Genomic DNA, 56433 nt, shown 5'->3' with positions numbered 1-56433 from the left:
GCTTCGCATTCTCGACGGGGTTCCGGGTGCGGTCACGGTGCGTTTCAACGACGCCGACGTGGTCAGGCATCCGCTGGTCGCCGAAATCGTCCGTGCCTATGATCGCGACGGCAAGATCGCGCAGGGTCTGGGCTCTTCGGAAAGCTGATTGGCCAAGATTTCGCGATGAAAAAAGCTGCCGAGCGCGGCTCTGAGCCGCTTCCTGTCGAGATCGATGTCATGATCGAGGCCGGCGACTGGCCGGCTCAAGGGCAGCTGGAGGCGCTGGCCCACGATGCTGTGGCCGCAGCCCTTGCCGAGACGGGCGATACGGCACCCGACGGTACCGAACTCAGCCTGGTCTTTTCCGACGACGCCCAGATCCGGACCTTGAATGCCCAATGGCGCGACAAGGACAAGCCGACCAACGTCCTGTCGTTTCCGGCGTTCCCGTTCGAGCGCGGCGCGCCGCTTCCGCCCTTGCTTGGCGACATAATCCTTGCTGCCGAGACCGTCGCGCGGGAAGCAGGACTGGAAGCCAAGCCGCTCGATCATCATATTACCCATCTCGTTATCCATGGCTTCCTGCATCTGCTGGGCTACGATCACGAGACCGACGCGGAGGCGGAAGAAATGGAGGCCGTGGAGCGCCGTGCGCTCGCAAGGCTTGCCATTCCCGATCCCTACGCGTAACAGGAAGTGACAACCAACCGGACGATGATGAACGAGAACCCAGAGACTGCCGCCAAGACTGATGCCGGCAGCGGCCAAGCGGCCAACGAAAACACCGAAGACGGTCCTAGTCACAGTTCGGCGTCTTCCGGTGCGGCGACCGAACCTTCCCATGAACGGCCTTCGCTGTTGGAGCGTCTTGCCGGCCTGTTTCGGTCGCGCAATGGGTCGAGCCTCCGCGATGATCTGACGGACGCTCTCGCCGAGAGCACGACGGATGCAGAGTCGTTCTCGCCCGGCGAACGGGCGATGCTCAACAACATCCTGCGCCTGCGCGAAGTGCGCGTCGAAGACGTGATGATCCCCCGCGCCGATGTCGAAGCGGTGGAGATCACCACGACGCTCGGCGATCTCATGGCGGTGTTCGAACAGTCCGGCCATTCGCGCATGCCGGTCTATTCCGAAACGCTCGATGATCCGCGCGGCATGGTGCACATTCGTGATGTTCTTGCGCACATAACGAAGCTCGCGCGAACGAAGAAAGGCCGACAGTCGAAGAAGCCGCCCGCCGGTGGCGCGGCGCTGGATTTCGCCAATGTCGACCTGACACGCACCATCGGCGACCTCAATCTCATCCGAACCGTGCTTTTCGTGCCGCCATCCATGCTCGCCTCCGACCTGATGGCGCGCATGCAGGCGGCCCGCACGCAGATGGCGTTGGTCATCGACGAATATGGCGGTACCGATGGTCTGGTTTCGCTTGAAGACATCGTGGAGATGGTCGTCGGCGACATCGAAGACGAGCACGACGATGATGAGCCGCTGATCACCCAGACCGGCGACGGTGTCTTCGTCGTCGATGCCAAGGCCGAGATCGACGACGTTGCCAAGATGATCGGCGAGGATTTCGCCGCCGGCGAACATGGCGAATATGTCGACACGATCGGCGGCATGATTTTCAACACGCTCGGCCGCGTGCCGGCGCGCGGCGAAGTCGTGCAGGCCATCCCCGGGTTCGAATTCCATGTGCTCGATGCCGATCCGCGGCGCGTGAAGCGGGTGCGTATCGTCGAAACGCAGAAGAGCGAACGCCGCCGCCGCTCAGCGCGGGCGGAGCAGGTCTGATCGCCGGCGTTTGGAACGAACATCGCTTGCTGATAAACCTTGTCGCGTGATTCGAGTGACGAGGGGCAGCCTATGGAGCGCCTTGCAGGGCGGGTAATTCTGCTGTGGGGCTGGCGGCGGGCGATCACGGCTTTTCTGGCCGGCGCGCTCGCAGTTCTCTCTCAGGCCCCGTACGATTTCTTCGCAGTCTGTTTCGTTTCCTTTCCGGTTCTGGTCTGGTTGCTCGACGGTGCCACTGTGGCATCGCAGCGTGGATTTCTGCGGCGGCTCATACCGGCATTTGCCACCGGATGGTGGTTCGGCTTCGGTTATTTCCTGGCTGGGTTGTGGTGGATTGGCGGCGCCATGCTGGTGGAGGCCGACAGCTTCGCCTGGGCCCTTCCTTTCGCCGTGGTAGGCATTCCGCTGATCCTCGCCTTTTTTTATGGTTTTGCCTGCGCCGCCGCCCGCCTGTTCTGGAGCAACGGTCTGGGGCGCATCGCAGCCCTTGCCTTCGGTTTCGGCCTGGCCGAATGGCTCAGGACCTTCCTTTTCACGGGCTTCCCCTGGAACGCCATCGGCTATGCGGCGACCCCGGTTCCTCTGATGATGCAGAGCGTGTCGGTCACCGGCATGATCGGCATGAACACGCTTGCCGTGTTCGTCTTCGCCATGCCGGCGCTTCTTGCTGCGCGTCAACATCGCCGGCTGGGGCTCTCCCTCGCAGCCGTCCTTGCCCTTGCACATGTCGGTTTCGGCTATGTTCGGCTGGCAGCCCCCGTCAAGCCGGATGGACGCAGCCTCGCGGTGCGTGTCGTTCAGCCCAACATCGACATGACCGAGAAATGGGACGCGAGCGTGCGCGACCGAATTTTCCGCACGCTCCTCGATTTATCGGCCGAAGCGCCCCAGAAGGACGAACCCAAGCCGCAATTGATCCTGTGGCCCGAAACCTCGGTGCCGTTTTTCTTCACTGACCGCCCGGACGCCCTGACGGCGCTTGGTGCTCTTTTGGATGAAGGGCAGATGCTGATCGCCGGCGCGATGCGCGAGGAGGGCGGAAACTCCACCAAAGGTGATGCGCGCTACTACAATTCGGTAGTTGCCATCAATGCTTCGGGTGAAATCGTCGACGCCGTAGACAAAGTGCATCTTGTCCCTTTTGGGGAGTACATGCCTTTTGCCGATTTGCTGGCCCGGTTTGGCCTCGATCAGATCGTCGCGGGACCGATGAACCTGGCGCCCGGTATAGAGCGTCACGCAATCACCGTGCCTTCGGGCATCCGGGCTCTTCCATTTATATGTTACGAAATTATATTTCCTGAATTGGTGGCGGTTGACGCTACGTCAACGGACATTATTGTGAACGTCACAAATGATGCCTGGTTCGGCGATACGCCGGGTCCTTACCAGCATTTCCGGCAAGCGCAGCTTCGTGCCGTTGAGGCGGGGCTACCTGTCGTTCGTGCCGCCAACACGGGGGTTTCGGGGGTGATCGACCAGCGTGGCCGCATAATTGACGCATTGGCGATGAATACGCGCGGCGTAGTCGACGCGACCATATCGTTGGGTCGCTACGACAAATTAACGCTCGGATATGCCGGTATTAACGGTTTGGTTATCCTGTTCGCCTTTGGAGCATTAGGCCTTGGAATGGGGATGGGACAAAAGCTCCGGTCGAATTGACAGCCGGTATATTAGAGATTCATAGTGCGCCCGCCTCAATGTAAGTGGAATGATGGGCGATTGAATTGGGGACAATCACTACATTGTCGTGATAAAATCAAATAGAAGAAGCCGGTTAATCGGCGAGGAAAAAATGATCGACAAGGAAAATAAGAAGAAGCCGAACCCGACAGACATATATGTCGGAAGCAGAATTCGCCTGCGTCGGAACATGTTGGGAATGAGTCAGGAAAACTTGGGTGAAAAGCTCGGGATTACCTTTCAGCAAATACAGAAGTACGAGAAGGGAACGAATAGAGTCGGTGCCAGCAGGCTTCAGGCCATATCTACTATCCTTGGCGTGCCCGTTTCCTTTTTCTTCGAAGATTTCGTGAGCCAGGATACTGCTGGAGGCAAAGGTTTTGGCGAAGAGTCGTCAGCAACTTTCGCCCTCGATTTCGTGACCAGTCCCGAGGGTTTGCAGCTCAACCGGGCTTTCTTCAAGATCGGTGACGCCAAGGTGCGTCGCAAGATCATCGATCTGGTAAAGGTGCTGGCGGCCGATGAGGAAAGCTAGGCGACCTTTCTAGGTCGCCAATTCCAAAAAGGCCTTGCGCCACGCAAAATGTCTGCTTGACGGGCTCTGTGCGGCTTCGGTAACACGTGTGCCGCCAGAACGCGGCATTCTGCCGTTCGTTTCTTTCAAGAGGGGACACCCGTGACGCGGCAGAATTATCTCTTTACAAGCGAATCCGTTTCCGAAGGCCATCCGGACAAGGTCTGCGATCGCATTTCCGACGAAATCGTCGATCTGGTTTATCGCGAAGCAGCGAAGAAAAACGGCAATGGCGAGGCGCAGATGGACGCATGGGAAGTGCGCGTCGCATGCGAGACGCTGGCCACTACCAATCGCGTCGTCATCGCCGGTGAGGTCCGTGTGCCCAAGTCGCTGCTGAAGCAGGACAAGAACGGCAACATCCTGGAAGACGCCAGGGAATTCCCGATCATCAACCCGTCCAAGTTCAAGTCCGCCGCGCGCAAGGCGATCAGGGCGATCGGCTACGAGCAGGACGGCTTCCACTGGAAGAAGGCGAAGATCGACATCCTGCTGCATGGCCAGTCGGCCGATATCGCGCAAGGCGTCGACAACGCCGCCGACAAGCAGGGCGAGGAAGGCGCGGGCGACCAGGGCATCATGTTCGGCTACGCCTGCAACGAGACGCCGGACCTCATGCCGGCGCCGCTCTACTACAGCCACAAGATCCTCGAACTGCTGGCCGCTGCCCGCCACAAGGGCGAAGGCGATGCCGGCAAGCTCGGCCCGGACGCCAAGAGCCAGGTGACCGTGCGCTACATCGACGGCAAGCCCGCCGAAGTGACCCAGATCGTACTCTCGACCCAGCATCTCGATGCAAGCTGGGATTCCAAGAAGGTGCGCAAGGTCGTCGAGCCTTACATCATCGAGGCGCTCGGCTCGCTCAAGATCGCGGACGATTGCAACTGGTACATCAACCCGACCGGCAAGTTCGTGATCGGCGGACCCGATGGCGACGCCGGCCTGACAGGACGCAAGATCATCGTCGACACCTATGGCGGTGCGGCGCCTCATGGCGGCGGCGCGTTCTCCGGCAAGGATACGACCAAGGTCGACCGCTCGGCAGCCTATGCCGCGCGCTATCTCGCCAAGAACGTCGTGGCGGCCAAGCTGGCCGATCGCTGCACGATCCAGCTTTCCTACGCCATCGGCGTGGCGCAGCCGCTGTCGGTCTATGTCGACCTGCACGGCACCGGAAAGGTCAGCGAAGACGTGGTGGAAGCCGCCTTGCGCAATGTGATGGACCTGTCTCCGTCGGGCATCCGCAAGCATCTCGACCTGAACAAGCCGATCTACGCACGCACGGCCGCCTACGGTCACTTCGGCCGCAAGGCCGGCCGCGACGGGTCCTTCTCCTGGGAGAAGACCGACCTCGTCAAGGCGCTCAAGGAGGCGGTCGCGGCCTGATCGTCAGGGGTGATGTTGCTATGAACGCCGAAGCAAGGCGCAGCCGTTCGACCGAAGCTTTTTTCGGTCGGCGGCATGGCAAGACCATGAGTCCGTACCAGGCCGCGTCTCTTGAGGCAGGCCTGGAGAAACACCGGCTCGATCTGGCCGAGATGGCGCCTGCCGATCTGCGCCAGTTGTTTCCCGTGCCGGTTGCCGACGTGCGTCTGGAAATCGGCTTCGGCGGCGGCGAGCATCTCCACCACATCGCCTCGCTCCACCCCGATACCGGCTTCATCGGCGTTGAACCCTTCGTCAACGGCATGGCCCGTCTGATGACGTCGCTGGCCGAAAAGCCGCTCGCCAATCTGCGCGTCTATGACGACGACGCGACGCGCGTGCTCGACTGGCTACCCGAAGCATCGCTGTCCGGCATCGACCTGCTTTATCCAGATCCCTGGCCGAAAAAGAAGCACTGGAAGCGGCGCTTTGTCAGCCAGGCCAATCTCGACCGTTTCGCGCGGGTGCTGAAAAGCGGCGCGAAATTCCGCTTTGCATCGGACATCGACACCTATGTGAACTGGACGCTGTTGCATTGCCGCGCCCACACGGCGTTCGAATGGCAGGCGAGCACGGCGGACGATTGGCATCAGCCCTATGATGGCTGGATACGCACCCGCTACGAGGCAAAGGCGGTTCGTGAAGGTCGCCGTCCAGCCTACATGACGTTCATCAGGGTCTGATTCCCACTATCCCTTCATCGACATCCCGGTTTCAGGGAACCTGACCCGCGCGCGCAACCCGCTCCCGCCGGGAGCCGCGAGCAGCGAAAGCTCACCTCCGAAAAGCCCGGCGATCTCCTCCACGATCGGCAAACCAAGACCTGTGCCTGGTTTCGAGCCGTCGCCGCCGCGCGAAAAGCGCTTTCGCACCGTCTCGATCTGCTCGACTGAGAGGCCGGGACCGTTGTCTTCGACTTCGAGGATGACGCCGTCATCCCTCAGCACGCGTGCCGTCACCATCGCGCCCGAGCCGGCATAGGCTATGGCGTTCTCGATGAGGTTTCCGATCAACTCGCCCAGCAGCAGCGGCTCGCCCCGGATGACCAGCGCTTCGTCGCCTTCGAAACCGAGGTCGATCCCGGCCGTTTGAGCCTTCGGGATACGATCGGCGGTGCAACCTTGCGCGAGCGCGGTGAGATCGACGGCAACAAGATCCTTGAGACGCTGGGATGCCGCCTCGTCGATCTTCGCCATCAGAAGCAACTGGGCAAGCATTCGCTCGGCATGGGCAACCGCCTCGTCTCCGGTCGCCGCTGCCGCCCGAGCCTGATCGAGCGAGTTTGCCCGCGATGCCAGAGCCAACTGTGTCCTGATAATCGTCAGCGGCGTGCGCAACTGATGGCTGGCGTTGCCGGTGAAATGCCGCAGCGCATCGAGCGCAGAGGCCAGCCGGACCATGAAGGAATTAACGGAATCGACAAGCCCCCGCACCTCGTTGGGCACCGATTGCTCGATAGGGCGAAGATCGTCCGGGCTGCGCTCGGTGATGGCTTCGCGGAGCCGGTAGAGCGGCCGCAGTGAGGCGGTGACGGCAAACCAGACGATGATGGCCGCCCCCGCAATAAGGATCGCCAAGCGCAGCGCCGAGCGCAGCAGGATCGTCTCGGTCAACCGCGTGCGGGCGATGGTGGTTTCGGCAACCGTTACGACGAAGGGGACGGAGTTCACGCCGGTCGAGGCCGAGCGGGCCAACACAGCAAGCCGGATTGGCTCGCCGCGAAATTCAGCGTCAGCGTAGACGGCCCGCTCGGGCACGGAAACGGCGACCGTCGGCAGTGATTGGTAACCGGTGATGAACGTGCCCGGCGGTCCCTCGACCCGGTAGAACACCCGGTCCTGCGCCGCCGATGTCAGCATTTCTAGCGCGACATAGGGGATGTCGACCTCCAGCGTACCGTCTTCCGCCACGACGACGCGCTCGGCAATGGCCAGCGCCGAGCCTGCAAGCACGCGGTCGGAAACGGCATTGGCGGTCTGCACAGCTTCGCCATAGGTGTCGACCAGCGCAATCAGGCCGATGGCGATCAGCGGCAGCAGCAGCCAGAGAAGAAGCCTACGACGCAGCGAATAGGTCGAGACGCCAGCCATCAGGAGCTTTGCGTCTTTTCGAGGTAGTAGCCGATGCCGCGCGCGGTGCGCACCGTCAGCCCGTGCGGCGCCAGGCGCTTGCGCAATCGGCTGACATATTGCTCGATGGCATTGGCGCTCAGATCGTCGTCGAAGCCGGCGAGCGACTCGATGATGGATTGTTTGGTGACGACCTTGCCGGCGCGCAGGAACAGCGTCTCCAGCAGGCTGATTTCGCGCGCCGGCAGGTCGAGCGATATCCCGCCGGCTGAAAAGCTGCGCGAATTCTGGTCGAAGGAAACGTCGCCAAAGGCGATTGTGGCGGCCTTCAAGCCTGCTTGCCGGCGCAGCAGCACACGTACGCGCGCCTCCAGTTCTCCGACATCGAACGGCTTGATCATGTAGTCGTCGGCGCCGAGATTGAGGCCCTTGACCCTGTCCTCGAAGGCGCTGCGCGCAGTCAGGATCAGCACGCTTGCGTTGTTCTGGCGCGCCCGCATGGTGCGCAGCACGTCGAGGCCGTCCATTTCCGGCAGGTTGAGGTCAAGGACGACCACATCGAAGCGCTCGGTCGCAAGCACGGCGACTGCCGAGGCGCCATCGCCGACGATATCCACGGCATAGCCACTGCCGCGCAATACGGCGGCGAGTCCATTTGCCAGCGTGACGTTGTCCTCCACCACCAGTATGCGCACGAAATCCTCATTTTTCCTGGCACCCTAGAACGGGGGCGAGAGCTTGTGAACACATTGAGCCTGTTGCATGGTCGCCAGATCATGCGGCTGCTTGCATTCCTCATTGTTCTGCTCACTGCGGCTTTCCCTGCCGGGGCGCAAGAGGTGCTTTTCCCGGCCCTGGACGGCAACGCGCGCGCGCGCACGCTCATCGTCTACTCCTCGCTGGATAAGCCGCTGGTCGAACCGATGATCGCCGGTTTCCAGAAGGCCAATCCGGGCGTCGCGGTCCGCTACGAGGATATGCTGACCTCCGACATCTACGATCGCATCGTGCGCGAGACCGATGCCGGACAAAAAACCGCCGACATGGCGTTTTCGTCGGCCATGGATCTGCAGGTAAAGCTTGCCAATGACGGCTATGCACAGCAAAGCGATCTTCCCTCGAGCGAGCGCTGGCCGCGCTGGGCGAACTGGCGCAACACTGCCTATGCGCTGACATTCGAGCCGGCGGTCTTCGTCTATCACAAGCCGAGTTTCAAGGACCGCGAGCCGCCGGCGACGCGCAAGCAGTTCGTGGATTATCTGCAGCAGCAGGGCGATGCGGTGTTCGGGCGCATCGCCACCTATGACATCGAGCGCTCCGGCGTCGGTTTCATGTTCATGTCCCGCGACCAGGAGCAGTTCGGTGACATTTGGACGGTGATCCAGGCCATGGGAGCAGCGGGCGTAAAGCTCTATTCGACGAGTTCGGCCATTCTGGAGCGTATCGCCGACGGACGCTTCGTGCTCGGCTACAACATTCTCGGCTCCTACGCTGCCGACTGGGCGTCGCGCCATGCCGATGTCGGGATCATGCTGCCCAAGGACTATACCGTGGTCATGTCGCGCATCGGGTTGGTGCCGAAGGCGGCGCAGTCGCCTGATCTCGGGCGCAGATATCTCGAGTATTTCATGTCCGCCGAGGGCCAGGCGATCATGGCCAGGCAATTGCACATCGCCGCCGTCAATCCGGATGTGTCAGGCGAGAATACCGCCAGCATGATGCAGACGACGCTTGGCGCCCAGTTGCGGCCGGTGCCGGTCAGTCCCGGCCTGATGGTCTATCTCGACCAGGTCAAGCGCACGCGGCTGATCAAGCGCTGGAACGATGCCTTGCGAGGACAGGAGTGAACTGACAGAATGCCTGCACGATCTTGCCGGATGTCAGCCTTATGTCAGGTTGATGTGGTGATATGACGGTCGGTTTGGCTGTTGGAGGCAGCCAGAACGGGGAGTTTCGGGAGGAACCAAACCCATATCCCAGAATATTTGCCCGCGGCCTTGAGGCTTGCGGCAGGGGAAAATGGGTATTCTGACTGCGGTGTGGCACGGCCACGCCCTGCCAGACCTTCCAAACCAGAGAAAGCCCGGATGCCGGTGATGAACCGGGCAATTGAGGCTTCGACAGTCACATCTGGCGCGCCACCTCCTGATGGCGGGCCGAACCAAGGAGGAAACATCGTGAAGCATTTCGTACTCGCGTCGATACTGGGTGGCATGCTCGCCCTTCCGGCACATGCTGCCGACTACAAGGTCATGGCGCCCGCAGCGCCCGGCGGCGGCTGGGACCAGACCGCCCGCACCATGCAGAGCGCCCTTCAGGACGAAAAGATTTCCGGCAGCGTCCAGGTCAACAACGTTCCCGGCGCCGGTGGCACGATCGGCCTTGCCCAGTTCGCCAATCAGGCGAGCGGCGATCCTTCGCAGCTCATCGTCGGCGGCTATGTCATGGTCGGCGCGATCCTCACCAATGCCTCTCCCGTCACGCTTGACCAGGTGACGCCGATTGCCCGCCTCACCGGCGAATATGAAGCACTCGTGGTTCCCGCCGCTTCCGACATCAAGGACATGGCCGGCCTCGTCGCGAAGCTGAAGGCCGATCCCGGCTCGGTGTCGTGGGGCGGTGGCTCGGCTGGCGGTACCGATCACATCACGGCAGGCCTGATCGCCAAGGCATCCGGCGTCGACCCGACCAAGGTCAACTACATCGCCTTCTCCGGTGGCGGTGAAGCCCTTGCAGCGATTCTCGGCGGCCAGGTCACGGTCGGCATTTCCGGCTACGGCGAGTTCGAATCGCAGATCAAGGCCGGCGAACTGCGCATCATCGGTATCTCCAGCGACGAGAAGGTCGCAGGCATCGATGCACCGACCTTCAAGGAAGGTGGCGTTGACGTTTCCATCCAGAACTGGCGCATGGTCGCCGCAGCACCCGGCATCACCGACGAGCAGAAGGCTGCTATCAGCGCCGACGTTGAAAAGATGGTGACGTCGAAGAGCTGGAAGGAAGCGCTTGCCACCAAGGGCTGGGCCGACACCTATCTGTCCGGCGACGAGTTCAAGGCGCAGCTTGCCAAGGACATTGAATCGACCTCCGGCATCCTGAAGGACATCGGTCTCGTCAAATGACGGAAAACAACACATCCGGCACAAAACGCCGCCCTGACCGGGCGGCGTTCGTTATCGCGGCGGTTCTGGCGCTCATCGCCGGTGTGATTGCCTGGAACACGGCGCATATGGGCGGCGCCGGCAGCTATTCCCGCCTCGGCCCGACGGCTTTCCCTTATGCGATCGCCGCAGCCCTTTTCGTTCTGGCCGTGTGGACGGTGTTTGCCGCCCTTCGCCATGATTTTCCGGAGCGCGAACCGCAGCAGTTCGGACCGGTCATCTGGATCGTCGGCGGCCTGGCCGCACAGATGCTGCTTCTAAAGTTCGTAGGCTTTTCCGTCGCCACCGGCCTGCTGTTTGCCGCCACGGCGCGCGGCTTCGGGCGCGGACCGCTGTGGATGACGATCCCGATCGGCATCGTCCTGTCCTTCGTCGTCTGGTTCATCTTCTCCAAGGGGCTGCAACTGTCGCTGCCCGCCGGTCCGCTCGAGCGGCTTATTGTAGGCTAAGGGGTTAGAGCATGGATACGTTCGGCCTGTTGGCACAAGGGTTCCTGGTTGCGCTGGAGCCGATGAATCTTCTTTACGCGCTGATCGGCGTGACGCTGGGCACCGCCGTCGGCGTGCTGCCGGGCATCGGCCCGGCGCTGACGGTCGCGCTGCTTCTGCCCGTCACCTACAAGCTCGATCCGGCTGGCTCGCTGATCATGTTCGCGGGCATCTATTACGGCGGCATGTATGGCGGCTCGACCACGTCGATCCTGCTCAATACGCCGGGCGAAAGTGCCTCGATCGTTACCGCGCTGGAAGGCAACAAAATGGCCCGCAAGGGCAGGGGCGGGCCGGCGCTGGCGACGGCTGCCATTGGCTCCTTCGTCGCCGGTCTGATTGCGACGTTCGGGCTGGCGCTTATCGCGCCCTTTATCGTCAAATTCGCGCTGTCCTTCGGCCCGGCCGAATATTTCGCGCTGATGGTGCTGGCCTTCATGACCGTTTCGGCCGCCTTCGGCGAGTCTTCCCTGCGCGGACTGACGGCGCTTTTTCTCGGCCTCGCGCTCGGTCTGATCGGCATCGACCTGCAGACAGGGCAGGCGCGCCTTGCCTTCGGCATTCCCGATCTGCTCGACGGTATCGAGGTGACGACGCTGGCTGTCGCGCTGTTTGCGATTGGTGAAACATTGACGGTTGCCGCGTCACGCAGCAGCGGCGACGAGCGCATCGAGCCGGTGAAAGGCTCCGTCTGGATGAACAAGGAGGATTGGTCGCGGTCGTGGAAGCCGTGGCTGCGCGGTACGGCGATCGGTTTTCCGATCGGCGCCATGCCGGCTGGCGGCGCCGAGATCGGCACCTTCCTGTCCTATTCGGTGGAAAAGCAGCTTGCCAAAAAGCCGGAGGAATTCGGCCATGGCGCGATCGAAGGCGTCGCCGGGCCGGAGGCTGCCAACAACGCCTCTGCCGCCGGCACGCTGGTGCCGTTGCTGACGCTCGGCCTGCCGACGACGGCGACAGCCGCGATCATGCTGGCCGGCTTCCAGCAATTCGGCCTTCAGCCGGGGCCATTGCTCTTCGCCAACAATTCATCGTTGGTCTGGGGCCTGATCGCCAGCCTGCTGGTGGCAAATTTTATGCTGCTGGTGCTGAACCTGCCGCTGATCGGCTTGTGGGTAAAGCTTCTGTCGATCCCGCGGCATTGGCTCTATGCCGGCATCCTTGTCTTCGCGACGCTCGGCACCATTGGCGCCAACCCGTCGGTGTTCGAACTCGGGATGCTCCTGGCGTTCGGTATTCTGGGTTATCTGCTGCGCCAGTTCGGCTATCCGATCGCGCCGGTCGTCGTCGGCTTGATTCTGGGGCCGCTGGCCGAGCAGCAATTGCGCCGTGCTCTGGCGATCAGTCAGGGCGATCTGACGGTGCTTGTGCACTCGCCGATTTCGATCGTGCTGCTGACGCTTGCGGCTGCTGCCGTGATCGTGCCGCTGGTGATGCGGGCACGCGGGCGAGGCAAGGTGCTGTCGCAGCTTGCCGCCGACGAGGATTGATCGATCCTCGTCTCATCAACATCCGGCTCTTTAGAGCATGATCCCGAAAAGTTGCAGACTTTTCGGACAAGATCATGCTTCAAAATCAATATCTAGAAGGGCCGGATGTTCTTGAAGGACTCGGGGTTGATGCCGAGGTTGCGGAGGTGATGTTCACTCGGCGTCTTGCGGCTGTCGACGGCACGGGACACCGCAACGGCGCTCCCGAATACGCTGAACAGATCGCTCATCACCGAAATTGCGCTTCGCTTGGTCATTGAAAGCTTCCTTTCGTATTGTGCATCGCAACAAATTTCTGTTGCAATGCAGCATATATAGGAACCCATTGATATTTCTGACAGATGGTTTCCTGCATGCGAGCCATGCGCGCCGCGCATCCCGGGGAAACCTGCCGTCCTGCCCACAGGCACAACGCGCCATTCCGTCTTGGACTTGAAACCGGCTGGCCAATGGGTTATATCCCATCCAAATTCTTGGTCGGTATGACGAAGAGTGGGTCCACCCGGTCCCGCTCTTTTTTGTTACCTGGCCCAGCCTCGGACAGGGAATGACGGAAGAGACATCCAGCATAGCCGGCGACGATCGCATCATCCGCGAAAGCGGTGTCGATGCACGCGTGGCATCGATTATTGCGCCGGTGCTGCGTGCAATCGGCTTTCGGCTGGTGCGCGTGCGGCTTTCGGGCCAGAACGGCCTGACGCTGCAGATCATGGCCGAGCGCGAAGACGGCACCATGACCGTCGAGGACTGCGAAGAGGTCAGCCGCGCAGTTTCTCCGGCGCTCGATGTCGACGACCCGATCGACAAGGCCTATCATCTGGAAGTGTCGTCGCCGGGCATCGACCGCCCGCTGGTGCGCAAGACGGATTTCTCCGCCTGGGTCGGTCATCTCGTGAAGATGGAGACGTCTATCCTGGTCGCCGACCGCAAGCGTTTTCGCGGCAAGATCGCAGAGACGGACGACGAAAGCGTTCTTATAGAGCGCGACCAGCCCGCTTACGGCGACGAGCCCAGCGTGCGCATACCGTTCGAGACGATTGCCGACGCCCGCCTGATCCTGACCGACGACCTTATCCGGGATGCGCTGAGCAAGGACAACAGGGCCCGCAAAGAAGCCAAGAAAAACCGCGGCGAAGATGAAGACGACGCGGAAGACGAAATCGAAACAGAAGAGTGATTGAGCAGCCGGCCCGCCGGCATTGTTCAGGGAGACGAAGATGGTAGTCAGTGCGAACAGGCTTGAACTGCTGCAGATCGCCGATGCGGTTGCGCGTGAAAAGTCGATCGACAAATCAATCGTGATCGCCGCAATGGCCGACGCGATCCAGAAGGCCGCGCGGTCGCGCTACGGCCAGGAAACCAACATCCGCGCCGACATCAACCCGACTACCGGCGAGATGAAGCTGCAGCGTCTGATGGAAGTCGTGGAAAAGGTCGACGACTACGCGACCCAGATCGCACTGTCCTCGGCGCGCGAGCGCAATCCCGATGCGCAGCTCGGCGACTTCATCGCCGAGCAGCTGCCGCCTATGGATTTCGGCCGCATCGCCGCACAGTCGGCCAAGCAGGTCATCGTCCAGAAGGTGCGCGAGGCCGAGCGTGATCGTCAGTTCGACGAATACAAGGACCGCATCGGCGAGATCGTCAACGGCACGGTCAAGCGCGTCGAATATGGCAACGTCATCGTCGATCTCGGCCGTGGCGAGGCGATCATCCGCCGCGACGAGCTGATCCCCCGCGAAAACTACAAATATGGCGACCGCGTCCGCGCCTACGTCTACGACGTGCGCCGCGAACAGCGCGGCCCGCAGATTTTCCTGTCGCGTACCCATCCGCAGTTCATGGCCAAGCTCTTCACCATGGAAGTGCCGGAAATCTACGACGGCATCATCGAGATCAAGTCGGTCGCCCGTGATCCGGGTTCCCGCGCCAAGATCGCCGTCATTTCGCGTGACTCGTCGATCGACCCGGTCGGCGCATGCGTCGGTATGCGCGGTTCGCGCGTCCAGGCCGTTGTCGGCGAATTGCAGGGCGAGAAGATCGACATCATTCCGTGGTCGCCTTCGGCAGCCTCCTTCATCGTCAACGCCTTGCAGCCGGCTGAAGTTGCCAAGGTCGTTCTCGACGAAGACGCCGAGCGCATCGAAGTCGTGGTGCCGGACGACCAGCTTTCGCTGGCCATCGGCCGCCGCGGCCAGAACGTTCGCCTGGCCTCGCAGCTCACCGGCTGGGATATCGACATCCTGACCGAGCAGGAAGAATCCGAGCGCCGCCAGAAGGAATTCGTCGAGCGTTCGAACCTCTTCATGGAAGCGCTGGACGTCGACGAGATGGTCGGCCAGGTGCTGGCCTCCGAAGGCTTCACCAGTGTTGAGGAAGTAGCCTATGTCGATGCCGACGAGATTTCCTCGATAGACGGCTTTGACGAGGACACCGCCAGCGAGATCCAGACCCGCGCGCGTGAATATCTTGAGAAGATCGAAGCCGAGCATAACGACAAGCGTCTCGCTCTCGGCGTCGAGGACGAACTGCGCGAGATCCCGGGCATCACCACGGCAATGCTGGTGACGCTTGGCGAGGACGGCGTGAAGACGGTCGAGGATTTTGCCGGTTACGCAGTCGACGATCTCGTCGGCTGGAAGGAACGCAAGGACGGCGAGACCAAGTTCTTCCCGGGCGTTCTTGCCACTTACGCCATTTCGCGCACCGACGCTGAACAGATGGTCCTGGCTGCACGCCTGAAGGCCGGTTGGATCACAGAGGACGAAGCAGTCGCTGAGGAAGCGCCTGCCGAAGCCGCTGGTGCGTGAGGTGAACACGCATCGCACGGGACCTGACCCACGAAGAGATGAACGATCGCACCTGCATCGTCACGCGCAAGACCGCCGAGCCGGATGAACTGATCCGTTTCGTTGTCGGGCCGGATTCTGCTGTCGTTCCCGATCTGAAAAGAAATCTTCCAGGGCGTGGTTGCTGGGTGACCGGCGACCGCCTACATGTGGACAAGGCTGCGGCAAAGAACAGCTTTGCCCGCGCCTTCAAGAAGGAAGTCACCGTTTCGCCTGATCTTGGCGCGATGGTGGATATGCTTCTGGCAAAATCCGTCCTTGGTGTCCTCGGACTGGCCCGCAAAGCCGGTGCCATTGCACTCGGCGCGACAAAGGTCGAAAGTGCGGTGCGCAGCGGCAAGGCGCTTCTCGTTCTTCACGCAGTGGAAGCATCGGAAGACGGCCTTCGCAAGATTACCCAGGCACGCCGCGCCACCGCCTATGCCGGCGGCCCCGAAATCTATGCCTACAAACTTTTTTCGGAAGCCGATTTGAGTTTGGCATTAGGGGGCACAAATGTGATACATGCTGCCGTTCTCGCGGAAGACGCGGGAAAAGCGGTGCTGAAGCGCATGGTTGCGCTTGACCGATACCGGGGCGGATCCCCGGATGACCGGGCAATGTTTGCGGCAATTGCTGACGAAGATGAAGCCGCAGAGGATATGGAATGAGCGATACGAAATCGGGTGACGACAACACGTTGAGCGTCAACACGAAGAAGACCTTGACGCTGAAGCGCCCAGGCGTGGAGCAGGGCACCGTGCGGCAGAACTTCTCGCACGGGCGCACCAAGGCCGTCGTCGTCGAAACCAAGAAGCGCAAATTCTCGATGCCCGGCGACAAGCCGGAGCCGACGGCTGCCTCGGTATTCACGCCGAAGCCCGCTCCTGTTGCACCCGCACCCGCGCCCACACCGGTCGTTGCGGCGCCGGTGGTGCAGGAAGCGCCGAAGCCCGTTGCTGCACCTGCACCCACACCTCCACCTGCTGCGCCAGCACCCAGGCTCGCACCGGTGGCGGAGCGCTCCGGCATGGTTCTCAACGAGCTGTCGAGCAGCGAGATGGAGGCGCGCCGCCGCGCGCTCGAAGGCTCCAAGGCTCGCGAGATCGAAGATCGCCAGCGCGCCCTGGAAGACACGAAGCGCCGCCAGGAAGAAGAAGAGCGCCGTCGTCGCGAGCGTGAGGACTCAGCCCGCCGTCAGGCCGAGGAAGAGGCTCGTCTCCAGACAGAGGCCGAAGCCCGCCGCCGCGCCGAGGAAGAAGCGCGCCGCCGTGCGCCTCAGCACGCGGATCTGGTGGCTGACGAACCGGAAGCCAAGAGCAAGAGCGTGGCTTCCCCGCGCAGCGCCGTTCCGATCAAGCGGATCGTAACGCCTGAAGTCGCCCGCCCGGCAAAGACCAAGGGCGAGGAGGACCGCCGTCGCGGCAAGCTGACGCTGAGCAGCGCCACCTCAGACGAAGACAGCCGCGGCCGTTCGCTGTCGTCGATGCGCCGCCGTCAGGAAAAGTTCAAGCGCGCCATGCATCAGGAACCGCGCGAGAAGGTTCTGCGCGAAGTGGTGCTGCCTGAAACCATCACCATCCAGGAACTCGCGCAGCGTATGTCCGAGCGGGCCGTGGATGTGGTCAAGTACTTCATGAAGCAGGGCCAGATCCTGAAGCCGGGCGACGTTATCGACGCCGATACGGCCGAACTCATTGCCGTCGAATTCGGCCACACGGTTCGCCGCGTCGCTGAATCCGATATCGAAGAAGGCCTGTTCGACGTTGCCGATCGTCCCGAGGACATGGAGCCGCGTTCACCGGTCGTCACCATCATGGGTCACGTCGACCACGGCAAGACCTCGCTTCTCGATGCTATCCGCAACGCAAATGTGGTCTCCGGCGAAGCCGGCGGCATCACCCAGCACATCGGCGCCTATCAGGTCGAGAAGAATGGTCAGAAGATCACCTTCATCGACACGCCAGGCCACGCCGCCTTCACGGCGATGCGTGCCCGCGGTGCGCAGGCGACCGATATTGCCATCCTGGTGGTTGCTGCCGACGACAGCGTGATGCCGCAGACGATCGAGTCCATCAGCCACGCCAAGGCTGCCGGTGTTCCGATCATCGTGGCGATCAACAAGATCGACAAGCCCTCGGCCGATCCGCAGAAGGTGCGCACGCAGCTTCTGCAGCACGAGGTTTTCGTGGAATCGATGGGCGGTGAAGTTCTGGACGTCGAGGTTTCGGCGACTAAGGGCACCAATCTCGACAAGCTGCTCGAAGCAATCCTGCTGCAGGCCGAATTGCTCGACCTCAGGGCCAACGCGAACCGTACCGCCGAAGGCGTCGTCATCGAAGCCAAGCTCGACAAGGGCCGTGGTTCGGTGGCAACCGTTCTGGTGCAGACCGGTACGCTGCTGGTCGGCGACATCGTCGTGGCTGGCAACGAGTGGGGCCGTGTGCGCGCGCTCGTCGACGATCATGGCGAGCACGTGAAGGAAGCGCTGCCGGCGACCCCGGTCGAGATCCTGGGTCTTCAGGGTACGCCGCAGGCGGGCGACCGCTTTGCCGTCGTCACCAACGAGGCGCGGGCACGCGAGATCACCGAGTACCGTCAGCGTCTTGCACGCGACAAGGCCGCTGCCCGCCACGTCGGCCAGCGCGGCTCGCTCGAACATATGATGTCGCAGTTGCAGTCCAGCGGTCTCAAGGAGTTCCCGCTGGTCATCAAGGCCGACGTGCAGGGTTCCGTCGAGGCGATCATCGCAGCGCTCGACAAGCTCGGCACCGACGAGGTCCGTGCCCGCATCGTTCATGCAGGTGCCGGCGGCATCACGGAAAGCGACGTGTCGCTCGCCGAAACGTCAGGTGCTGCCATGATCGGCTTCAACGTACGTGCCAACCCGCAGGCCCGTCAGGCCGCCGAGCAGGCCGGTATCGACATCCGCTACTACAACATCATCTACAATCTCGTGGATGATGTTAAGGCCGCGATGTCTGGCCTGCTGTCGCCGGAACGCCGCGAAACCTTCATCGGCAATGCCGAAATCCTGGAAGTCTTCAACATCACCAAGACCGGCAAGGTTGCCGGTTGCCGTGTCACCGAAGGCAAGGTCGAACGTGGTGCCGGCGTACGCCTGATCCGCGACGACGTCGTCATCCACGAAGGCACGCTGAAGACGCTGAAGCGCTTCAAGGACGAAGTGTCCGAGGTTCCGGTCGGCCAGGAATGCGGCATGGCCTTCCAGAACTACGAAGACATGCGCCAGGGCGACATCATCGAGTGCTTCCGCGTCGAGATGGTGACGAGGACGCTGTAAGGCGTTCGAGCAGATTAAAGGCCCTTACCGGACGGTGGCGTGAAGCGCCGCCGTCCGCCAGCATGAAATATGCGGCTGCGGTTTGACCCCGCTCTCCATGATTTCAGGATTGCACAGATATGCCCCGTTCCCCTTCTTCAGGCCCCTCCCAGCGCCAGCTTCGCGTCGGCGAACAGGTGCGCCATGCCCTGTCCGAGATGCTGCAGCGTGGCGAGATACTGGATCCCGTCATCGAGACGACGGTGATATCGATCTCGGAAGTGCGCATGTCGCCCGATCTGAAGATCGCGACGGCTTTCGTCTCTCCGCTCGGCGCGCGCGACGACGCGGCGGTGATCGAGACGCTCAACAAGCATGCGCGGTTCATTCGTGGACGTGTTTCGTCGGCGTTGCGGCAGATGAAATACATGCCGGAATTCCGCTTCCGGCTGGACACGAGCTACGACAATTTCGCCAAGATCAATGAACTCCTGAAATCGCCGGTAGTCGTGCGGGATCTGGAAGCCGACGACGACAAGGAGCAGGAATAGTGGGGCGCAGGGGCAAGAAGAAAGGCCGGCCGATTTCCGGCTGGCTGGTGTTCGACAAGCCGATCGGCATGGGCTCGACCGACGCCGTCTCCAAGATCAAGTGGCTGTTCCAGGCCGAGAAGGCCGGCCATGCCGGCACGCTCGACCCGCTCGCTTCCGGCATGCTGCCGATAGCGCTGGGCGAAGCGACCAAGACGGTGCCTTACGTGCAGGACGGCGCCAAGGTCTACCGCTTCACCGTTGCCTGGGGCGAGGAGCGCTCGACCGACGATCTCGAAGGCCCGGTGACGAAGACATCGGAAAAACGCCCTTCCGAAGCCGAAATCCTGGCGCTGCTGCCTAAATACACCGGCGTCATCATGCAGATACCGCCGCAGTTTTCCGCGATCAAGATCGCCGGCGAGCGCGCCTATGACCTGGCGCGAGAAGGCGAAATCGTCGACATTCCCGCCCGCGAAATCGAAATCGGACGGCTGGAACTCATCGAAACCACGCCGGAAGGCAATTCGGTTTTCGAAATCGAATGCGGCAAGGGCACTTATGTCCGCTCGCTGGCCCGCGACATGGGCCGCGATCTCGAATGCTTCGGCCACATCTCGACGCTGAGGCGCACCGAGGTCGATCCTTTCACCGCCGAGGATCTTGTCACGCTGGAACAGCTGGAGGCCGCGGTGCCGAAGGCGGAAGAAGGGGAAGAGGTGGTGTTAAGCTACGATGCCATCGACGCCTATATCGTCGATACCGGCGCAGCATTAGAATGCCTGCCGCAGGTGGCGATCACCGACGATGCGGCTGCCAAGATAAGGCTCGGCAATCCGGTCATCATTCGCGGCCGCGATGCACCCGTGGAAGCCGAGGAAGCCTGCGCCACCGCGCGTGGGAAGCTGGTGGCGATCGGTGCGATCGAGGCGGGCATGTTCAAGCCAAAGCGGGTCTTTGCGGGTTAAAACGCTGACTTTTTGCCGGTTTTCGATTCGCTATGGCCTTTATCGGCTTTTTGCACTATATGCGCCGCAGCATCGCGCAAGATTGCGCATGTGTACTTGGCCCCCGCTGGACGACATCCCGGCCGTGGGCGTCCCGTTTCCTCAAATTGAAAGGAAAAACACGATGTCGATTACTGCTGAACGCAAGACCGAATTGCTTTCCGAATTCGCTACCGCCAAGGGTGACACCGGTTCGCCGGAAGTCCAGGTAGCGATCCTCTCGGAGCGGATCAAGAACCTGACCGAGCACTTCAAGGACCACAAGAAGGATAACCATTCCCGCCGTGGTCTTCTGGCCCTGGTTTCGCAGCGCCGCAGCCTCCTTGATTATCTCAAGGGCAAGGATGAGGCCCGCTACCAGACGCTGATCGAGAAGCTCGGCCTGCGTCGCTAAACTCCTGACCGGCGGATTTTCGTCCTGAAAGTCCGCCGGTCTTCTTATTCGGGCCTGCCCACTGCAGGTCCATGCATCCAGATGCCGAGGGCCTTGCGCCTGTCCGGCAGATCAGATGCCAAAGCAGGGTTTCGGCTGCAGCAGAGGGCAGCGCCGAGACCACCCATGGGACCAGTCATGGGGCAGGATTGCAGGATGCCTGGGGCGTTGTCGAACGCCGCTAATCCAGACCTCCCGTTGTCTTGCCCGTGGCTCGTCTGAAACAAGCCAGGAAACGCTGCGCGCATGCATTGCGCCGCCTTTCCGCATTTGAAGGACAAGACATGTTCAAACAACACCGCGTGGAAATCGAGTGGGCAGGACGCCCGCTCATCCTCGAAACCGGCAAGATCGCCCGTCAGGCTGACGGCGCAGTGCTCGCCACCTATGGCGAGACCATGGTGCTGGCCACCGTCGTCTCCGCGAAAGAGCCGAAGCCGGGCTTCGACTTCTTCCCGCTGACCGTCAACTACCAGGAAAAGACCTATGCCGCCGGCAAGATCCCGGGCGGCTATTTCAAGCGTGAAGGCCGTCCGAGCGAGAAGGAAACGCTGGTTTCCCGCCTCATCGACCGCCCGATCCGCCCGCTCTTCGCTGACGGCTACAAGAACGACACGCAGGTCGTCGTCACCGTCGTCCAGCACGATCTCGAAAACGATCCGGACATCCTGTCGATCGTCGCCACGTCTGCTGCCTTGACGCTCTCGGGCGTGCCCTTCATGGGCCCGATCGGCGGCGCACGCGTCGGCTACATCAACGGCGAGTACAAGCTCAACCCGCATGTCGACGAGATGCCTGAATCGCTTCTCGACCTCGTCGTTGCCGGCACCGGCGACGCCGTCCTCATGGTCGAGTCCGAAGCCAAGGAACTGCCCGAGGACATCATGCTCGGCGCCGTCATGTTCGGTCACAAGGGCTTCCAGCCGGTCATCGACGCGATCATCAAGCTCGCTGAAGTTGCCGCCAAGGACCCGCGCGATTTCACCTCGCCGAGCTATGCTGATCTCGAAGCCGAAATGCTGAAGATCGTCGAAGGCGAACTGCGCGACGCCTACAAGATCACCGACAAGCAGGCTCGTTACGCCGCGGTCGACGCCGTCAAGGCCAAGGTCAAGGCTGCATTCGCACCGGCCGAGGGCGAGGAAGCGAAGTATTCTTCCGACAAGGTCGCGACCGTGTTCAAGGAACTCCAGGCCAAGATCGTGCGCTGGAACATTCTCGACACCGGCTCGCGCATCGATGGCCGTGATCTCTCGACCGTTCGCCAGATCGTGTCGGAAGTCGGCATCCTGCCGCGCACCCATGGTTCGTCGCTGTTCACCCGCGGCGAGACCCAGGCTATCGTGGTTGCGACGCTCGGCACTGGTGAGGACGAGCAGTATGTCGACTCGCTGACCGGCATGTACAAGGAGAAGTTCCTTCTCCATTACAACTTCCCGCCCTATTCGGTTGGTGAAACCGGCCGCATGGGTTCGCCCGGCCGCCGCGAAATCGGCCATGGCAAGCTCGCATGGCGCGCCATTCGCCCGATGCTGCCGGCTGCCGAGCAGTTCCCCTACACGCTGCGCGTCGTCTCGGAAATCACCGAGTCCAACGGTTCGTCCTCGATGGCGACCGTTTGCGGTACCTCGCTGGCGCTGATGGATGCCGGCGTTCCGCTGGCCAAGCCGGTTGCCGGCATTGCCATGGGCCTGATCAAGGAAGGCGAGCGCTTCGCCGTTCTGTCCGACATTCTTGGCGACGAGGATCACCTCGGCGACATGGATTTCAAGGTGGCCGGCACGCAGGGCGGCATCACCGCGCTGCAGATGGACATCAAGATCGACGGCATCACCGAAGAGATCATGAAGGTCGCTCTCGGCCAGGCCAAGGACGGCCGCCTGCATATCCTGAACGAGATGTCCAAGGCCATCACCGAAGGCCGTTCGGAACTCGGCGAGTTCGCGCCACGCATCGAAGTGATGCACATCCCGACCGACAAGATCCGTGACGTCATCGGTTCCGGCGGCAAGGTCATCCGCGAGATCGTCGAAAAGACCGGCGCCAAGATCAACATCGAGGACGACGGCACGGTGAAGATCGCTTCGTCGAACGCCAAGGAGATCGAGGCGGCCAAGAAATGGATCCACACCATCGTGGCCGAGCCGGAAGTCGGCGAGATCTACGAAGGCACGGTCGTCAAGACCGCCGATTTCGGCGCTTTCGTGAACTTCTTCGGTCCCAAGGACGGCCTGGTTCACATCTCGCAGCTTGCCAACGACCGCGTCGCCAAGACGTCGGACGTCGTCAAGGAAGGCCAGAAGGTCTTCGTCAAGCTCATGGGCTTTGACGAGCGCGGCAAGGTTCGCCTGTCGATGAAGGTCGTCGACCAGGAGACCGGCAAGGAAATCGCGCGTGACAAGAAGGCTGACGGCGAAGAAAACGCCGCCTGATCGACGCGAATAATTAAATGAAACGGGCGCGCCGCAAGGTTGCGCCCGTTTTCTTTTGCCTCTGACGCCCAGCTCACGATATCAAGGCAGGCCATGTCCCGAGACGCACTGAAGACCCTTTTTCATCCCTTCGAAGCGGAACTGCTTGCAGCGCCGGGCAAGGGCGAAAAGGTGTTGTTTCTCGGGGCCGAGCCGGGATTTCAACGGCCCGAAGACTTTGATGCCGATCTATCGATGGTGCAGGGATTTCGCCCCTATGTCCGGGGTCTGGAGGCGGGTGGCTATGCCGTTTCGCCGCGTGCCGAGGGCGAAAACTTCGATGCTGCGCTGGTGCTGTGCGGCCGTCATCGCGGTGCCAATGAATTGCTGATTGCCGATGCGCTTCAACGGGTTCGCACAGACGGGCTGATCGTGGTCGCCGGCAGCAAGGACGATGGCATCGCCAGCCTGCGCAAGCGGCTGGACGAAATGGTTGCGATTGACGGACATGCCCCGAAGCACCATGGCGTGGCGTTCTGGTTCCGCCGACCGTCGAATGTGGCGCAGGCAATCGAATTGCTGCGCGCGGGCAATGGCGAAACGATCGTGGACGGACGCTTCCATACCGCGCCCGGCATGTTTTCGGCAGGCGAGATCGATGCGGGATCGAGGCTGCTGGTCGAGAATCTGCCCAAAAAGATCACAGGCGCCGTTGCCGATTTCTGCGCCGGTTGGGGTTACATCGCGGCCGAGCTTGCAGCCCACTATGCCAAGATATCGACGCTTGACCTTTATGAGGCGGATTTTGCCTCGCTCGAAGCCGCCAGGCGCAATGTGGTGGCCACCGCCTCCCTCGTGCCGCGTTTCTTCTGGCACGACCTCTCTGCTGAGCAGGTGGCCCATCGCTACGACCTGATCGTCATGAACCCGCCTTTTCATCAACGGCGGACGGCTGAACCGGATATCGGACAGGGCATGATCCGCGCTGCCGCTGCCGCGCTGAAGCCGGGCGGACGGCTGGTGATGGTCGCCAACCGGCAGCTTCCCTATGAAAAGACGCTGTCGGAAGCTTTCTCGGCGCAGGAAGAAATCTGCCGTACCGGGATGTTCAAGGTGCTTGGCGCGCGACGTTGAAGGCGATGAGACCGTACCGCTTTATGCGACGTGCCGCTCGCTGACGACACCGAGCTTGCCACCGCCGACGATCCTTAGGGGTGCCGGGCGTCCGAACAGATATCCCTGAACGACCTCGCAACCGGCGGCACGCAGAAGCGTTGCCTGGCTCTCGGTTTCCACGCCTTCGGCGATGGTGCGCACGCCGAGCGCGCGGGATAGTCCCACGATCGTCGAAACGACCGCGCCCGAGCTGTTTTCCGTATCGATGCGGCTGACGAAGGAACGATCGATCTTCAGCTTGTCGAAGGGGAAGTCCATGAGGTAGCTGAGATTGGAATAGCCGGTGCCGAAATCATCGACGGCAACGGAAATGCCCATCTCGGAAAGCTGCTTGAGGATGACGCCGGCGCGGTCGCGGTCCTGCATCATCGCCGTTTCGGTGACTTCAAGTTCAAGCCGCTTCGGCCTGATCCCGGTGCTGTCCATCGCGGCCTGGACGGTGCCGACGAAATCCTTGGTCATGAACTGGACCGGCGAGATGTTTACCGCAACGAAGCAGTCGTCTGGGAGATGCCTTGCGTCGCTGCAGGCTCTGCGCAGAACCCATTCGCCGATCGGGACGATCATGCCCGTCTCTTCGGCGATGGGGATGAATTCCATCGGCGGGATCATCCCACGCTCGGGATGTTTCCAGCGGATAAGCGCTTCGTAGCCGACGATGCGCCCGGTCGGAAGGTCGAGTTGCGGTTGGTAGTGGAGATCGAAGTCGCCGCGGTCGAACGCGATCTGAAGTTCGGCCTCTACCCATTGGCGATGGTCTGCCACGAGGCCCATATCCGGGTGGAACACCGACCAGCTGCCGATGCCGCTGGCGCGAGAATGCTGGAGGGCAAGGTTTGACCGGCGCAGGATGACAGCCGGGTCCAGGCCGTCCTTCGGCATGGCAACGATGCCGACCGACAGATTGATCGACTGGAGATGCGTCTTCAGGTGATACGGCTCCATCAGCCGGTCGATCAGCATCTCGACCAGCTTTTCCACCGACATCACGTCGGGGCGGTCCGGATAGAGGATCGCGAATTCGCCGGCACCGATCCTGCCGATCACCACGCCGCGCGGAAGATTGGTCTTCAATCGCTCGGTGAAGCGCTTGATAAGCTCGTCACCCTGGCTGTAGCCGATCGAATCGTTGATCTGCTTGAAACGATCGATGTCGATATCGATGAGGAAGACCGGCTTTCCGCTCTTCACCGTGGAAGACGCCGCTTCGCCGATCCTGCTCATCATGGCGGTGCGGGCGTGCAGGCCGGTCAGCTTGTCGAATTGCGTTTCATTATAGACGTAGCTGGCCGATTCATCGACGCCGGCATAGAAGGACATCGCCGATCCCGCGGCGGCCAGTGCGCAGAGGGCCGCGATGATGGCCATGACCATTTCAGCATTCATGCCGGCGAGGCCGTCGCCGAACCCGAATTTCAGGCCCCATATGCCCAGCATGAAGCTGCCCATGCCGGAAGCGGCAATGGTAATCAACCGGAAAACCGGGCTGCGGTTTGGATCTGTGGCCGCTGGCATGCACTAAGTCCCTAACTTACGGGACCTTTTCGCACACATCCCCTTAAAATCGGTTTCGCTTAAACTGTTTAATTTTACAGGAAAGCGGAATTATTCGCTGCCATCCGACTGCTTCAATTCCTCGAGCGTCGGCATCGAGACGATGTGGTAGCCGGAGTCGACATAGTGGATTTCGCCGGTGACACCCGATGACAGGTCCGAGAGGAGATACAGAGCCGACCCGCCGACCTCGTCGATGGTGACCGTGCGGCGCAGCGGCGAATTGCGCTGCTGGTAAGAGAACATGTGTCGCGCATCGGCAATGCCGGCGCCGGCAAGCGTGCGAACGGGGCCGGCCGAAATCGCATTCACGCGGATGCCGCGCGGCCCGTAGTCGTCGGCGAGATAGCGCACACTGGCCTCGAGCCCGGCCTTGGCGACGCCCATGACGTTGTAGTTCGGCATGACGCGGGTCGAGCCTGCGTAGGTCAGCGTGATCATCGATCCGCCTTCCTTCATCAGGCCGGCGGCATGGCGCGCCACTTCGGTGAAGGAATAGCAGGAGATCACCATTGTCCGGACGAAGTTCTCACGGGTCGTGTTGGCGTAGAGACCCTTCAGCTCGTTCTTGTCGGAAAAACCGATGGCGTGCACGATGAAGTCGATGCCGCCCCATTCGCTGCCGAGTGTCTCGAAAACCGCCGCAATGGATGCGCTGTCCTCGACATCGCAAGGCAGCACCAGTGAGGCATTGAGCTTCTCGGCTAACGGCTTCACGCGGCGGCCGAAGGCCTCGCCCTGATAGGTGAAAGCCATCTCCGCGCCATGGGCGGAAAGCTGCTTGGCTATGCCCCAGGCAATAGAGTGATCGTTGGCGACGCCCATGACGAGGCCGCGCTTGCCCTTCATCAAACCTTCCATCGGAAGAATATCCTTAGCCGTTGTGACGCTGGAAAACGAGCGTGGCGTTCGTGCCGCCGAAGCCGAACGAGTTCGACAGCACCGTGTCGATCTTGGCGTTGTCGATGCGCTTGCGCACGATCGGCATGCCTTCGAATTCCGGGTCGAGTTCTTCGATATGGGCGCTCTCGCCGATGAAACCGCCCTGCATCATCAGGATCGAATAGATCGATTCCTGCACGCCCGCAGCCCCCAGCGAGTGGCCGGTGAGCGACTTGGTCGAGGTGATGTTCGGTATATTGTCGCCGAACGCCTCGCGGATGGCGCCCATCTCCTTGGAATCGCCGACCGGCGTCGACGTGCCATGCGTGTTGATATAGTCGACCGAATCCGAAACCGTCGCCAGGGCCTGCTTCATGCAGCGTATTGCGCCCTCGCCGGACGGGGCGACCATGTCGTAGCCGTCGGAAGTCGCGCCGTAGCCGACCAGTTCGCAGTAAATCTTGGCGCCGCGAGCCTTTGCGTGCTCCAGCTCTTCGAGAACGAGCACGCCGGCACCGCCGGCAATGACGAAGCCGTCACGGTTCACGTCATAGGCGCGCGAGGCAACGGATGCGCGATCGTTGAACTTGGAAGACATTGCGCCCATCGCGTCGAACAGGTTCGACATGGTCCAGTCGAGATCCTCGTGGCCGCCGGCGAACATGACGTCCTGCTTGCCCCACTGGATCATCTCGGCGGCGTTGCCGATGCAATGCGCCGAAGTCGAGCAGGCCGACGAGATCGAATAGTTGACGCCGTGAATCTTGAACCAGGTCGCGAGCGTCGCCGAAGCGGTCGAGGACATGGCCTTTGGCACGGCGAACGGTCCGATGCGCTTCGGGCTGTTGTTTTTCAGCGTGATTTCCGACGCTTCGACGATGGTTTTCGTCGAAGGACCGCCTGAGCCCATGATGATGCCGGTGCGTGGGTTGCCGGAGATGTCGGTCTCTTCGAGGCCGCTGTCGGCAATCGCCTGCTTCATGGCGACGTGATTCCACATGCCGCCCTGCGACAGGAAGCGCGCGGCGCGACGGTCGACCAGTTCGGTGGTGTCGAGCGTCGGCGCACCCCAGACCTGGCAGCGGAAACCGTGTTCGGCGAAAGAATCGGAGAAACTGATGCCGGATTTGGCATCATGCAGCGAGGCCTGGACCTCCTGCGCATTGTTTCCGATGGACGATACGATTCCAAGGCCCGTGACAACGACGCGTCTCATAAGTACTCCTTCGTGACTGCGTGCCCGCGGTCAGGCTGCTTCCTGCTTGGCGAGACCGACCCGCAGGTCCGTTGCCCTGTAGATAGTCTCACCGTCGGCCTTTAGCCAGCCATCGGCCGTGCCGAGCACCAGCCGGCCGCGCATGACACGCTTGAAATCGATGCCGTATTCGACCTTTTTGACCTTCGGCGTCACCATGCCCTTGAACTTGACCTCGCCGGTGGACAGCGCCATGCCCTTGCCGGGTTCGCCGAGCCAGCCCAGGAAGAAGCCGGTCAACTGCCACATGGCATCGAGGCCGAGGCAGCCCGGCATGACGGGATTGCCGATGAAGTGGCAGGGGAAGAACCAGAGGTCCGGCTTGATATCGAGTTCGGCGCGCACAAAGCCCTTGTCGAACTCGCCGCCGGTTTCGGAAATTTCGGTGATCCGGTCGAACATCAGCATCGGCGGCGCCGGCAGCTGCGCGTTTCCTGGCCCGAACAGTTCACCGCGAGCGCAGGCGAGCAGTTCCTCATATTCGTAGCTGGATTTTGCAACCGCCATGAAATCTCGTCCCTGTATGACTTCCGGGAGCTTCCGCTCCGCTTTGTCCTAGTTCACTAACACAGTCTGTTTCCGCTCGGAAACCGCCGTTTGCGATTAGCCTGCCGGTCTCCCTGGGTCAATGTGCGCCTATTGATCGGTTTGCCCCGACAGAATATATGTCAAGGAACGTATGGCTTTTATCACGCGAAAATCGTGTGGTGAATTTCGTAATGAGATGAATTGGATTTGGCGGATTGATGGATTTGACCGTCCCGAACAAGATTGCAGTCGATGAACGTGTGCGCGAAGCGGGCCTGCGCCCGACGCGGCAGCGTGTCGCGCTCGCCAATCTGCTTTTCGCCAAGGGCGACCGTCATCTCTCGGCTGAGGAACTGCACGAAGAAGCCGTTGCAGCCGGCGTGCCGGTGTCGCTGGCAACCGTCTACAACGCTCTTCATCAGTTCACCGAGGCCGGCCTGCTCCGCATTCTGGCTGTCGAAGGTGCAAAGACCTATTTTGACACCAATACCTCCGACCATCATCACTTCTTCATCGAAGGTGAGAACAAGGTCTTCGACATCGCATCCGGTCCGGTGAAGGTGCTCAACCTGCCCGAACCGCCCGAAGGCATGGAAATCGCCAACGTCGACATCGTCGTTCGCCTTCGTCCGAAGCGGGGCGGCTGAGCCGCACATGGGCTCGTTGCGGCCCGTTGACCTCATTGTCAGGCTTGAATGGATTGTCGTCGCTGTTGGAGCGATAGCGGCCTATGCATTTGCCGGCGGCTCGTGGCCGCTCTTTGTGCTGCTGATTCTGGCGCCTGATCTTGCGATGCTGGGCTATCTGGCCGGGCCGCGCGTCGGCGCCTTCGCCTACAACATGCTGCATGTCCTGATCTGGCCCTTGGTGATGCTGGCGGTCGGCCTCTACATAATCGGTGACGCCTTGGTGGTGCAGATCGCATTCATCTGGATCGCCCATATCGCGATAGATCGCGCTCTTGGCTATGGACTGAAGCTCTCGACCGGGTTCCAGGATACGCATCTCGGCCGCATAGGCCGAGACAAAACCTAATCCTTGACCTGCTCGCCCGGATAGGCCCCCCAGACCTGCGTCTGGTTGATCCAGCCGGTGTGGCCGTCGAAGGTCATTTCGCACCAGTCGCCGTTGCACGACTTGATCGTTCCGACCACGCCCGGCTCGATGATGGCGACCGCTCGCGCCTCGTTGTCCGGCTTGGCCATCAGTGAGATCTTGGCATCCTTGCCGCGCTGCCATGGTGCGGCAATCGCCGTGCGCCGGCCGGACAGCAGCGACTGGTTGATCCAGCCTTCCGAGCCCTCGGCATCGCGCACCCGGCGCCATGTGTCGTATTCCTGGATGATCTCCATCGGCAGGCCCGGCTTCATATAGAGCCAGTCCACGCCATAATTCAGGCCTGGTCCGATGCGCGAATTGACCTTGCCCGACTTGAGGCTGACGAATCGCGGCAAAGGCAAGCCGCTCGGCCCCCTGGTGATCTCCTGGCCGGGTGCGGCTGCCCGGCCAGCCGTTATCAAGGCCCCCGTCGAGACGAGGGCGAGGCCGAGCACGGCTGCACCAAACGACATACGAAGCGACACGAACCCAAACACTGCCATTCCTTTGCAAGCTCTGCGGCGCCTTACTCATGGCGGCCGCGCCCTTTTTCTTTGTCTTCGACGAGACTGCTTGATACACAGTCAGTCTCGCCAAGACTGGTTTTCAGTTTCGCTCGTCTTGGTTAAAGAGGTCTCAACAGGATCCGGATTCGAGGAAACAATGGCCGCTAAAAAGAAGCCCCTCGTGGTGATCACGCGCAAGCTTCCGGATCAGGTGGAAACCCGCATGCGCGAGCTTTTCGACGCGCGGCTGAACCTCGAAGACCGCCCGATGAGCCAGCCGGAACTGGTCGCCGCGGTGAAAGAGGCGGATGTCCTGGTGCCGACCGTGACGGATCGAATCGATGCCGCGCTTATCGAGCAGGCTGGCGAAAAGCTCAAGCTGATCGCCAATTTCGGCAACGGCGTCGACAAGATCGACGTGGCGGCGGCCAGCCGGAAGGGAATCACCGTCACCAACACGCCCAATGTGCTGACAGAAGACACCGCCGACATGACGATGGCGCTGATGCTGGCGGTGCCGCGGCGTCTTGCCGAGGGCGCCAATGTTCTGGAAGGCGGGACAAAATGGGCCGGCTGGTCGCCGACCTGGATGCTGGGCCGCCGCATCTGGGGCAAGCGTCTCGGCATCGTCGGCATGGGGCGAATCGGCACCGCCGTGGCGCGCCGGGCCAAGGCCTTCGGCCTGTCGATCCACTATCACAACCGCAACCACGTGCTGAAAAGCGTCGAGGACGAGTTGGAGGCGACCTATTGGGAAAGCCTTGACCAGATGCTTGCCCGCATGGACATCATCTCGGTCAACTGCCCTTCGACGCCGGCGACCTTCCATCTTCTTTCGGCGCGCCGCCTCGCGCTACTGCAGCCCACGGCCTACCTCGTCAACACGGCGCGCGGCGACCTGATCGACGAGGACGCATTGGTCAAGTTGCTGCAGGACGGCAAGCTGGCGGGCGCCGGCCTCGACGTCTTCGAGCATGAGCCGGCGGTCAATCCCAAGCTGGTCAAGCTCGCCGCCAAGGGCAAGGTCGTCATCCTGCCCCATATGGGTTCCGCGACGATAGAAGGCCGCATCGACATGGGCGAGAAGGTCATCATCAATATAAGAACCTTCATCGACGGCCATCGCCCGCCGGACCGGGTACTGCCGAACCGGGTTTGAACGGCTTCAGGGTAGCGTAGTGATCGCCCCTTCTTCGGAAATTTCGACAAAGCGATTGGCGAAAACGGTGAAGCCTTCCCGGTCAAGTTTCACCGCAATCGGCGTCTGCCAGCCCATTTCGCAGGCGACGATCAAGCCGAGAAGCAGGATCGCATCAGGTTCGTGAAGAACCAGTGCCGCCGGGGCGTGGCCATTGTGAACGAGTTCCATAAGCACCGCAGAGGCTGACGATGAGCCGATCGTTCCGGGCAGGCAAAGCACTTTGCCGGAAATAGTCTCTCCATGCTGCGGATGACGGACATCCGCAATCTTCCCCGTTTTCGGGTCGACGCCGCCCCAGAATGAGATCGGCGCGGTCAAAACCAGCGCCTCGCCTTTGCTGGCACTGCCCGCAACGAGAATTTCGCATTGCAGCGCACTCACGATGCGATTTCCGTAAGTATTGGCTTACCTATAACAGCGCTTTCGACGCAGTCCGCAAGCGAGCCGTAAAGCACGGCATAGCCGGTATTGCCCGGCGCATACTGCGCAAACTTTCCCGAATTGGTCATCAGGACGCCGTCCCGCAAGTCCGGCAGTATCGGCGTCACGACCACGCAGGTATCGGCGACGACGACCACGCCGCAAGCTTCCAGCGCCTTGCGTTGACCGGTCTTTTCCAGTTCGGAAAGAACATGCCGCCCGGTGCAGGCGTAGACCGGAATTTTTAAACGGCGTCCGCCAACCAGCCTCTCCAATGCATCGAATTCGGACAGGGATAAATGAGGGCTGCCGATGGCGACGGCGTCGATCGAGCTTGCTGCTTCCGCGGTCGATAGCCGCCGCTGGGTATCGAAGGCCATCTGCGGCGTTACATTGATCGTCGTTTCCGGCACCTCGCCGCCGAGGACTGCCGCCAGATCTGGCGCTTCCGGCGTCACACCGGCGATGTGAAACAACCCGACCGCGCCAGACGATGCAGCTGCGGCACCAAAGGCCTTTAGCGCATCCTCGCCGGGATGCTTCGATATACCCGTCACGACCCCGACGGCGTTTCCCACTTCGCGTCCGTAAAGGCTGCCGAGAACCGGCCAGGCGATTTCGGAGGTGAGGAAGGCGGCGGGCAGGGCGGACACGTCGAACACGAGCGTCGCTCGCCGGTTTTCCGGCCGGTGCAGGCCGTAATCCGGCGCTCGCCCGGTGATGGCGCAGGCGATGTCGAGGAAATCGCCATAGCGGTTCGTGCGCGCACCCAGCACGGAATTGCAGAACACGACTGCGTTGGACTCGCCCCAGGCGACGTCGGAGCCGAGAGCCGGCCGGTGGCCGGCCTGATAGGGTGCGCAGGTCCAGCTCTGCTCGCAGCCGAGCTTGCGATAGGCGTCCATCATGCGCCGCGCCATGCCACGCGCGGGCTCCTCCAGCCGCACCCGTGAACAGCCCATCAGGTCGAGCGCGCCGACATTCAGAGTCGAGCGAACGGCCACTTTTGCACCACCTTCGACGAGCTTTTCCGCGAAAAGCGTGCCGGAATCGCCATGATAGAGCGCGCCGTCGATGTGGGCCGAGGCTACGGGGATAAGGCGCGGGGCGCCGAGCAAACGGGCGCTGTCGATGACGATGCGCATCGCCATGGCCTGGCCGTCGCTGCCGGCGGCAATTTTTCGCTCCGCGTCAGAGAGTTGGAGGCTCAAGCCAGTGCCTTCCGCATAGTCAGGGAAGTTGGCCGATTGTAACCGGGATGGGCCGTGCGTTCGGTTTCCTGAAATCCCAGCCGCTGAAAGGCTTTGTGGTTGCCGGTCAGCTCAATGCGCGTCTGCAATTCGATCGCGGGCTTGCCGTGCTTCCGGGCGTGCTGCTCGGCAGCGCCGAGCAATCGCCGGCCGATGCCCTTGCCCTGCGCGGCCGGATCGACCGCGAGCTTGCCGACATAAAAGTGATCCGCCTTCTCCGCCACGAAGATGCAGCCTAGCAACCGCTCACCATCGGTGGCGAGAAAGACCGTTTCCTGCGCCGCCTTCGCGCGCAGGCTTTCCGGCGTCAGCGCCAAGGCGGAAGAGGGCGGGTCGATGACGTCGTTCATATAGGCGAAGGCGTTCAGGATAAGCGCCAGAAGGCCGTCCCAGTCCTGAAAATCCTCTTGGATCAGCTCGATGGTCAACTCATTCGCAAACCCGCTCATGCAGGCCTCTTGTAGCGCATCGTGTCGAAGCGCGCGGCCAATGCGTCGTAAAGCAACAGCCGTCCAACAAGCGGCTCGCCTATCCCGGTGATGAGCTTGATCACCTCCATCGCCTGCAGCGTGCCGATCACGCCTGTCAGCGCGCCGACGATGCCGGCCTCGGCGCAGGACGGCACCAGTCCCGCCGGCGGCGCTTCGGGAAACAGGTCGCGGTAACTCGGGTTTTGGACGCCCTTTGCGTTGGTCTCGAAGGGTTTCAACACGGTGATAGAGCCGTCGAACCGCCCGACAGCGGCATGCACCAGCGACCGGCCTGTCGCAGCGCAGGCGTCGGCGACGGCATAGCGCGTCTCGAAATTGTCGGACCCGTCCGCGACCATATCGTAGCTGGCAATAAGATCCGGCGCGTTTCCTTCGCTCAAGCGAAGATTATGTAATTCCACACTAACGTTCGGATTGATGCGATGGAGTGACGCCTTCGCACTTTCCAGCTTCGACATGCCGATCGCGCCGGTATCATGGATCACCTGACGCTGGAGGTTGGAGAGCGATACCGTGTCGTCATCGACAATGCCGAGCGTGCCGACGCCGGCAGCCGCCAGGTATTGCAGCACGGGTGCGCCGAGCCCGCCGGCACCGATGACCAGCACGCGCGCGCGCTTCAGCTTCTGCTGGCCCGCGCCGCCGATCTCCGGCAGCACGATATGGCGCGCGTAGCGTTCGAGTTCTTCGTCGTTAAGTGGGGGCGGGCTGGAAACGTTCATGAGGTGATCATACCGGCCGGCAATCTGCTTGTCAGGCGTCTTCCGTAGGGCGCACCGAGCCATGGTCGACGGTCAGGAATTGCGCTTTGCCGCGCAGGCTCGAAAACAGCGCGGCTTCCGTGCCGGTCATGAAAGCCTGGCAGTCCAGTTCCTCAAGGATCGCAAACAGTGCTGCCCGCCGTCCGGCGTCCAGATGCGCGGCGATCTCGTCCAGCAGCAGGATCGGCACCGTGCCGGACATCTCTCCGCAAAGCCTTGCATGCGAAATAATGATGCCGACCAGAAGCGCCTTCTGCTCGCCGGTCGAGCAGAGTTCCGCCGGCATCGCTTTTGGCCGGTGGCTGACGATCAGGTCGCTGCGATGCGGCCCTTCCAGGGTGCGGCCGGCGGCACGATCACGCTCGCGGCCCTCGGCCAGCATGCGGCGAAAATTTTCCTCGATCTCAACGGCAGGCTGCAGGCCGATCTGATTTTCCAGCGTGCCGGCAAGGCTGATGTCGGCCTGCGGAAAAGGCCCGGTCGCTGGCAGCTTCTCGATCATCGCGGCCAGCAGGCGCACCATCTCGGCACGCGCGGCGGCAATCGCCACGCCGGTTTCGGCCATCTGCGTCTCGATTGCCTCGAACCAGCCGCGGTCGCGCGATTCTTCGGCCAGAAGCCGGTTGCGGCCGCGCATCGCCTTTTCGTAGTCCAGCGCGCGCTGGCCATGGCTGGCATCGATTGCCAGAACGAGACGGTCGAGGAAGCGGCGGCGGTCTCCAGCGGGGCCGGTGAACAGCGCGTCCATGGCCGGCGTCAGCCAGATCACGCGCAGCCATTCGAGCATGTCCTCGGCTGATTTGGCATTGGCGCCATTGATGCGCACGCGCCGGCCCGCTTCGCCGGGGGCGTCGCTGCCAGCTGTCCCGGTACCGATTTCGGCTTCGCCATTCTCGCCCTCGACACGGGCATGGACCGTAAAGCCGCTGTCGCTGCCTTCGCGGGCAACGTCGCCATAAGGCGCGCGGCGCAGGCCCCTGCCGGGCGTCAGGAAGGAAATGGCTTCGAGAAGATTGGTTTTGCCGGCACCGTTGTCGCCAGTGAAAACAACTGCGCCCGGCTGCAAGTCGAGCGAAAGCCCGGCGTAATTGCGGAAATTGGTAAGCGTTAGCTTACTTATGTGGGTCGACGCCAAATCCGTCTACCTGCCTGTCGACGCAGTTCCAGCCGTCGCGCGCCTAGACACGCATCGGCATGAGCACGTAGAGCGCATCCTCGTCCGACATATCGTGGATAAGCGTTGGCGAACCGGCATCGGCCAGCATGAATCTCGCTTCGCTGCCTGAAAGCTGGGCCGCCACATCGAGAAGGTACTTTGCATTGAAGCCGATCTCGATCGGGTCCGACGAATAATCGGCGGCGAGTTCCTCGGTGGCGCTACCCGAATCCGGGTTGTTGACGGCGAGCGTTACCTGGCCTTCCGAGATCGAGAGCTTTACGGCGCGTCCGCGTTCGGACGAGATCGTCGAGACGCGGTCGACCGCGCGGGCAAAGCTTTCGCGGTCGATGACCAGCTTCTTGTCGTTGCCGGTCGGAATGACGCGCTGGTAGTCCGGAAAGGTTCCGTCGATCAGCTTGGAGGTCAGGACGACGCTGCCGATGGTGAAGCGGATCTTCGTGTCGGAAAGTTCGGTGGTCACGGCAACGTCCGGGTCGTCGACCAGCTTCTGCAATTCACTGACGGTCTTGCGCGGGATGATGATGCCCGGCATGCCCTCCGAGCCCGCCGGCGCGTCCATTTCGGCGCGCGCGAGACGGTGGCCGTCGGTCGCGACGGAGCGCAGCTTCAGCTTTCCGGCCGATTCGATGGCGTGGAAGTAAATGCCGTTGAGATAGTAGCGCGTCTCCTCGGTGGAGATGGCGAACTGGGTCTTCTCGATCAGGCCCTTCATGGCCGCCGATTCGAGGCGGAAGATATGCGAGAACGAGCCGGCCGAGAGTTCGGGGAAGTCCGACTGCGGCAGGCATTGCAGGCGGAAGCTCGATCGCCCGGAGACCACGGACATGGCATTGCCGTCTTCGTCGGTCTTCAGCATCACTTCTGCGCCATCCGGCAATTTGCGCACGATATCATAGAGAAGATGCGCCGGAACCGTCGTTGCGCCGGCTTGCTCGACCTTTGCCGCGGTGGCTTCGGTCACCTCGAGATCCAGATCGGTCGCCTTCATTTCAAGGCTCGCCCCGTCGGCGCTCAACAACACGTTCGACAGAATCGGTATCGTGTTGCGCCGTTCCACCACGCGGTGAACGTGGTTGAGAGACTTCAGGAGGTTTGAGCGTTCCAGGATAACACGCATGACGAAACAAGCTCGCTTGAATGAAGAAACGGAATTCCGGGCTCGGATTCCCGCGAAAGTCCCAACAGGGCCGGATTTCGGTCAAACTGACAGGAAAAAGTCGCGAAAGGCAAGCCCGCGACGCTGCTCAAAAGCAGTTCCGCGGGCTTTTTGGGGATAACCTTGCTGCGACAGGTGGCCGCCTGTGCAAAGCGGCCAATTTGTCCTGTTCAGGCCTGGTCGGTAATGAGCCGGCGGAGCAATTCGAGTTCCTGCGCCAGCGTGTTGTCGCCGCCGGAGAGATCCTCGATCTTGCGCACTGCATGCAGAACGGTGGTGTGGTCACGTCCGCCGAAACGCCGTCCGATTTCCGGCAGCGAGCGCGGTGTCATCACCTTTGCCAGATACATGGCGATCTGGCGCGGCTTGACGATGGTGCGGGTGCGGCGGTTCGACAGAAGCTCGGTCTTCGAGACGTTGTAGTGGCGCGCGACGATCCTCTGGATGTCTTCGATGCGCACCCGTTTCGGCTCGCCCGAGCGGTAGATATGACCGAGAATTTCATCGATACGCTCGATGCTGATCTGCGGTTCGAAGGATTGACGGAAAAGCAGCTGGTTGAAGGCGCCTTCCAGTTCGCGGCCGCTGCCGGTGACGGTGCGGGCGACGTGGGAGAGAACTTCTTCGTCGATATGCAGGTTCGCATCGTCTGTCTTGGCGCTGGCCAGCCGCGACTGAAGCATGCCGAGCCGCATGCCGTAGTCGGGCGCCGACATTTCGAGCGCCACACCGCCATTGAGGCGCGAGCGAACGCGCGGCTCGAGCGATTCCAGTTCTGCCGGCGGCCGGTCGGCGGCAACGACCACCTGTTTGGCGCTGTCCAGCAGCATGTTGATCAGGTGGCAGAATTCATGCTGGATCGACTTGCCCTGCAGGAACTGCATGTCGTCGATGATGAGCAGGTCGATGTCGCGCAACTGCTCCTTGAGGGTCAGGGCGTTGTTGTCACGGATCGCGGTTGCGAAGCGCCACATGAAATATTCGGCGGTGAGATAGACCACGCGGGATTTCGGGTTCTGCTTCAGCGACTCGGCCGCAATCGCCTGCAAAAGATGCGTCTTGCCGAGACCAACGGTGGCGTGAAGGAAAAGCGGGTTGAAGCGCGATGTCGATTCAGCAACCGCTCGCGACGCCGCGAGCGCCACGCGGTTGGACGGGCCCTCTATGAAGGACTGGAACGTATAACGCGCATCAAGCGGCGAGCCGAGCACGCTCTGGCGGAAGTCGCTGTCGGCCGTATGAGGACGGGGCGATGCCGAGCGTTCCATTCCGGGTGCACTGACGGTTGTGCCATTCGAAAGGGCGCTGTGCGTCTGCCGGACGGGCTTGCGTGCCGTCGACTGCTCGATTTCGTCGGAAATCGGGGCAAGCCGCGTCGCCGTGCGCACGACGATGTCGATTTTCAGGATTTCAGGGTCTTCCTGCTTCCAGAGCTCGGCAATGAGGTCGAGATAGTGGCTGTTGATCCAGGAACGCAGGAAGGCCGTGGGCACAGATATGCGCACCAGGCCCTTGGAGGCCTCCGTCAGCTTCATACGGCCGAACCAGCTCGAATAGACTTCGCTTCCCAGGCGTGCCTTCAGTTGTGCCTTGACCCGGTCGAATGCCTTCTCCGCGCCGCCTGAAGCCGCCATGTCGTTCCCCTCGATCAGATTTGCTGGAAACAGGAGGCCAGATTTGGCTTCCTTCTCGATGCCGCTATGCATTTTTAATAATCCCTCGTCTTCCATACTCACTCGGCCTGCCGAGAACGCGTAATTCCGCGCCCCCCTCTGAGGCAGTCCACACACTCAAACACCGTTGCCACCGCACTTGGCACCGTGCCTACTCAATCACTCAGGCCGCAATTAACTGCGACCGCCGCTTTAATCAAAGCGGCAAAACAAAACCTTTCCGGCGCACGCGCCAGAGCACAATTCCACAGTTTTAATCTGCCTTACCCCACTCGCTATTCACGTCCAAAAGGACAAACCATACGCGTCCGCAGACACTCGTCTGCGCCAAAATCCTCAGATTTCCAGCTAGGTCTTTTAGGCCGTTGGCCCGTCCCTTTTGATGAAGCGACATTACAAAAAACGCTGTGGACAGGGCAAGGCCGCATCTAACCCTTTTTTAACGAATCTGATCAGGGAAACGCTTGACTCGTATCCCGGCCCACGGGCGAGAATCGACAAAAGTCTTTCGATTCAATCCCTTTTCCGGCGCATACGAATTTGGGCCCTCGCTGGGAAAATAATTTAAATATTTCCCTTGACAGCTAATTGTTCACCGGCGTCCGGTGCTCTCGTGAACAAGCTGTGGACGACCATCTGTAAGCCCATGATAAAGAACGACAATTTCTGACAGGGCATATTTTGTTGCGGGTGCTAACACCGATCCTGAACATAAGAAAAGGCGCATATGCCGGCAAAGTATTTCCGTCCTGCCAAAGCTTACCCTGGGGCAGTGCCGAACGGATTTTCCAAACCGTTGTTCGGCAAACGAAAAAACCCGGCGGGTTAGGCCGGGTTTCGATATTCGATGCTAACAATGGCTGTTAGGCAGAAAGCGTCTTCAGCCGCTGTGCAAGGCGGGAAACTTTCCGCGATGCGGTATTCTTGTGCAGGACGCCCTTGGTGGCGGCGCGCATCAGCTCGGGCTGTGCGGCCAGGAAGGCGGCTTCTGCTGCCGTCTTGTCGCCGGCGGCCAGTGCCTCTTCGACCTTGCGGACATAGGTGCGAACGCGCGACCGGCGGTTCTTGTTGACCGCGGCGCGACGTGCGATCTTGCGCGTTGCCTTTTTGGCCGAGGATGTATTGGCCATGATGCCTCTCTCGTGTCTCAGTGAAAGCGTCTGGAGAATATTCTCAGAGCGCAAAAAACAATCGGGCAGCCACGGGGCCGCCTCGGTTGGTGCGGCTTATAGTGCAGCTTTTCTCGCCAGTCAACGCAGTTTCGACTCTGATTTTGCGGTCCGCGCCATGCCCTCGCTCAACGGTTCTTGAAGTTGGCCGTGCGTTTTTCAGCGAACGCCGCCATGCCTTCCTTCTGGTCGTCGAGCGCGAACATCGAATGGAACAGCCGGCGCTCGAAACGAAGGCCTTCCGAGAGCGTCGTCTCATAAGAACGATTGACGGCCTCCTTGGCCATCATGACGGCCGGCAACGAGAAATCCGCAACCTTCGTTGCTGCCTTCAGCGCCTCTTCCAGAAGCTCTCCTGCCGGCACCACCCGCGATACGAGGCCCGAGCGCTCGGCCTCGGCTGCGTCCATCATGCGGCCGGTAAGGCACATGTCCATCGCCTTGGATTTGCCGACGAAACGCGTCAGCCGCTGCGAACCGCCCATGCCCGGCATGACGCCGAGCGTGATCTCGGGCTGGCCGAATTTCGCATTGTCGCCGGCAATGATGAAGTCGCACATCATCGCAAGTTCGCAGCCGCCGCCCAGGGCGTAGCCCGACACCGCGGCAATGACCGGCTTGCGGATGCGGGTGAAGGCCTCCCAGCCGGAGAAGAAGTCTTCCATATAGGCGTCGATGTAGCTTTTGGACTGCATCTCCTTGATGTCGGCGCCGGCGGCGAAGGCCTTTTCTGAACCGGTGACGACGATGGCGCCGATCCTGGGGTTTTCCTCGAATGCCTGGCTTGCCGCGAGCAACTCGGTCAGCACCTGCGTGTTCAGCGCGTTCAACGCCTTGGGCCTGTTCAGTGTGATAAGGCCGACCTTGCCGCGTGTTTCGACGACGATCGTTTCATAAGCCATCTGGCGAAGTCCTCCTGTTTTCCGGATAGCCGAGACGGCTTTCTATCGATTTACCTACCGCTGGCAGGAGGAGCAATAGAAGGTGGACCTGCCGCTCTGCACAACCCGTTCGATATGTCCGGCACATCCAGGCGTCGGGCAGGCGACACCCTCGCGGTCATAGACCGAAAAGGAATGCTGGAAATAACCGAGCGATCCATCGGTGTGGACATAGTCGCGAAGCGAGGAACCGCCTGCCGCAATCGCATCGGCGATCACCGAACGGATTGCCACGGCCAGCTTTTCGCTTGCCTCGGCGGCTTTCTTGCCACGCACGGCAATTGTCCCGGCAGCCCTCAGGGGGGACAAGCCTGCACGCCACAGCGCTTCCGAGACGTAGATGTTGCCGAGCCCCGCGATAAGACGCTGGTCGAGCAAGGCCGCCTTGAGCGGCGTCTTCTTGTCCCGAAACAGATCGGCAAGCAGCTTGCCGTCCAGCGCGTTGCCGGTAGGCTCTACGCCGAGGCCGGCCAGCATCGGATGGTCTTCGGCCAGGCCTTCGGCAAAAAGCATGAAGCCGAAACGCCGCGGATCGTTGAAGACGATGCGGGCCGGGTCGCCTTTCGGCGTGGTCAGGTTGAAGACGACATGATCGTGCGCGGAAGCCTTGGAACGCTCATGATGAAAGACGCCGGGCGTATCGGGATCGCCATCCGTCTCGATCCGGAACGAACCGGACATGCCGAGATGGCAGATGAGGACAGGTCCGTCCTCGATATGGGCAGTCAGGTATTTCGCCCGCCGGCCAAGCGCGGTTACCGTCCGGCCTTCCAGCCGTTCGGCGAAGCGTTCGGGGAATGGGTAGCGCAGGTTCGGACGCCGCGTTTCCACGCTGACGATACGCGCGCCTTCCAGAACCGGCTGCAATCCGCGCCGGACCGTTTCTACTTCGGGCAGTTCAGGCATGTTGTGTAATCACCAAGGTTACCCGCAAGACATAGGGGCGCTCTTGCGCATTGGCAATTCGGAAACACCAAGGCGTTTTACCGTGGGATAAAGACCCACGCCCGCGGATCAGCAGTCGGTGCAGGTGATGGTCTTGGTTATGCGCGGCCGCAGATAGTAAGTTTCGCTCATCGAAATGCCGTCGAAGGCAGCGGCAAGGCCAAGCACCGGCTTTTGCGCTGCTGTCCAGGCGATGAGCGGTAGATAGGCGAGGTCGCTTTCGACTCGGATCAGGAATGTGTTCCTGATCTTGAGTTCAGCCGGAACCGTGGTCTCTTGCTTCGTCGGCTTGGGCGGGTATGGCTCGGAAAAGGCCCCGTCGATCATCTGCCGCGACCACGCGACCTGCACCTTCGGCGAGTCCTCGTCCGTGATTTCGATCGCGGTCACGATAATCGTCGGCTTCGAGCGGTTGTAAGGCTGGATGCTCGACTGACCGATCTGCATGATCGATTCCAACGCGGATTTTGTCACTGAAGTCTGCTGCGTGACGAGATCGGCGACCATGCTGCCGATGCGCCCGATCTTCTTGTTGGCCTCGATGCCTTGCGACACTTCCATGGTCACGAAATACATGGATAGCAGCAACGGCGCGATGAGCGCGAACTCGACCGCAGCCAGCCCCCGCCGGTCGGCATAAAGGCCCGCCGCCTTGCGGCAAAGCCGCGCCAGTACCGAATGTGCCCCCGCACCCATAAGCATTCCTTGCCCCTTCATTTGACTGGAACCGTTTCCCGCCATCTCGCGCTCAGTCGTTGAAAGGCTCGTTCTGCCAGGTCACGGTGGCAAACTGCAGCGTCTTGCCGTCGCTGAGATTGGACATCGAAGCCCGCAGGAAATCCGTGATGACCGGCCATTTGTAGAAGACGCGCAGCATGTTCTTGGTTTTCGAAGCGCCCGGTTCCACCGAGGGTACCGGACCAGCCACTCCGTCTTTCGTCAGAACGATTTCTCCGTTGACGATCTTGAAACCGGCGGCGGCCGCGTCTGCAAAGGTGTCGTATTTGCGCAGGTCGACGAGCAGGTTGCCGGCACATCCCTTGCTGACCATGATCTTGATGCGGTCGCAGATCAATGTCTTGAGCTTGTCTTCATCCAGCTTGTCCGCACCGCTGCCCGGCCTGATCTGGCCGGTGCGCAATTGCCGTGCGACATCGTCCGTGGCGTTGGAAATGACCTGCTGGGCCGCAAAGGAAATGCAGCTCTCCAATATGGCGAAGATCAGCAATGAAAAGGGGATGACGAGCATCGCGAATTCGATTGCGGTCGCGCCGCTCCGATCGCGGCCGAACCGCGCAAAGACGCCGCGACGTCTGGCGCGATCTGGGCCGTTCCCCGCTTCGGAGTTGTCTTTCATGCCCGTTCCCCGCCGATTCCCGTCTGTTATCGGAAGACCCTAACGCAAATCCGTTGAGGCCCGGTTTGGATGACGAATAAATTTCGCGGGGGTTTGTTTACCGGGCAGCAACCATGCCGGTCGCTGCAATGTCCGAAATGAAATTGAAGAAGCGGTCACGCCTTATTGGCCGGAACTCATCTCCACTTCAGATGTCCGCTCGGCTTCGCTCTTGTAGGAACTCTCGCAGTAAGGTGTGCAGGAAAGGGTCTGTACGTCGGCACGCCGGTATATCCGCACGGAGGAGGCGTCGTGGCGGCCGACAATCACCTGTTCGTCGACGATCGGGCTGCCCTGCTGGTCGAGGACGACCAGATTGGTGACGCCGAAACCTTTGCCGGTGAGAACGATGGTCGTCGAATCCTGAACCGATGCATCGGCAATCGCCGGATTGCCGACGACGATCGTGTCTGCCGGGCGGGACAGTTTGACGATCTTGGCCTGGTTCATGATGACTTCTATGCCCGCGCCCGCCTGTGCAGGCGTGGCAAGGGCAACCGCAGCGACCAGCCCGGCAAGAGCGCCGGCGACACAAATGTATGACTGCGACCTGGCCATGCGGCGCTCCGATGAATGAAGTCTTCAACGGAAAATGAACGATATTGGTGAACCAACGGTTAAATGGTTGCAACAAGCCCTGCGCTACGGGCGCCGGGCGCCGCCCTGACACCTTCTTAAACTCCCCGGACGCCCGAAATGCAGGTGATTACGCGGCTTTTTAGCCTTTTGAGCTTTAGCGTGCGATTAACCACACAACTTGTCTGAAGCTGGAAAGAATTCGGTAAGGCTGTTTGTTAAGTCGATGGAAAGAGCTGCTCGCTAGATTGTGACCATCCGATCAATGCACCAGAAAAATTGACGGAAGTGCTGTAACACGTGGAGTAGGAGCTCTCATATGTCCAAGATCTTTGCACGTTTCGTAAAAGACGAATCCGGCGCGACCGCTATCGAATACGGTCTGATCGCCGCCCTTATCGCTCTCGCCATCATGGCCGGCGCTGGCGCACTCGGCAACACCATCAGCGCCAAGTTCAACAGCATCGCGTCGACGCTGAACGGCGCTTGAGCCGCATCAAGACTGCATTTCAATGCACGAAAGGGCCGCCGCAATGGCGGCCTTTTTGTTTTCGATCGGACGATCAACTCACCAATCCTTAATCGGAGCGGCTTAAGATAGTTTCGACCGTTTTACTCACTTCGTGCGTGGCGCCGATGCTTGAAGCTCTGATCTTCGTCGTCTTTCCTTTCTGCATGCTCTTCGCGGCAATCTCCGACATGCTGTCGATGACCATCGCTAACACGGTGTCGATTGTTCTCGTGGTCGTCTTTGCAATCGTGGCGCCGCTGACCGGCATGGACTGGTCGGCCTACGGCCTGCACTTTGCCGCAGGCGGCATCGTCTTGCTGGTGACCTTTGGATTGTTTGCGCTCGGCGGGATGGGCGGCGGCGACGCGAAACTGCTGGCGGCGACCGCATTGTGGATGGGCCTGAGCACCCACCTTGTCGAGTATCTCGTCATATCCGCCTTTCTCGGCGGCTTGCTGACGATCGCCATACTGAGCTTCCGGGCCTCGGGATTGGCTCTGTTCACTTCCAGGAACATCTTTCTGCGAAACTTTGCCGACAAGTCGGTCGGCGTTCCCTACGGCATTGCGCTTGGACTTGGCGGGCTGATTGCCTATCCGGGTTCCCCACTGATGGTCTGGGCCTTAGGGCAGCTCGCCGCAAAGTAAATTTCCTGCAGCTACTGTCTGACGTGCAACGGCTCGAAACAATCCGTTGCGCGGTGTTTTTATGCTCAGCGCACTTACTTGCGTAAACACTAAATTAATCACGACCATAAGCAATCCATTAACCTTAATTTGACGATTGGCTGTGCAATCTCCGCCTTGGCTATGAGGGTTGCAAAGGGCGAGGTTTGGACGAATGGTTGCATCCAGACTGATTATATTGAGCGTAGCGGTCGCCGCTGCAGGCGGAGCGGGTTACGTTGCCAAGAATATGGCGACGGCACCCCAGGAAATCGTGATCGATTCCGGTCCGCAGCAGCCTGCGATCCAGCTTGCCGACGTGCTGGTCCTGTCCGGCGATGTGCCGATGGGCGAAGCGGTGGGCGATCGTCTTTCCTGGCAATCCTGGCCGGCCGACAACGTCAATGCCAGTTTCGTGACACGCGCAGCCGATCCTGAGGCTATCGACAAGCTGAAGACGTCTCTGGCGCGGGTCGCCATGTATAGCGGCGAGCCGCTGCGGCGCTCCAAGCTGGTCGGCGAAGGCCAGAGCTTCATGTCGTCGATCCTGCCATCCGGAACTCGCGCCATCGCGACACGCATCGCAGCCGACACTTCGGCCGGCGGCTTCATTCTGCCCAACGATTTCGTCGACGTGATCATGACGCGCCGCGCCGACGCCAGCAATTCCGGCTCCGGCTTCATCACCGAGACCATCCTGAGGAATATCAAGATTCTGGCGATCGACCAGGCGATTCAGGAAGACGAGGAAGGCCGGCGCGTGAAGGTTGGCGAGACCGCAACGCTCGAACTGACCCCGCAGCAGGCCGAAATCATAACGGTCGCCCAGCAGATGGCGGATCGATTGACCCTTTCCCTGCGCTCGGTCGCCGATGCGCAGGAAAAAGCGGGCGACGAGGCCGACTACCTCGTTACGGGAAATGGTCGGCGCGGCACCATACGCCTGATCAAGTCGGGCGAAGTGACCGAAGTGGGAGCCAGGAAATGAGCTCGAACAAGTCGAATCCAGTCATTGGAACGCGTGGCCGTTACCGTGCTTTGAGGCACGCGATCACGCTGGCTACGAGCTTTGCGATGCTGTTCGGCACTGCCGGCCTGGAAGGGCCTATCAAAGCCCAGGCTGCCGGCCAGGCGCAAGTCGGGTCTTCCACGCGCGATAACCAGCGCGTCAAGCTCGGTCTCAACAAGTCGATCGTCATCGACCTGCCCGCCGACGCCTATGATATTCTTGTTGCGAACCCGGCGGTCGCCGATGCGGTCACCCGCACCGCGCGCCGCATCTATCTCTTCGGTAAGGCGGTCGGCGAAACCAACATCTTCGTCTTCGGCGCGAACGGCGAACAGATCGTCAGCCTGGAGCTTGCGGTCGAGCGCGACGTTGCCGGTCTCGAAGACTACATCAAGCGCTTCATTCCCGGCTCCGAGATCAAGGTCGAACTCATAAACGACAACGTCGTCCTCACCGGCACCGTCGAAACGCCGCTGGACGCAAAACGCGCGGCCGAGCTTGCCGGGATTTTCGTCTCGGGCGGTGAAGCCACGACCGGCCAATATGCGCAGACCGCGACTGGCGGCTCCACCTACGGCGGCGTCGACATCAACAATCCGGATTCCGAACGCCGCGTCAGCAAGATCGTCAACCTCCTCCAGATCATCGGCGAGGATCAGGTCACGCTGAAGGTGACGGTGGCCGAAGTCAGCCGCAACGTCATGAAGCAGCTCGGTGTTAACATGATCGCCGGTGGCGACAGCAACGGTATTAGCTGGGGAGCCGTCAGCGAGAACGCATTCGGGTTGGGGAAGCCGCTCTCACAAGGTGGATTTTCGGTCGGTGGCTCGATGCTCGATGCTTACATCAATGCGATGGAGCAATCGGGCGTGATGAAGACGCTCGCCGAGCCGACGCTAACTGCCGTTTCGGGTGAAAAGGCAACTTTCAAGGTCGGTGGTGAATTCAATCTGGTTACTGGTGTCACGAACGCTGTTTCAGACGACAACAAGAACGGCGCGACTGTCTATGAGGTCGAAAAGCTGGAATATGGCATCGGGCTCGAATTTCAGCCTGTGGTGCTTTCGCCAGGCCGCATCAGCCTAAAGGTTAGGACCTCGGTTTCCGAACCGACCAATGAGGGTTCTACCCAACTTAGGGGCTCCGGAAGTCAGGTGGGGACCAACTTGCTGTCCATCCGCAAGCGCCTTGCCGACACCACGGTCGAACTGCCTTCCGGCGGATCGATGATGATCGCCGGCCTGGTCCGCGACGACATTCGCCAGGCGGTAAACGGGCTGCCTGGCCTGTCCAAGATCCCGGTGCTCGGCACCTTGTTCCGCAGCCGGGATTTCGTGCGCAACGAGACCGAGCTTGTCATCATCATCACGCCCTATCTTTCCAAGCCGGTCGCCCGCAATGCGCTCGCCAAGCCGGATGACAATTTCAATGCCGCCAGCGACGGCGCCGGGATGTTTCTCGGCAAGGTCAATCGCGTTTACGGCACCATGCAGACCAACAGACCGAACGGCCGCTATCACGGCGTCGTCGGCTACATTTACAAATGATCGGGGAAACGGGGCATGGAAAAGGCAACGTTTGATACCAGCATCGCCGCCGAATTTGGACACCCCCGCCGCGGGCGGATAGTGCTACCGGTGCTCGCCGCGATCGCTGTCGTGCTGCTTGCCGGCTGTGCTTCCAAGCGCGACAGCATCACCGTGGGCGCGATCCCGGACGACTATCGCACCAACCATCCGATCGTGATCGCCGAGAAGGAGCAGGTGCTCGACCTGCCCGTCGGCGCCAGCGAGCGTGGCATGACGCGCATCCAGCGTGTGGCTCTGCAGGGGTTCCTGGCCAATTATGACCGGAGCGCAGCAGCCGTTCTCACCATTTTGACGCCTGCGGGAACGCCGAACGCGGCGGCAGCTAGCGATGCCGCAAGAGACTTCGCACGCTTTGCGCGGTCGAGGGGCGTCCATGAAAGCCGCATCATCGTTTCGCCTTACCAGCCGTCTTCGATAGAGGCCTCCGCCCCGATACGGGTGACCTATACCGCGATGCAGGCCCAGACCGGCCCCTGCGGCCGTTGGCCTGCCGACATTGCCGATACCAGCGAGAATAAGCACTACGCGAATTTCGGCTGCTCCTATCAGAACAATCTGGCCGCCCAGATCGCCAATCCGGCCGATCTTCTCGGACCGCGCCAGCCGACCGAAATCGATGCGGAGAACAGGTCGGACGCGATCGACCAGTACCATCTACGGGCAGTCGCTGACGACGTCCGAACCAATCGCGAAGTCAACTACTAGGGGCATCGGGTCATGAACAACCTGGCTTACGACACCAACCCCGACGGTGGCGACGCTGCTCAGCAGGACGTGGCCGCAATGAGCGCGATGCGGCCGGTTCCCCGCATCTCGATCCAGGCTTTCTGTGAAACCGACAGCATCGCAGGCCCTATCGAGCGCGCCGGCGAGGACCGCCGCATGGCCAAGGCCCATCTCAAGGTTCACATGGGCGGCGTGGCGACGGCTATCGAATTCTACCAGACGGCGCCGACGCCCAACCTCATCATCCTGGAGTCGCGCAGCGAGCCCAAGATGTTGCTGCAATCGCTGCAGGAGCTTTCGGAATATTGCGATCCAAGTTCCAAGGTCGTGATCATTGGCCACTACAATGATGTAGGGCTCTATCGCGAGCTGATCCGGTCGGGCATTTCCGAATATGTCGTCGCTCCGATCTCGATGGTAGATATCGTCAGCGTCATCTCCTCGCTGTTCGTCGATCCGGAAGCCGAACCCATCGGGCGCTCCATCGCCTTTATCGGCGCCAAGGGCGGCGTCGGTTCCTCGACGATCGCGCACAATATCGCGTGGAGCATGTCGACGCTGTTCAGCTCGGAAGTGATGGTGGCCGATCTCGACCTCGCCTTCGGCACCGCAAACATCAATTTCGATCAAGACCCGGCGCAAGGCATCGCCGAAGCCGTATTCGCGCCCGAACGCATCGACGAGGTCTATCTCGACCGCCTGCTGGCGCAATGCGCCGAGCGGCTTTCGCTTCTGGCAGCACCGTCAACGCTTGACCGCGTCTATGATTTCGATCCGGAAGCCTTTGCCCAGATCATCGACACCGCACAGCGCAGCGCGCCGCTTCTGGTGCTGGACGTTCCGCATATCTGGAGCGGCTGGTCGAAGAACACGCTGATGAAGGCCGACGACATCGTCATCACGGCGACGCCGGAACTGGCCAATCTGCGCAACACCAAGAACCTCATCGACATGCTGAAGAAGCTTCGCCCCAATGACGGGCCGCCGAAGCTCGTTCTCAATCAGGCAGGTGTGCCGAAACGGCCGGAGATCTCGGCATCGGATTTCGCCGAGCCGCTCGGCATCACGCCGATGGCCGTCATTCCCTTTGATCCGCTGCTTTTCGGCAATGCTTCCAACAATGGGCGGATGCTCGGCGAGATGGATGCGAAAAATCCGATCGTGCAGATCATCAACGACATGTCCCATGTCCTGACCGGCAGAAGCGAGATCAAGTCCAGGAAGAAAGCCGGTCTGGGCGGCCTTCTCGGCAGGCTCAAGCGCAAGAAATAATCGTCAGGCAGCGGATCGGTAGTCGAGCATGTTCGGTAAAAGAGGCAATGAAGATGGAAGCCGGGCCAAGCCCGAGTTCCGCCCACCTGCATCGGTGGCGCCGTCGGCGGGCGTCGCTCTTGCCGCTCCGCCGCCACCTGTCGTCGAGGCCCGCACCCCGGCTGCACCTGCTCGCCGCCCCGTCGAAGCGCCGCCGCGGGCGCCCGAGCCGCGTAGGGCGCCGCGCGAACGCAGCGAGAGTTATTACGATACCAAGTCGCAGGTCTTTTCCGCGCTGATCGATACGATCGACCTGTCGCAACTGGCCAAGCTCGATCCCGACAGCGCGCGCGAGGAAATCCGCGACATCGTCAACGATATCATCGCGATCAAGAATTTCGCGATGTCGATCTCCGAGCAGGAAGAACTGCTCGAAGACATCTGCAACGACGTGCTGGGCTATGGCCCGCTGGAGCCGCTTCTGGCCCGCGACGACATTGCCGACATCATGGTCAATGGCGCCAAGCAGGTCTTCATCGAGGTCAACGGCAAGGTCGAGCAGACGGGCATCCGTTTCCGCGACAACCAGCAGCTTCTCAACATCTGCCAGCGCATCGTCAGCCAGGTCGGCCGCCGCGTCGACGAATCGAGCCCGATCTGCGACGCGCGCCTGCCCGACGGCTCGCGCGTCAACGTGATCGCGCCGCCGCTGTCCATCGACGGCACCGCGCTCACCATCCGCAAGTTCAAGAAGGACAAGCTCACCCTCGACCAACTCGTTCGCTTCGGGGCGATCTCGCCGGAAGGCGCGGAAGTACTGAAGATCATCGGCCGCGTCCGCTGCAACGTCATCATTTCGGGCGGCACGGGTTCTGGCAAGACGACGCTGCTGAACTGCCTGACCAATTATGTCGACCGTGACGAGCGCGTCATCACCTGCGAGGATTCGGCCGAGCTTCAACTCCAGCAGCCGCATGTCGTGCGTCTCGAAACCCGCCCGCCGAACCTGGAAGGCGAGGGCGAGGTGACCATGCGCGATCTGGTCAAGAATTGCCTGCGCATGCGGCCCGAACGCATCATCGTCGGCGAAGTGCGCGGACCGGAGGTCTTCGATCTCCTGCAGGCGATGAACACCGGCCATGATGGCTCGATGGGTACGATCCACTCGAACTCACCGCGAGAATGCCTCAACCGTATTGAATCGATGATCGCCATGGGCGGCTACACGCTGCCGCAGAAGACCGTGCGCGAGATCGTCGTCGGCTCGGTCGACATCATCATCCAGGCTGCCCGCCTGCGCGACGGTTCGCGCCGCATCACCCACGTCACCGAAGTGATCGGCATGGAAGGCGATGTCATCATCACGCAGGATCTGATCCTCTACAACATCAAGGGCGAGGACGCCTCGGGACGGCTGCTCGGCGAGCATGTCTCGACTGGAATCGGACGCCCGCATTTCTGGGATCGCGCGCGTTATTACGGCGAGGAGCAGCGCCTGGCCACCGCATTGGAAGCCATGGAAAAGCGGGCTGACTGAAAGACGAAAACCGGATGTTCGGCATAGACAGCACCGTATTGATCTTCATCCTTCTGGCCGGCGTCAGCGCCGGCGCGGTCGCTTATGCCTTCCTGTTCAAGTCGATCGAAAACGAGAAGAACGTCGGCAAGCGGCTTGACACCATCAAGGCCGCCGAGACCGATCGATCTGTGGTGAAAGCCGCGCGGGACCGGGTAAGCGAAGCCGCCAAGCGCCGCAAATCCGTCCAGGATTCGCTCAAGGAACTCGACGAAAAGCAGAAAGCCAACAACAAGAATACCAAGAAGCCGCCTTTGCGCATCCAGTTGCGTCAGGCGGGGCTGCAGGTCACGGTCGAGAGGTTCTACGTCTATTCGGTGATCTGCGGCGTTGTCCTGACCATCGCTGCCTACATGCTTGGCGCTCCACTTCTCGTTCTACCCGGTGCGCTGCTTGCCGGCGCGTTTGGTGTTCCGCGCTGGTTCGTTTCTTTCCTGCGCGCGCGCCGGGTCAAGGCGTTCCTGAATGAATTTCCCAACGCGCTCGACATCATCGTCCGCGCGGTCAAGTCCGGCCTGCCGCTCAATGACGGCATTCGCCTCATCGCCAATGAATCACCGGAGCCGGTCAAGACCGAGTTCCGCCGCATCGTCGAGGCGCAGCAGGTGGGCCTGTCCATCCCCGACGCCGCATTGCGCATGGGCGAAACCATGCCCTGTCCGGAAGCCGGGTTCTTCGGCATCGTCATCCAGATCCAGAGCCAGGCCGGCGGCAATCTGTCGGAAGCGCTCGGTAATCTTTCGAAGGTTCTGCGCGACCGCAAGAAGATGAAGGCCAAGGTGCAGGCGCTGTCCATGGAAGCCAAGGCATCCGCCGTCATCATCGGCGCCTTGCCGTTCATCGTCGCCTTCCTCGTCTACCTGTCGAGTCCGGCCTACATCATGCCGCTCTTCACCACGAGCACCGGCCATCTCATTCTGGGTATTTCAGGCGTCTGGATGTCGATCGGCATTTTCGTGATGCGCAAGATGATGAATTTCGAGGTTTAGACGGACATGACCGAGCAAGTCGTCAAAGCCCTGACCGATCCGTCCTTCCTCATCGCGCTGCTGGTGGGCATTGCGGTGTTCGCGACCATTTTCACCGCGCTCCCGGCGCTGGGCGGAAACACGCTGAAATCGCGGATGAAGTCCGTGGCGCTGGAGCGCGACGAACTGCGCGCCAAGCAGCGCATGCGCCTTGCCGCCGAAGCCGACCGCCGCCGCAAAGGGCTGCGTGAAGAGCAGTCGATCGGCATGCGCAACATCGTCGAGAAGCTTGACCTCAAGCGGGCACTGGTAGACGAAAACACACTCAACAAGCTCAAGGTTGCTGGCTTCCGCGGTCAAAATCCGCTGACCAAGTTCCTGTTCTTCCGGCTAGTCCTTCCATTTGTCGGCTTCATCATGGCCGGCGTCTATATTCTCGTTCTCGGCGGCCTGCCTGACCAGCCGCCTTTCGTGAAGCTGTTCGTCTGCATTCTTGTTGCCTATGCCGGCTTCTACGCGCCGATCCTTTACGTCAACAACCGCGCCACCAAGCGCAAGCAGTCGATCCAGATGGCATGGCCGGACGCGCTCGACCTGATGCTGATCTGCGTCGAATCCGGCATGTCCATCGAGGCCGCGATCCGCCGCGTCGCCGACGAGATCGGCACGCAGTCGGTGGAACTGGCCGAGGAACTGATCCTCACCAATGCCGAGCTTTCCTATCTTCAGGAGCGCAAGCAGGCCTATGAAAATCTTGCCAGCCGCACAGGTCTTGAATCGGTCAAGTCGGTGTCGCAGGCGCTGGTCCAGGCCGAGCGTTACGGCACGCCGATCGCTCACGCCCTGCGCGTGCTGGCCAGCGAAAGCCGCGACATGCGCATGAACGCTGCCGAGAAGAAGGCGGCAGCGCTGCCGCCCAAGCTCACCGTGCCGATGATCCTTTTCTTCCTGCCGGTGCTGTTTGCCGTGATCCTGGGACCGGCCGGCATTCAGGTCAGCGAGCGCGGCATCTTCTGAAAACTCCGCCCGAAAAACTAAAGACCGCACAGATGCTGCGCGGTCTTTTGCAAAGCGGTTTGAACGTCGCAGCTCAGTTCGTCGAGGGCTTCTTCTTGTCTTCGTTCTTGATCTGGTTCCAGGCGTTCTGCTGCGCCAGCATGTTGCGCAGATAGGCGACGTTGGCCTGTGCCTGCTCGGGCGACAGTTCCTGCTGGGCGATCTGCTCGGCTTCCTGGAAGCGGCCCTGGAGGCCGACGACGAGAGCGAGGTTCTGGCGCACGCGGCTATCGGCGCCGGGCGCGGAAGCTGCCGAGCGCATGTAGGTTTCGGCGGTCTTGAGATCGCCGGACAGCACGTAGGACATGCCGAGATTGGACAGGATCGACGGTTCGTTCGGCTTCAGGTCCATTGCCTTGCGATAAAGCTGGCGCGCCTGGTCGGACTGGCCGAGCTGGTCGAGGATCGCGCCTTCGGCCGAAACCAGCTTCCAGTCTGGATATTCCGGCGTCTGCGCGCGGCGCACCGCATCCAGCGCGGGCTCGAACTGGCCGACGGAAGCCAGCGCCTTGCCATAGGCCGCCAGCACGTCGCGGTCCTTCGGCAGCGCGATGGCCAGCTTGCGCATGACGGCGAGCGCCTGATCGGACTGGCCGTTCATCTGCAGCACGCTGGCGTAGCGCAGGGCGGTCGACTTGTCGTTGACGTTCTTCGTATAGGCTTGGCCGAGGGAGGCGGAGGCATAGCCGAGTTCGGTGGACGACATGGTGTCCACCGATTTACCGGATGCGCGCGACACGGAGCCGGTCGTCATCTTGTCGGTGGCGCAGCCGGCGACGCTGGCAGCGAGCGCTAGAAGCAAAGCGGCCGTCGCCAGCCTTTTCCCGGTTGCGTTCGGCGAACGATTGTTCAACATCGGCTCACGTCTCCATCCGTATCGATGGCCACGCTTCGGCCATCTTTCCCCTCTGGAGAAATATTCTGTTAACCCTAACGGACGGTTAAAAAACCGCTCGCGCCGCCGTCGAACAGTCAAGGAACCACGCATGCCGCTCGACCTCACCGAGAAAAAGCTGAAGCACTCGAACCCCGTCCATCTCGTCGCCAAGGGCGAGCTTGAAGCCGCGGGCCTCGATCCCGCTGCCAGCGCCTGGGCCAGACATAATGGATTCTCGGGCGAGGCTGGCCGCACGCTCGTCCTGCCGGGCGCTGACGGCGCTATCGCCGGCGCACTGTTCGGTCTCGGCAAGGCGGATGACGCCAACGGCGCACTTGCCATCGGCGCGCTTGCCAAGGCGCTGCCGGAAGGCGACTGGCATTTTGCGGCTTCGCCCGGCAACCCGGCGCTTGCATCGCTCGCCCTCGTTCTCGGCGGTTACGTCTTCACCCGTTACGGCAAGAAGCCGGGCAAGGAATTGCGCTTTTCGCTGCCGGACGGTGCCGACCGCAAGCAGGTCGAGCGCATTGCCGAGGGCGTGTTCCTGGCGCGCGATCTGGTCAATACGCCGACCAACGACATGGGGCCTGATGCGCTTGAAAAAGCCGCGCGCAAGCTGGCCAGGAAGCATGAGGCGAAGATCGACGTCATCACCGGAGACGACCTCCTCAAGCAGAACTTCCCGATGATCCACGCCGTCGGCCGCGCCTCGGCGGAAGCGCCGCGCCTGATCGACATCGTCTGGGGCGAGAAGAATGCTCCAAAAGTGACGCTGGTCGGCAAAGGCGTCTGCTTCGACACCGGCGGCCTCGATATCAAGCCTTCGAGCAGCATGCTCTTGATGAAGAAAGACATGGGCGGCGCAGCCAATGTGCTCGGCCTTGCTTCGATGATTATGAGCGCCGGAATGAAGGTTCGGCTGCGCGTGCTCATCCCCGCCGTCGAAAACGCCATCTCGGCGAATGCCTTCCGCCCGAGCGATATCTTGACCAGCCGCAAAGGCATCACCGTCGAGATCGGCAACACTGACGCCGAGGGCCGGCTGGTGCTGGCGGATGCGTTGGCGCTGGCCGACGAGGAAGAGCCGCAGCTTCTGGTCGACATGGCGACATTGACGGGTGCTGCCCGCGTGGCGCTCGGGCCTGACATTCCGCCCTTCTACACCGGCGACGATGCGCTTGCCGCCGACCTCGCCGCTGCGGCCAGCGCTGTCGAGGACCCGCTGTGGCGCATGCCGCTGTGGAAGCCTTACGATGCCAAGCTGTCGTCGAAGGTTGCCGACATCAACAATGTCACCACCGACGGTTTCGCCGGGTCGATCACGGCAGCGCTGTTCCTCCAGCGCTTCGTCGAGAAGGCGGCAAGCTGGGCGCATTTCGACATCTACGCCTGGAACCCGGCGGACCGGCCTTATGGCCCGGCGGGCGGCGAGGCGCAGGCGATCCGCGCGTTGGAGAAAGTCATTTCCGATCGCTACGGCTGATCCGCTTTTTGCCGGACTGAAACGGAACCGAAACGTTTTGCCGGCATGCTTGCGCGATGTCACTCCATTTGCGCCCCAGCCAGGCTTTGCGACTTTGGCAGCAGGTCATGCTTTCCGAAGTGCGCGATGACGCGCCTGATCTGACCGTGCGCCAGGCGGCGATCCTGTTGACGATCTATCTCGACCCGCCGCCGCACACGGTGCGCGGGCTTGCCGCCAAGCTCAACGTCACCAAGCCGGTGATCACCCGCGCGCTCGACACGATGGGCGCGCTGAAACTGGTGTCGCGCCACCGCGACGATCTCGACAAGCGCAACGTTCTGATCAGGCGCACGGTCGAGGGCGCGCTCTATGTCGAGCGGCTGGGCGATGCTATCATTGCCAAAGCAATGGAGTTGCCGCTTTGACCGCCCATGATGCCCGCCTGCATGCCTTCCGCGCTGACCTTGCCGATGCCCGGCTGCAGGGCGAAGTGTCCGCTGAGCGCTTCGTTTACGGCAGGCCGGCGCGCATTTCGGTGCCGGTTGCCGATGTCCGCAAGGCACCGCGGCCGGACGCCGGCGTCAACACGCAACTGCTTCTCGGCGACGACGTGATGGTGTTCGAGGAGGCCGAGGGCTGGGCCTGGGTGCAGGCCGAGCGCGACGGCTATGTCGGTTACGTCGCCGACACGGCTCTGACCGCACGAAATGCAATGCCGACGCATATCGTCTCAGCGCCGCGCAGCTTCGTCTATCCGGGGCCGGATCTGCGTTTCCCCCGCACCGCCGACCTGTCGATGGGATCGACGGTCACGGTCACCGGGGCTGCCGAAACACGCGGCACGGTCTATTCGGTGCTTGCGTCGGGCGAAGCGATGATCGCCGGCCACCTGCGCCCGATCGGCGAATTTGCCGCCGACTATGTCAGCGTCGCCGAGATGTTCATCGCCACGCCCTATCTGTGGGGCGGCGTGTCCGGTTTCGGCATCGATTGTTCTGGGCTTGTCCAACTGGCCATGCGCATGACCGGCAGGGACGTGCTACGCGATTCCGACATGCAGGCAGCGGACCTCGGCGAACCGCTTGACATAGGGCAGGATTTTTCAGGCCTGCGGCGCGGCGACCTGGTCTTCTGGAAAGGCCACGTCGCAATCATGACTGACCCCGAAAACATGATCCACGCCAACGGCCACACGATGATGGTTTCGCGCGAAGGCCTCAAGGATGCCATCGACCGCATCGGCTATCTCTATGGCGGGCCGACGGGGTTCAGACGACCTTAGCGCTGAGGCTGCACCCTTCCTTCTCCCCTTGTGGGAGAAGGTGGATTGGCGCGCAGCGCCAAGACGGATGAGGGGTGCTGGACGGAGTGATCCTTTCCAGGAAAGACCTGCAGGCTACCCGCTCATCGTCGCGTTCCTT

Annotated in this window: 57 protein-coding genes (1 of these 57 only partly in view); 35 read left to right on the top strand and 22 right to left on the bottom strand. The window is 61.4% G+C overall.

What is annotated here, in order from left to right:
- From WBQ96_RS17360 to trmB, 7 genes are all read left to right on the top strand, one after another.
- Positions 1–148, top strand: partial view of a PhoH family protein gene (locus WBQ96_RS17360; protein WP_336552517.1) — the final stretch only. The gene continues 848 nt to the left of window position 1, outside the view; 148 of the gene's 996 nt are visible here — the last part of the coding sequence; its start codon lies beyond the left edge, outside the window; its stop codon occupies positions 146–148.
- A 17-nt stretch (positions 149–165) separates the two neighbouring features.
- Positions 166–672, top strand: a complete 507-nt coding sequence (ybeY, locus tag WBQ96_RS17355; protein ID WP_336552255.1) for an rRNA maturation RNase YbeY — start codon at positions 166–168, stop codon at positions 670–672.
- A gap of 27 nt (positions 673–699) precedes the next feature.
- Positions 700–1776, top strand: coding sequence for a hemolysin family protein (locus tag WBQ96_RS17350; protein WP_336552253.1), 1077 nt, complete (start codon positions 700–702; stop codon positions 1774–1776).
- A 72-nt stretch (positions 1777–1848) separates the two neighbouring features.
- On the top strand, positions 1849–3441 hold the full coding sequence (gene lnt / locus WBQ96_RS17345; protein WP_336552251.1) for an apolipoprotein N-acyltransferase: 1593 nt from the start codon (positions 1849–1851) through the stop codon (positions 3439–3441).
- A 133-nt stretch (positions 3442–3574) separates the two neighbouring features.
- The gene (locus WBQ96_RS17340; protein WP_205826708.1) at positions 3575–3997 is read left to right on the top strand and encodes a helix-turn-helix domain-containing protein; all 423 of its coding nucleotides are present in this window, start codon (positions 3575–3577) and stop codon (positions 3995–3997) included.
- Positions 3998–4138: 141 nt separating this feature from the next.
- Positions 4139–5422, top strand: a complete 1284-nt coding sequence (gene metK, locus WBQ96_RS17335; RefSeq protein WP_336552248.1) for a methionine adenosyltransferase — start codon at positions 4139–4141, stop codon at positions 5420–5422.
- Between the two features lie 20 nt (positions 5423–5442).
- A complete protein-coding gene (gene trmB / locus WBQ96_RS17330) occupies positions 5443–6144 on the top strand; it encodes a tRNA (guanine(46)-N(7))-methyltransferase TrmB (RefSeq protein ID WP_336552247.1) in 702 nt (233 codons plus the stop codon).
- Positions 6145–6150: 6 nt separating this feature from the next.
- On the opposite strand, the gene WBQ96_RS17325 is transcribed toward trmB, so the two are convergent.
- Both WBQ96_RS17325 and WBQ96_RS17320 read right to left on the bottom strand, forming a co-directional pair.
- The gene (locus tag WBQ96_RS17325) at positions 6151–7551 is read right to left on the bottom strand and encodes a sensor histidine kinase (protein WP_336552244.1); all 1401 of its coding nucleotides are present in this window, start codon (positions 7549–7551) and stop codon (positions 6151–6153) included.
- Complete coding sequence (locus WBQ96_RS17320; protein ID WP_165118921.1) at positions 7551–8225, bottom strand: response regulator transcription factor; 675 nt, start codon at positions 8223–8225, stop codon at positions 7551–7553. The genes WBQ96_RS17325 and WBQ96_RS17320 overlap by 1 nt, the downstream gene beginning before the upstream one ends.
- 81 nt (positions 8226–8306) lie before the next feature.
- Here WBQ96_RS17320 and WBQ96_RS17315 point away from each other — a divergent pair, with 81 nt between their 5' ends.
- The 4 genes from WBQ96_RS17315 (at position 8307) to WBQ96_RS17300 (ending at position 12669) form a co-directional block, all read left to right on the top strand.
- Complete coding sequence (locus tag WBQ96_RS17315) at positions 8307–9377, top strand: ABC transporter substrate-binding protein (protein ID WP_336552516.1); 1071 nt, start codon at positions 8307–8309, stop codon at positions 9375–9377.
- Between the two features lie 330 nt (positions 9378–9707).
- Positions 9708–10652, top strand: coding sequence for a Bug family tripartite tricarboxylate transporter substrate binding protein (locus WBQ96_RS17310; protein ID WP_336552242.1), 945 nt, complete (start codon positions 9708–9710; stop codon positions 10650–10652).
- Entirely contained in the window at positions 10649–11140 is a 492-nt protein-coding gene (locus tag WBQ96_RS17305) for a tripartite tricarboxylate transporter TctB family protein (protein WP_336552240.1), read from the top strand. The genes WBQ96_RS17310 and WBQ96_RS17305 overlap by 4 nt, the downstream gene beginning before the upstream one ends.
- 11 nt (positions 11141–11151) lie before the next feature.
- Positions 11152–12669, top strand: a complete 1518-nt coding sequence (locus WBQ96_RS17300; protein WP_336552238.1) for a tripartite tricarboxylate transporter permease — start codon at positions 11152–11154, stop codon at positions 12667–12669.
- A gap of 92 nt (positions 12670–12761) precedes the next feature.
- Here the strand turns inward: WBQ96_RS17300 and WBQ96_RS17295 are convergent, their stop codons facing one another.
- Complete coding sequence (locus WBQ96_RS17295) at positions 12762–12926, bottom strand: hypothetical protein (protein ID WP_336552236.1); 165 nt, start codon at positions 12924–12926, stop codon at positions 12762–12764.
- 290 nt (positions 12927–13216) lie between these two features.
- Between WBQ96_RS17295 and rimP the strand changes: the two genes are divergently transcribed.
- From rimP to WBQ96_RS17250, 9 genes are all read left to right on the top strand, one after another.
- Positions 13217–13846 carry a ribosome maturation factor RimP gene (rimP, locus tag WBQ96_RS17290; RefSeq protein WP_336552234.1) on the top strand — a complete coding sequence of 210 codons (630 nt, stop codon included), beginning with the start codon at positions 13217–13219 and terminating at the stop codon, positions 13844–13846.
- 40 nt (positions 13847–13886) lie between these two features.
- Complete coding sequence (gene nusA, locus WBQ96_RS17285) at positions 13887–15479, top strand: transcription termination factor NusA (protein ID WP_165118915.1); 1593 nt, start codon at positions 13887–13889, stop codon at positions 15477–15479.
- Between the two features lie 38 nt (positions 15480–15517).
- Entirely contained in the window at positions 15518–16168 is a 651-nt protein-coding gene (locus WBQ96_RS17280; RefSeq protein WP_091911220.1) for an RNA-binding protein, read from the top strand.
- Positions 16165–18801: a translation initiation factor IF-2 gene (gene infB / locus WBQ96_RS17275; RefSeq protein WP_336552230.1), complete on the top strand. Its 2637-nt coding sequence runs from the start codon at positions 16165–16167 to the stop codon at positions 18799–18801. Before WBQ96_RS17280 ends, infB begins: the two co-directional genes overlap by 4 nt.
- A gap of 119 nt (positions 18802–18920) precedes the next feature.
- Positions 18921–19331 (top strand): 30S ribosome-binding factor RbfA, encoded by a 411-nt coding sequence (gene rbfA / locus WBQ96_RS17270; protein ID WP_336552228.1) that lies wholly within the window; start codon positions 18921–18923, stop codon positions 19329–19331.
- Positions 19331–20278, top strand: coding sequence for a tRNA pseudouridine(55) synthase TruB (truB, locus tag WBQ96_RS17265; RefSeq protein WP_336552226.1), 948 nt, complete (start codon positions 19331–19333; stop codon positions 20276–20278). Before rbfA ends, truB begins: the two co-directional genes overlap by 1 nt.
- Positions 20279–20441: 163 nt before the next feature.
- Positions 20442–20711 (top strand): 30S ribosomal protein S15, encoded by a 270-nt coding sequence (rpsO, locus tag WBQ96_RS17260; protein ID WP_091911211.1) that lies wholly within the window; start codon positions 20442–20444, stop codon positions 20709–20711.
- Positions 20712–21034: 323 nt separating this feature from the next.
- A complete protein-coding gene (gene pnp, locus WBQ96_RS17255; RefSeq protein ID WP_336552224.1) occupies positions 21035–23182 on the top strand; it encodes a polyribonucleotide nucleotidyltransferase in 2148 nt (715 codons plus the stop codon).
- 93 nt (positions 23183–23275) lie between these two features.
- On the top strand, positions 23276–24295 hold the full coding sequence (locus tag WBQ96_RS17250) for a class I SAM-dependent methyltransferase (protein ID WP_165118908.1): 1020 nt from the start codon (positions 23276–23278) through the stop codon (positions 24293–24295).
- 21 nt (positions 24296–24316) lie between these two features.
- On the opposite strand, the gene WBQ96_RS17245 is transcribed toward WBQ96_RS17250, so the two are convergent.
- The 4 genes from WBQ96_RS17245 to fabA all read right to left on the bottom strand — a co-directional run bounded on the left by WBQ96_RS17245 (position 24317) and on the right by fabA (position 28535).
- Entirely contained in the window at positions 24317–25852 is a 1536-nt protein-coding gene (locus tag WBQ96_RS17245) for a putative bifunctional diguanylate cyclase/phosphodiesterase (protein WP_165118907.1), read from the bottom strand.
- 90 nt (positions 25853–25942) lie between these two features.
- On the bottom strand, positions 25943–26752 hold the full coding sequence (gene fabI, locus WBQ96_RS17240; protein WP_336552221.1) for an enoyl-ACP reductase FabI: 810 nt from the start codon (positions 26750–26752) through the stop codon (positions 25943–25945).
- Positions 26753–26765: 13 nt separating this feature from the next.
- A complete protein-coding gene (fabB, locus tag WBQ96_RS17235) occupies positions 26766–27989 on the bottom strand; it encodes a beta-ketoacyl-ACP synthase I (protein WP_336552220.1) in 1224 nt (407 codons plus the stop codon).
- 30 nt (positions 27990–28019) lie between these two features.
- Entirely contained in the window at positions 28020–28535 is a 516-nt protein-coding gene (fabA, locus tag WBQ96_RS17230) for a 3-hydroxyacyl-[acyl-carrier-protein] dehydratase FabA (protein ID WP_091911200.1), read from the bottom strand.
- Positions 28536–28774: 239 nt separating this feature from the next.
- Between fabA and irrA the strand changes: the two genes are divergently transcribed.
- Positions 28775–29203 (top strand): iron response transcriptional regulator IrrA, encoded by a 429-nt coding sequence (gene irrA / locus WBQ96_RS17225; protein ID WP_091911198.1) that lies wholly within the window; start codon positions 28775–28777, stop codon positions 29201–29203.
- 16 nt (positions 29204–29219) lie between these two features.
- Complete coding sequence (locus WBQ96_RS17220) at positions 29220–29591, top strand: DUF4260 domain-containing protein (protein ID WP_336552515.1); 372 nt, start codon at positions 29220–29222, stop codon at positions 29589–29591.
- Here the strand turns inward: WBQ96_RS17220 and WBQ96_RS17215 are convergent.
- Positions 29588–30151, bottom strand: coding sequence for an SH3 domain-containing protein (locus WBQ96_RS17215; RefSeq protein ID WP_336552514.1), 564 nt, complete (start codon positions 30149–30151; stop codon positions 29588–29590). The genes WBQ96_RS17220 and WBQ96_RS17215 overlap by 4 nt on opposite strands.
- 166 nt (positions 30152–30317) lie before the next feature.
- Between WBQ96_RS17215 and WBQ96_RS17210 the strand changes: the two genes are divergently transcribed.
- Entirely contained in the window at positions 30318–31319 is a 1002-nt protein-coding gene (locus WBQ96_RS17210) for a 2-hydroxyacid dehydrogenase (RefSeq protein ID WP_336552216.1), read from the top strand.
- 6 nt (positions 31320–31325) lie between these two features.
- On the opposite strand, the gene WBQ96_RS17205 is transcribed toward WBQ96_RS17210, so the two are convergent.
- From WBQ96_RS17205 to WBQ96_RS17145, 13 genes are all read right to left on the bottom strand, one after another.
- The gene (locus WBQ96_RS17205) at positions 31326–31742 is read right to left on the bottom strand and encodes an aconitase X swivel domain-containing protein (protein ID WP_336552214.1); all 417 of its coding nucleotides are present in this window, start codon (positions 31740–31742) and stop codon (positions 31326–31328) included.
- The gene (locus WBQ96_RS17200) at positions 31739–32992 is read right to left on the bottom strand and encodes an aconitase X catalytic domain-containing protein (protein ID WP_336552212.1); all 1254 of its coding nucleotides are present in this window, start codon (positions 32990–32992) and stop codon (positions 31739–31741) included. Before WBQ96_RS17200 ends, WBQ96_RS17205 begins: the two co-directional genes overlap by 4 nt.
- Positions 32989–33480, bottom strand: coding sequence for a GNAT family N-acetyltransferase (locus WBQ96_RS17195; RefSeq protein WP_336552210.1), 492 nt, complete (start codon positions 33478–33480; stop codon positions 32989–32991). Before WBQ96_RS17195 ends, WBQ96_RS17200 begins: the two co-directional genes overlap by 4 nt.
- On the bottom strand, positions 33477–34244 hold the full coding sequence (locus WBQ96_RS17190) for a molybdopterin-synthase adenylyltransferase MoeB (protein WP_336552208.1): 768 nt from the start codon (positions 34242–34244) through the stop codon (positions 33477–33479). Before WBQ96_RS17190 ends, WBQ96_RS17195 begins: the two co-directional genes overlap by 4 nt.
- Positions 34245–34275: 31 nt before the next feature.
- A complete protein-coding gene (gene recF, locus WBQ96_RS17185) occupies positions 34276–35418 on the bottom strand; it encodes a DNA replication/repair protein RecF (RefSeq protein ID WP_336552206.1) in 1143 nt (380 codons plus the stop codon).
- A 43-nt stretch (positions 35419–35461) separates the two neighbouring features.
- Positions 35462–36580 carry a DNA polymerase III subunit beta gene (gene dnaN, locus WBQ96_RS17180; protein ID WP_336552204.1) on the bottom strand — a complete coding sequence of 373 codons (1119 nt, stop codon included), beginning with the start codon at positions 36578–36580 and terminating at the stop codon, positions 35462–35464.
- Positions 36581–36789: 209 nt separating this feature from the next.
- Positions 36790–38325, bottom strand: a complete 1536-nt coding sequence (dnaA, locus tag WBQ96_RS17175) for a chromosomal replication initiator protein DnaA (protein WP_336552202.1) — start codon at positions 38323–38325, stop codon at positions 36790–36792.
- Positions 38326–39155: 830 nt separating this feature from the next.
- Positions 39156–39422 (bottom strand): 30S ribosomal protein S20, encoded by a 267-nt coding sequence (rpsT, locus tag WBQ96_RS17170; RefSeq protein WP_091911182.1) that lies wholly within the window; start codon positions 39420–39422, stop codon positions 39156–39158.
- Between the two features lie 167 nt (positions 39423–39589).
- A complete protein-coding gene (locus tag WBQ96_RS17165) occupies positions 39590–40363 on the bottom strand; it encodes an enoyl-CoA hydratase (RefSeq protein ID WP_091911180.1) in 774 nt (257 codons plus the stop codon).
- A 54-nt stretch (positions 40364–40417) separates the two neighbouring features.
- Entirely contained in the window at positions 40418–41308 is an 891-nt protein-coding gene (gene mutM / locus WBQ96_RS17160) for a bifunctional DNA-formamidopyrimidine glycosylase/DNA-(apurinic or apyrimidinic site) lyase (RefSeq protein WP_336552201.1), read from the bottom strand.
- 108 nt (positions 41309–41416) lie between these two features.
- Positions 41417–42043 (bottom strand): TadE/TadG family type IV pilus assembly protein, encoded by a 627-nt coding sequence (locus tag WBQ96_RS17155; RefSeq protein ID WP_336552200.1) that lies wholly within the window; start codon positions 42041–42043, stop codon positions 41417–41419.
- A gap of 52 nt (positions 42044–42095) precedes the next feature.
- The gene (locus WBQ96_RS17150; protein WP_165118894.1) at positions 42096–42704 is read right to left on the bottom strand and encodes a TadE/TadG family type IV pilus assembly protein; all 609 of its coding nucleotides are present in this window, start codon (positions 42702–42704) and stop codon (positions 42096–42098) included.
- 162 nt (positions 42705–42866) lie between these two features.
- Positions 42867–43301 carry a pilus assembly protein N-terminal domain-containing protein gene (locus tag WBQ96_RS17145; RefSeq protein WP_165118893.1) on the bottom strand — a complete coding sequence of 145 codons (435 nt, stop codon included), beginning with the start codon at positions 43299–43301 and terminating at the stop codon, positions 42867–42869.
- A 337-nt stretch (positions 43302–43638) separates the two neighbouring features.
- On the opposite strand from WBQ96_RS17145, the gene WBQ96_RS17140 reads away from it, so the two are divergent.
- From WBQ96_RS17140 to WBQ96_RS17100, 9 genes are all read left to right on the top strand, one after another.
- On the top strand, positions 43639–43809 hold the full coding sequence (locus WBQ96_RS17140) for a Flp family type IVb pilin (RefSeq protein WP_091911174.1): 171 nt from the start codon (positions 43639–43641) through the stop codon (positions 43807–43809).
- A gap of 146 nt (positions 43810–43955) precedes the next feature.
- Positions 43956–44477, top strand: coding sequence for an A24 family peptidase (locus tag WBQ96_RS17135; protein WP_336552195.1), 522 nt, complete (start codon positions 43956–43958; stop codon positions 44475–44477).
- Positions 44478–44670: 193 nt separating this feature from the next.
- On the top strand, positions 44671–45483 hold the full coding sequence (cpaB, locus tag WBQ96_RS17130) for a Flp pilus assembly protein CpaB (protein WP_336552193.1): 813 nt from the start codon (positions 44671–44673) through the stop codon (positions 45481–45483).
- Positions 45484–45569: 86 nt separating this feature from the next.
- Positions 45570–47051: a type II and III secretion system protein family protein gene (locus WBQ96_RS17125; RefSeq protein ID WP_336552513.1), complete on the top strand. Its 1482-nt coding sequence runs from the start codon at positions 45570–45572 to the stop codon at positions 47049–47051.
- 15 nt (positions 47052–47066) lie between these two features.
- Positions 47067–47798 carry a CpaD family pilus assembly protein gene (locus WBQ96_RS17120; RefSeq protein ID WP_336552191.1) on the top strand — a complete coding sequence of 244 codons (732 nt, stop codon included), beginning with the start codon at positions 47067–47069 and terminating at the stop codon, positions 47796–47798.
- A gap of 12 nt (positions 47799–47810) precedes the next feature.
- Positions 47811–49091 (top strand): AAA family ATPase, encoded by a 1281-nt coding sequence (locus WBQ96_RS17115; protein WP_205826705.1) that lies wholly within the window; start codon positions 47811–47813, stop codon positions 49089–49091.
- 28 nt (positions 49092–49119) lie between these two features.
- The gene (locus WBQ96_RS17110; protein ID WP_336552188.1) at positions 49120–50607 is read left to right on the top strand and encodes a CpaF family protein; all 1488 of its coding nucleotides are present in this window, start codon (positions 49120–49122) and stop codon (positions 50605–50607) included.
- A gap of 14 nt (positions 50608–50621) precedes the next feature.
- Positions 50622–51635 (top strand): type II secretion system F family protein, encoded by a 1014-nt coding sequence (locus WBQ96_RS17105; RefSeq protein ID WP_336552187.1) that lies wholly within the window; start codon positions 50622–50624, stop codon positions 51633–51635.
- Positions 51636–51641: 6 nt separating this feature from the next.
- Positions 51642–52631, top strand: coding sequence for a type II secretion system F family protein (locus WBQ96_RS17100; RefSeq protein WP_165118885.1), 990 nt, complete (start codon positions 51642–51644; stop codon positions 52629–52631).
- A 73-nt stretch (positions 52632–52704) separates the two neighbouring features.
- Here WBQ96_RS17100 and WBQ96_RS17095 read toward each other — a convergent pair whose 3' ends face one another.
- On the bottom strand, positions 52705–53526 hold the full coding sequence (locus WBQ96_RS17095; protein WP_336552186.1) for a tetratricopeptide repeat protein: 822 nt from the start codon (positions 53524–53526) through the stop codon (positions 52705–52707).
- Positions 53527–53656: 130 nt separating this feature from the next.
- Here WBQ96_RS17095 and WBQ96_RS17090 point away from each other — a divergent pair, with 130 nt between their 5' ends.
- From WBQ96_RS17090 to WBQ96_RS17080, 3 genes are read left to right on the top strand one after another with little or no spacing between them, the layout of a single operon-like run.
- Positions 53657–55030, top strand: a complete 1374-nt coding sequence (locus WBQ96_RS17090) for a leucyl aminopeptidase family protein (protein WP_336552184.1) — start codon at positions 53657–53659, stop codon at positions 55028–55030.
- Positions 55031–55086: 56 nt separating this feature from the next.
- A complete protein-coding gene (locus WBQ96_RS17085) occupies positions 55087–55437 on the top strand; it encodes a MarR family winged helix-turn-helix transcriptional regulator (RefSeq protein WP_336552181.1) in 351 nt (116 codons plus the stop codon).
- On the top strand, positions 55434–56294 hold the full coding sequence (locus tag WBQ96_RS17080; protein WP_336552179.1) for a C40 family peptidase: 861 nt from the start codon (positions 55434–55436) through the stop codon (positions 56292–56294). The genes WBQ96_RS17085 and WBQ96_RS17080 overlap by 4 nt, the downstream gene beginning before the upstream one ends.
- Positions 56295–56433 lie beyond the last annotated feature (139 nt).

The sequence above is a fragment of the Mesorhizobium sp. CCNWLY176 genome, from assembly GCF_037153935.1.
Lineage (GTDB): Bacteria > Pseudomonadota > Alphaproteobacteria > Rhizobiales > Rhizobiaceae > Mesorhizobium_M > Mesorhizobium_M zhangyense.
The sequence above is the reverse complement of the archived record's forward strand: the minus strand, read 5'-3'. Positions and strand labels throughout refer to the sequence as shown.

Bases quoted from the DNA above. Each gene is read 5' to 3' on its own strand.
- ybeY (WP_336552255.1), top strand. From the start codon at position 166: ATGAAAAAAGCTGCCGAGCGCGGCTCTGAGCCGCTTCCTGTCGAGATC.
- WBQ96_RS17350 (WP_336552253.1), top strand. From the start codon at position 700: ATGAACGAGAACCCAGAGACTGCCGCCAAGACTGATGCCGGCAGCGGC.
- lnt (WP_336552251.1), top strand. From the start codon at position 1,849: ATGGAGCGCCTTGCAGGGCGGGTAATTCTGCTGTGGGGCTGGCGGCGG.
- WBQ96_RS17340 (WP_205826708.1), top strand. From the start codon at position 3,575: ATGATCGACAAGGAAAATAAGAAGAAGCCGAACCCGACAGACATATAT.
- trmB (WP_336552247.1), top strand. From the start codon at position 5,443: ATGAACGCCGAAGCAAGGCGCAGCCGTTCGACCGAAGCTTTTTTCGGT.
- WBQ96_RS17325 (WP_336552244.1), bottom strand. From the start codon at position 7,551: ATGGCTGGCGTCTCGACCTATTCGCTGCGTCGTAGGCTTCTTCTCTGG.
- WBQ96_RS17315 (WP_336552516.1), top strand. From the start codon at position 8,307: ATGCGGCTGCTTGCATTCCTCATTGTTCTGCTCACTGCGGCTTTCCCT.
- WBQ96_RS17305 (WP_336552240.1), top strand. From the start codon at position 10,649: ATGACGGAAAACAACACATCCGGCACAAAACGCCGCCCTGACCGGGCG.
- WBQ96_RS17300 (WP_336552238.1), top strand. From the start codon at position 11,152: ATGGATACGTTCGGCCTGTTGGCACAAGGGTTCCTGGTTGCGCTGGAG.
- WBQ96_RS17295 (WP_336552236.1), bottom strand. From the start codon at position 12,926: ATGACCAAGCGAAGCGCAATTTCGGTGATGAGCGATCTGTTCAGCGTA.
- rimP (WP_336552234.1), top strand. From the start codon at position 13,217: ATGACGGAAGAGACATCCAGCATAGCCGGCGACGATCGCATCATCCGC.
- nusA (WP_165118915.1), top strand. From the start codon at position 13,887: ATGGTAGTCAGTGCGAACAGGCTTGAACTGCTGCAGATCGCCGATGCG.
- WBQ96_RS17280 (WP_091911220.1), top strand. From the start codon at position 15,518: ATGAACGATCGCACCTGCATCGTCACGCGCAAGACCGCCGAGCCGGAT.
- infB (WP_336552230.1), top strand. From the start codon at position 16,165: ATGAGCGATACGAAATCGGGTGACGACAACACGTTGAGCGTCAACACG.
- rbfA (WP_336552228.1), top strand. From the start codon at position 18,921: ATGCCCCGTTCCCCTTCTTCAGGCCCCTCCCAGCGCCAGCTTCGCGTC.
- rpsO (WP_091911211.1), top strand. From the start codon at position 20,442: ATGTCGATTACTGCTGAACGCAAGACCGAATTGCTTTCCGAATTCGCT.
- pnp (WP_336552224.1), top strand. From the start codon at position 21,035: ATGTTCAAACAACACCGCGTGGAAATCGAGTGGGCAGGACGCCCGCTC.
- WBQ96_RS17250 (WP_165118908.1), top strand. From the start codon at position 23,276: ATGTCCCGAGACGCACTGAAGACCCTTTTTCATCCCTTCGAAGCGGAA.
- WBQ96_RS17245 (WP_165118907.1), bottom strand. From the start codon at position 25,852: ATGCCAGCGGCCACAGATCCAAACCGCAGCCCGGTTTTCCGGTTGATT.
- fabI (WP_336552221.1), bottom strand. From the start codon at position 26,752: ATGGAAGGTTTGATGAAGGGCAAGCGCGGCCTCGTCATGGGCGTCGCC.
- fabB (WP_336552220.1), bottom strand. From the start codon at position 27,989: ATGAGACGCGTCGTTGTCACGGGCCTTGGAATCGTATCGTCCATCGGA.
- fabA (WP_091911200.1), bottom strand. From the start codon at position 28,535: ATGGCGGTTGCAAAATCCAGCTACGAATATGAGGAACTGCTCGCCTGC.
- irrA (WP_091911198.1), top strand. From the start codon at position 28,775: ATGGATTTGACCGTCCCGAACAAGATTGCAGTCGATGAACGTGTGCGC.
- WBQ96_RS17210 (WP_336552216.1), top strand. From the start codon at position 30,318: ATGGCCGCTAAAAAGAAGCCCCTCGTGGTGATCACGCGCAAGCTTCCG.
- WBQ96_RS17195 (WP_336552210.1), bottom strand. From the start codon at position 33,480: ATGAGCGGGTTTGCGAATGAGTTGACCATCGAGCTGATCCAAGAGGAT.
- WBQ96_RS17190 (WP_336552208.1), bottom strand. From the start codon at position 34,244: ATGAACGTTTCCAGCCCGCCCCCACTTAACGACGAAGAACTCGAACGC.
- dnaN (WP_336552204.1), bottom strand. From the start codon at position 36,580: ATGCGTGTTATCCTGGAACGCTCAAACCTCCTGAAGTCTCTCAACCAC.
- dnaA (WP_336552202.1), bottom strand. From the start codon at position 38,325: ATGCATAGCGGCATCGAGAAGGAAGCCAAATCTGGCCTCCTGTTTCCA.
- rpsT (WP_091911182.1), bottom strand. From the start codon at position 39,422: ATGGCCAATACATCCTCGGCCAAAAAGGCAACGCGCAAGATCGCACGT.
- WBQ96_RS17165 (WP_091911180.1), bottom strand. From the start codon at position 40,363: ATGGCTTATGAAACGATCGTCGTCGAAACACGCGGCAAGGTCGGCCTT.
- mutM (WP_336552201.1), bottom strand. From the start codon at position 41,308: ATGCCTGAACTGCCCGAAGTAGAAACGGTCCGGCGCGGATTGCAGCCG.
- WBQ96_RS17155 (WP_336552200.1), bottom strand. From the start codon at position 42,043: ATGGGTGCGGGGGCACATTCGGTACTGGCGCGGCTTTGCCGCAAGGCG.
- WBQ96_RS17150 (WP_165118894.1), bottom strand. From the start codon at position 42,704: ATGAAAGACAACTCCGAAGCGGGGAACGGCCCAGATCGCGCCAGACGT.
- WBQ96_RS17145 (WP_165118893.1), bottom strand. From the start codon at position 43,301: ATGGCCAGGTCGCAGTCATACATTTGTGTCGCCGGCGCTCTTGCCGGG.
- WBQ96_RS17140 (WP_091911174.1), top strand. From the start codon at position 43,639: ATGTCCAAGATCTTTGCACGTTTCGTAAAAGACGAATCCGGCGCGACC.
- WBQ96_RS17135 (WP_336552195.1), top strand. From the start codon at position 43,956: ATGCTTGAAGCTCTGATCTTCGTCGTCTTTCCTTTCTGCATGCTCTTC.
- cpaB (WP_336552193.1), top strand. From the start codon at position 44,671: ATGGTTGCATCCAGACTGATTATATTGAGCGTAGCGGTCGCCGCTGCA.
- WBQ96_RS17125 (WP_336552513.1), top strand. From the start codon at position 45,570: ATGCTGTTCGGCACTGCCGGCCTGGAAGGGCCTATCAAAGCCCAGGCT.
- WBQ96_RS17120 (WP_336552191.1), top strand. From the start codon at position 47,067: ATGGAAAAGGCAACGTTTGATACCAGCATCGCCGCCGAATTTGGACAC.
- WBQ96_RS17115 (WP_205826705.1), top strand. From the start codon at position 47,811: ATGAACAACCTGGCTTACGACACCAACCCCGACGGTGGCGACGCTGCT.
- WBQ96_RS17110 (WP_336552188.1), top strand. From the start codon at position 49,120: ATGTTCGGTAAAAGAGGCAATGAAGATGGAAGCCGGGCCAAGCCCGAG.
- WBQ96_RS17105 (WP_336552187.1), top strand. From the start codon at position 50,622: ATGTTCGGCATAGACAGCACCGTATTGATCTTCATCCTTCTGGCCGGC.
- WBQ96_RS17100 (WP_165118885.1), top strand. From the start codon at position 51,642: ATGACCGAGCAAGTCGTCAAAGCCCTGACCGATCCGTCCTTCCTCATC.
- WBQ96_RS17095 (WP_336552186.1), bottom strand. From the start codon at position 53,526: ATGTTGAACAATCGTTCGCCGAACGCAACCGGGAAAAGGCTGGCGACG.
- WBQ96_RS17090 (WP_336552184.1), top strand. From the start codon at position 53,657: ATGCCGCTCGACCTCACCGAGAAAAAGCTGAAGCACTCGAACCCCGTC.
- WBQ96_RS17085 (WP_336552181.1), top strand. From the start codon at position 55,087: ATGTCACTCCATTTGCGCCCCAGCCAGGCTTTGCGACTTTGGCAGCAG.